Genomic DNA, 56,321 nt, shown 5'->3' with positions numbered 1-56,321 from the left:
TGGTTAGTCAACTCAGGCAACAGCTCGCGTTCGAGCACTTGTACACGATGATAAAAACCCAGCAGTTTCTTACCCGTTGCGGTCAATCTCAACGGCCTCTCACGAATCAGCACTGGCTTTGCAAGAAACTTCTCCAGCTGTTTAATACGCTGCGAAACCGCTGATTGAGAGATGTAGAGCTCACTCGCCGCGCGCTCAAAACTGCCACGACTGGCCACCATTTCTAATGCTTCAATCCATTTGTAATCTAAACCTCGCAAAACATTCCCTTACTTAGCAGGTGTTCAAAACACAATTATTAGCATCACTTATGTAAAGTTAAAATCATTAATTTTACTAATTTTTTAAGTTTGAATACTTTACCCATTAGTTGATAGACACAATTAATATGGAGTAATAGCGGTGAATGTTTGGTTGATTTTGCAAGGGTTTGGACTGGGTGCAAGCATGATCATTCCTATTGGCGCACAAAATGCCTACGTGCTTAATCAAGGAGTAAAACGACAACATCATTTAACAACAGCAAGTATTTGCAGTTTGCTTGATATCGTTTTTATCTCGTTGGGTATTTTTGGTGGCGGCGCACTGTTGTCCAAAAACGAGACGCTACTGATGCTAGTTACACTGGGGGGTATCGCTTTTTTAACCCTTTATGGCTCCCTATCATTGAAAAGTGCTTTTAGTGCTCAGTCTAATGAAACAAAAGAAAATCAAACACTTCGGGGAAAACGTACCGTGATTCTCGGTGCACTAGCGGTTACAGTATTAAACCCTCACTTATATCTCGACACCGTTGTCATTCTGGGTTCGATTGGTGGTCAGTTTGAAGGCCAAGATCGCATTTCCTTTGCTCTAGGAACTATGATGGCTTCACTCGTTTGGTTCTACTCGCTGTCTATTGGTGCCGCTAAATTAGGCCCAGTGTTATCACAACCTCGAGTCAAGCAAGGTATTGATATCGCGGTTGCTATTATGATGTATGCGATTGCGCTGATGTTGGCGATCGAACTGTTCACTATGTTTGGTTAGGTGGATCATGAATAAACTCGAAGAAATTTACTTGTTTAATAAGACATTGCTGGGAAAGCTGAACGTTGAATACCAAGAGTGGCATCACGAGCCAATTCTTGATTTCACCACTGACGAGAGAGTCGCTAAAGAGCTAGGATGGACAGGTACACACACCAAAAGCCTGTTCTTGCAACTCAAAGGGGCTGGCTTCGCTCTGTACTTGACGGACAAAGACAGTCGATTGAACAGTAAGGGCATTAAAGCATTACTAGGTAAACGCCCATCGATTGTAAGTAATGAGACAATGAGTGAAGCAACAGGTTGTGTTGCTGGTGCCGTCTGTCCCTTCGGTTTGCCCGTAGAGATCCCAATCGTGGTTGACCGTCGACTGTATGAATTCGAACAGCTTCTCTACACACCAGGTCATCCGGAATGCACATTTGGTATTGCTGCTAGCGATCTCCAGATTGTTTTATCAGCCTTGAACAACCCAATTTTCGAGCTGTAAAAAACGTACAAAAAAAGCGAAGCCAGTGGCTTCGCTTTGTATCGTGTTAAGCGGTGATTAAGCTTCAACTTTGTTCAAGTGAACATCCATTTGCGGGAATGGAATTTCGATGCCTTCTTTGTCTAGGCCTTCTTTGATCGCTTGCATCAGATCAAAGTAAACATTCCAGTAGTCCGCCGTTTTCACCCAAGGGCGCACAACGAAGTTAACTGAAGAATCCGCAAGAGTATGAACACCAACTTGCACGCCAGGCTCTTTCAATACGCGCTCATCTGACTGACAAATCTTAGTCAGAAGCTCTTTAGTCTTCTGTAGATCAGCGTTGTAAGAAACCCCAATCATTAAATCAACACGTCGTGTTTCGTGACGAGAGTAGTTCGTGATAGGACTGCCAATAACGCTGCCATTTGGAACAACTACCATTTTGTTATCAGGTGTTTTCAATACAGTTTGGAAAATCTGAATCGCTTCAACACTACCTGCTACACCACCGATTTCCACGTAGTCACCTGACTTAAACGGACGGAAGCCAACAATAAGCACGCCCGCCGCAAAGTTAGATAGAGAGCCTTGAAGTGCAAGACCAACAGCAAGACCGGCGGCACCGATTACTGCCACAACAGATGCGGTTTGAACACCTAAGCGACCCAGAGCTGCAATTAGAACAATCACAAACAGCAAGTAACGTACAAGACCATGGATAAACTCGACAACCGCCTTATCCATATTTTTCTTTTCTAAAACCTTAGCAACACTGTTTGCTACGGCTTTCACGATCATGTTACCGATAAATAGAATCAGAACGGCAGAAATGATGTTTACGCCGTATTGAACCAATAGATCAGAGTTCGTCGTTAACCATTTTTCTGCGTGACTTAATCCATCAACTAGGGGAGCTTCAATTCCCGCTGATTCGCCTGCCATATTTGTATCCTCTCAAAATGTAATAATTCTATGAATCAAACTGCTTTATATTAGTAATTAACCACGGCTTGCTTATCCACCTGGTCAAGCAATGCCATTTTTTTGGCACAATATCTCATTTTTGACCATTCTCAAAGTCAAGTTTTTGCAAAGAGAATAAAAACAGACGTTTATCAAAACATGATGAAATCGGCTTGTTACAGATTACCAAAGCATTTACATTTAGCCAGATTTTTCACATCACTCACTCTGATAAACGAGCCAAGTATCAGATATAAAAAAACCCGCTCAATGAGCGGGTTTTTATCATTCGTAATAGCGACTAACTTATAGTACGTCTACTGCGTTTAGGTCAGCAAAAGCTTGCTCTAGACGAGCTACCATTGAAGCTTGACCAGCACGTAGCCATACGCGTGGGTCGTAGTACTTCTTGTTTGGTGCGTCTTCGCCAGTTGGGTTACCGATTTGACCTTGTAGGTAATCGCGGTTTTCCGCTTCGTACTTACGGATACCATCCCAAGTTGCCCACTGTGTATCAGTATCGATGTTCATCTTGATAACGCCGTAACCGATAGACTCTTGGATCTCTTCTTGAGTAGAACCAGAACCACCGTGGAATACGAAGTTTAGAGCGTTTGGTGCGATACCGAACTTCTCTGCACAGTATGCTTGAGAATCACGTAGGATAGTTGGAGTTAGAACAACGTTACCTGGCTTGTAAACACCGTGTACGTTACCGAAAGATGCTGCGATAGTGAAACGGTGTGAAACAGCGCTTAGTTTCTCGTATGCGTATGCAACGTCTTCTGGAGAAGTGTAAAGCTCAGATGCGTCCATATCAGAGTTATCAACGCCGTCTTCTTCACCACCAGTACAACCAAGTTCGATCTCGATTGTCATGTTCATTTTAGCCATGCGCTCTAGGTACTTAGCACATGTTTCGATGTTCTCTTCTAGAGACTCTTCAGAAAGGTCTAGCATGTGAGAAGAGAATAGAGGCTTACCAGTTTGAGCGAAGAACTCTTCACCAGCGTCTAGTAGACCGTCGATCCATGGAAGAAGTTTCTTAGCTGCGTGGTCAGTGTGTAGGATTACTGGCACACCGTAAGCTTCAGCTACAGCGTGAACGTATTTAGCACCCGCTACAGCACCAAGGATTTGAGCACCTTGACCTTCAAGTTTAACGCCTTTACCAGCGAAGAAAGCTGCACCGCCGTTAGAGAACTGAACAACAACTGGAGCTTTAACTTTAGCTGCTGCTTCTAGTACTGCGTTTACAGAGTCAGTACCTACAACGTTAACTGCTGGTAGAGCGAAGTTGTTTTCTTTAGCAACTTCAAAAACTTTCTGTACGTCGTCGCCAGAGATAACACCTGGTTTTACGAAATCGAAGATCTTAGACATGGATTTAATCCTATTTATCTGTCGTTTTAAAAATAAAACTTGTTAAGTTTAAATTCTTGCAAACGTTTGCTCACAACTCGCGCTATTCTAGCAAAAAACTGTGATGTGCAGCAAACAACAAAGCGGGAGAATCACTCTCCCGCTTTCACTTAATTACTTAGCGCGCTCTTCAAGCATTGCCACTGCTGGAAGTACTTTACCTTCAACGAATTCAAGGAATGCACCACCACCAGTAGAGATGTAAGAAACGTCAGCTTTGATACCGAATTGGTCGATAGCCGCTAGCGTGTCACCACCACCTGCTACAGAGAAACCTGCTGACTTAGCGATCGCTTCAGAGATACCTTTGGTACCCGCTTCGAAGTTCTTGAATTCGAATACGCCTACTGGACCGTTCCATAGGATTGTCTTAGCGTTAGCGATGATTTCAGCTAGAGCGGCCGTTGAGTCTGGACCTAGGTCGAAGATCATGTCGTCGTCAGCAACGTCAGCAACGTTCTTGATTTCAGCTTCTGCGTTCTCGTCGAATGCTTTCGCACATGCAACGTCAGTCGCAACTGGGATAGAACACTCTTTCATTAGTTTTTGAGCGGTTTCAACTAGGTCAGCTTCGTATAGAGACTTACCTACGTTGTGGCCTGCTGCAGCGATAAATGTGTTCGCGATACCACCACCAACAACTAGCTGGTCAGCGACTTTAGATAGAGACTCTAGAACGGTTAGTTTAGTAGAAACTTTAGAACCACCAACGATAGCAACAAGTGGACGCTCTGGGTTGTCCATTGCTTTACCTAGTGCTTCTAGTTCAGCAGCAAGAAGAGGACCAGCACACGCAACAGGCGCGTTCATACCAACACCGTGAGTAGACGCTTGAGCACGGTGAGCCGTACCAAATGCATCCATTACGAAGATGTCACAAAGTGCAGCGTATTTCTTAGATAGCTCTTCTTCGTTCTTCTTCTCGCCTTTGTTAAAGCGAACGTTTTCAAGAACAACTAGCTCACCTGTGTTTAGCTCTAGGCCATCTAGGTAATCTTTCGCTAGTTTAACTTCGCAATCTAGTGCGTCGTTTAGGTAGTTAACAACAGGTTGTAGAGAGAACTCTTCTGCGTATTCACCTTCAGTTGGACGACCTAGGTGAGAAGTAACCATAACTTTAGCGCCAGCTTCTAGACAGTGCTTGATCGTTGGTAGAGATGCTAGGATACGTGCATCAGAAGTCACTTTGCCTTCTTTTACAGGTACGTTTAGGTCCGCACGGATAAATACACGTTTACCTGCTAGATCCAGGTCAGTCATCTTGATTACAGACATGATGTGTCCTCTCAAATATTCAATAAGTAAAGTTTTCAGTAGCCCGGCAACCCTGCCAAGCCTATTAATTCTTTAAACTGGTTCAGATATGGAGCCATCATTTATTTATTTCAAGGGTAAAAATAAATAATTCTCCTCGCTGCACTACGGCTTACTTTGCAGCCTGCATTGCGAGCGCAGTATCCAGCATGCGGTTCGCAAAGCCCCATTCGTTATCACACCAAACAAGCATTTTCACTAAATGCCCATTGCTCACTCGAGTCTGTGTACCATCGACAATCGCGCTATGGGGATCATGATTAAAGTCGATAGAAACGAGCGGCGCTTCAGTATAGTCAACAATGCCCTGTAATGTACACTGAGATGCGTTAACAATGGTTTGATTTACGTCATTAACTTTCACATTTGTATTAATTGTGACACTTAAATCCATCGCCGTGACGTTTACCGTTGGTACTCGCACGGAAATCGCTTCAAACTTGTTAGAAAATTTCGGGAAGATTCTTTCAATACCTTTATGCAACTTAGTGTCCACCGGAATGATCGACTGGCTGGCGGCACGTGTTCGACGCAAATCAGAGTGGTACGCATCAATGACTTGTTGGTCGTTCATCGATGAGTGAATCGTAGTAATGGTGCCAGATTCGATTTCAAACGCGTCATCAAGGGCTTTAATGATAGGAACGATACAGTTAGTGGTACACGAACCGTTGGAGACAACTTTGTGTTCGGCTTTTAGCGTATCGTGGTTCACACCATAAATAATCGTATTGTCGAGATCGTTGGCCCCAGGGTGTGAAAATAAGACTTTCTTCGCGCCAGCTTTGATATGCTCTTGGCCATCCGCTTGAGAGCCAAAAACACCTGTGCAATCTAAGACCAGATCGACCTCTAGATCGCGCCACGGCAGCAGCTCAATATCACTGAGATGTAGAATGCGGACAGAATCAAATTCTCCGCTGTCATGATGAATATAAATATGCTCTTGGTCGTTGGTCACCTTCTTGCCGAATCGACCGTGGCTTGTATCGTATTGCAGTAGGTGCGCCATGGCATCTGGCTGAGCAAGCTCATTCACTGCTACCACTTTAATCTGCTGGCTTTTGCCACTTTCATATACTGCCCGCAGTACATTACGACCGATACGTCCAAATCCATTGATCGCAACTCTTAGCATGATTCCATCGCCTTACATGATTTTCGTGTCACAAATACTACCCGATAGTGAGAAGAAGCGCATTAAGTTAGTGATATGCGCCGAGTAATTGATTTTATAAAACTTGATTAATATGAGAGCTGTATGCATAGTCGACCTGTGAGCAATTGTTTTCTTATGGCTGTTTCTTCTCTAGTTTCATCAACCAAAGGAAATGACTATGTCTGGATACCCAGCCACTCACTTTTGTAAACAATGCGAACAAGAAACGCCCCATAGTGAAGTGCTTGTCAGAAAAAACAGCAGCTACGACACGGACACTTCTCTTTTAGGTAGAATCAAATTGATGGCTCATACCTTTATTAATGGTGGTCATTACTATGACATGGACAGATACATCACATGTAAAGTGTGTGGTCATAAAGAGAAAGATAACTGGGGTAAAGAGTTTGAGTAACCGCTGCGCAGACTTAACTTGAACGCATAAAAAAAACCGAGCCAAATGGCTCGGTTTTCTCTTTTTCGTTGATACGAACTAAATTAAGAAAGTAGTTCTTTCGCTGTGTTTACTACGTTTTCTGTAGTGAAACCGAACATCTTGAACAGTTCGCCTGCTGGAGCAGATTCACCGAACGTTGTCATACCGATGATCTTGCCGCCGAAGCCAACGTACTTGTACCAGAAGTCAGCGATGCCAGCTTCAACAGCGATACGTGCTGTTACGTCAGATGGAAGAACAGATTCGCGGTATTCTGCGTCTTGCTTGTCGAATGCATCTGTAGATGGCATTGAAACAACGCGTACTTGTTTGCCTTCCGCTGTTAGCTGTGCTGCTGCTTCTACCGCCAGCTCAACTTCTGAACCTGTCGCGATAAGGATTAGCTCTGGCTTGCCTTCACAATCTTTCAGGATGTAACCGCCGCGAGCGATGTTTGCAACTTGCTCTTCGCTACGCTCTTGCTGTGCAAGGTTTTGACGAGAGAAGATTAGAGACGTTGGACCGTCTTTACGCTCGATAGCCAGTTTCCAAGCGACTGCAGATTCCACTTGGTCACATGGACGCCATGTGCTCATGTTTGGAGTTAGACGTAGAGACGCCATTTGCTCAACTGGTTGGTGCGTTGGGCCATCTTCGCCTAGACCGATAGAGTCATGCGTGTACACTTGGATATTCTGAACTTTCATCAGAGCAGCCATGCGCATTGCGTTACGCGCGTATTCCATGAACATTAGGAAAGTCGCGCCGTATGGTACGAAACCACCGTGCAGAGCGATACCGTTCATGATTGCTGTCATACCGAATTCACGGACACCGTAGTGGATGTAGTTACCTGATGCATCTTCAGCAGATACTGACTTAGAACCAGACCACATGGTTAGGTTAGAAGGTGCTAGGTCAGCCGAGCCGCCTAGGAACTCTGGTAGCATAGCACCAAACGCTTCTAGCGCGTTTTGAGACGCTTTACGTGATGCGATGTTTGCTGGGTTCGCTTGCAGGTCAGCAATGATTGCATTTGCTTTCTCTTCCCACTGTGCTGGTAGTTCACCGTTTAGGCGACGCTTAAGCTCAGCTGCTTCTTCAGGGTATGCCGCGGCATAAGCATCGAACTTAGCATTCCATGCAGCTTCTTTTTCAGCACCCGCTTGTTTTGCATCCCACTGTGCATAAACATCAGCAGGAATTTCAAATGGACCGTGCTCCCAACCAAGTTGCTTGCGAGTCGCTGCAATTTCTTCTGCGCCTAGTGGTGCACCGTGACAGTCGTGAGAGCCAGACTTGTTAGGCGAACCAAAACCGATCACTGTTTTAGTACAAATCAGAGTTGGACGAGGATCCGCTTTAGCGGCGATGATTGCTGCGTTGATCGCTTCAGAATCGTGACCGTCTACCGCTGGGATTACATGCCAGCCGTACGCTTCAAAACGCTTAGGTGTGTCATCAGAGAACCAGCCTTCAACGTGACCATCGATAGAGATGCCGTTGTCATCCCAGAACGCAATCAACTTACCAAGACCTAGCGTACCAGCTAAAGAACATGCTTCGTGAGAGATACCTTCCATCAGACAGCCGTCACCCATGAATGCATAAGTGAAGTGGTCAACGATGTCGTGGCCTTCTTTGTTGAACTGTGCTGCCAACGTCTTCTCAGCTAACGCCATACCTACAGCGTTGGTGATACCTTGACCTAGAGGACCTGTCGTTGTCTCAACACCTGGTGCGTAACCGTACTCTGGGTGACCCGGCGTTTTAGAGTGCAACTGACGGAAGTTTTTCAGATCGTCAATCGATAGCTCGTAACCCGAAAGGTGTAGCAAAGAGTAAATCAGCATAGAGCCGTGGCCATTTGAAAGAACGAAACGGTCGCGGTCAGCCCATTCTGGGTTTGCTGGGTTGTGGTTTAGGTGAGAGCGCCAAAGAACTTCAGCGATATCAGCCATACCCATAGGGGCGCCTGGGTGGCCAGAGTTAGCCTGTTGTACACCATCCATGCTTAGAGCGCGGATAGCATTAGCGAGATGTTGACGAGAAGACATGTCAGCTCCTGAGTGCATTAAGCGAATCATATAAATGTGGGCGATAATTCTCTCAAAGCGAATCTAGCTGTGCAAACGTTTTCCAAGCCATTTGTTCACAAATTTCCGACCTTTCGCAGCAAATCGCTCGAAGTTACTCATTTGAAGCCAACTTAAGGCAAACGTTTGGTTTTATCTAATAATAAAAAAGAGCTTGTAATTCGAGCATTCAAAACTAGAATAGACGTCTAGATGTAGATACACCTACAATTATTAGTATTATTGAATGCTGGAGTGTTTCCAAACCTCCAACATTAACCAGATATAGTGGAGCTAACATGGCTAAGCACCTGTTCACTTCTGAGTCGGTATCAGAAGGTCATCCAGATAAAATTGCAGACCAAATTTCTGATGCTGTTCTTGATGCAATTCTAGAACAAGACCCAAAAGCACGTGTCGCGTGTGAAACTTACGTTAAAACCGGTATGGTCATGGTTGGTGGTGAGATCACTACTTCAGCATGGGTAGATATCGAAGAGCTAACGCGTCAAACCGTGCGTGAAATTGGCTACGTGCATTCAGACATGGGCTTTGATGCGGATTCTTGTGCTGTTCTGAACACGATTGGTAAGCAGTCACCGGACATCAACCAAGGTGTTGATAAAGCCGATCCTAAAGAGCAAGGCGCAGGCGACCAAGGCATTATGTTTGGTTACGCAACCAACGAAACTGAAATCCTAATGCCAGCACCTATCACTTACGCACACCGCTTAGTTGAAAAACAAGCAGAAGTACGTAAGAGCGGCAAACTAAACTTCCTACGTCCAGATGCGAAATCTCAGGTAACGTTCCAATACGATCACGGTAAGATTGTAGGTATCGATGCGGTTGTTCTTTCAACTCAGCACTGTGACTCAGTATCAACTCCTGACCTACGTGAAGCAGTAATGGAAGAGATCATCAAGCCTGTACTGCCTTCAGAGTGGATCAACAAAGAGACTAACTTCTTCATCAACCCAACTGGTCGTTTCGTAATCGGCGGTCCAATGGGTGACTGTGGTCTAACTGGTCGTAAGATCATCGTTGATACCTACGGCGGCGCAGCGCGTCACGGTGGCGGTGCGTTCTCTGGTAAAGATCCATCAAAAGTAGACCGCTCTGCAGCATACGCAGCACGTTACGTAGCGAAAAACATCGTTGCGGCTGGCATGGCTGACCGTTGTGAGATCCAACTTTCTTATGCAATCGGTGTTGCGGATCCAACCTCTATCATGGTGGAAACGTTCGGCACTGAGAAAGTCTCTCACGATATTATCGTAGAAGCAGTTCGCCAGAACTTCGATCTACGTCCATACGGTCTACAAGAGATGCTGAACCTACTTCAGCCTATCTACAAGAAGACAGCAGCTTACGGTCACTTCGGTCGTGAAGAGTTCCCGTGGGAAGCGACAGATAAAGCAGCGATTCTTGCAGACTTCGCAGGTCTTAAGTAATTAGAACATAAGACATAATCGAATTTAAAAGGGCTTTTGGGAAACCAAAAGCCCTTTTTCTTTACCGATAAAAACACCGATGAAAGTTGTATTTTTTTGCCATCGGGTCAATAGTTAAAAATATGTTAATGGGATAAATCTATATTGAATTTCATCTCGTAACACAAGATAAACTCTTGCCCCAACCAAGAAGTCAACGATCCGGGCATCGAGTTTCCAACACATTCGGGCAGCCAAACCGCCCGGTGAGAACAGAGAATCGATCAAGGAGGATGTATGCCTCGTACGGTGAATCCACACGACTTCAAAGAGAAACATAAAGAAGTCCCAGACGCGGAATATGCTCGCACCATTCCGTGTAATCAAGTAAGCGTTTCAGCGCCATTTCATTGGCTCTCGTTGGGCTTACACGACTTTATCAGAATGCCTCTTATCAGCGCATTCTACGGTTTATGCTTTATGGCCGCCGCGATTGGTATTGTATTGCTCGTTCAATGGCAAGGAACCCACCTCGTCGTGATGCCTAGCCTAGTTGTTTACATGCTAATCGGCCCTTTCCTCGCTCTCGGTTTATACGATGCGAGTTGGGAAAGAGAGAAAGGACACAGCGCCAGCCTGCTTCATTCAATGAAAGCGATCGGACGCAATTCGACCTCTCAATGGGCATTCGCAGTCTTGCTGGCAGTATGTATGATTTTCTGGATGCGCATCGCTGCGTTGCTTCACGCCTTATACCCTTCCATGCAAGGTGCTCCGCTCACTGAATTTATGCCTTTCCTTGTGATAGGCTCGCTAGTTGGCTTTATCCTTGCTTGTGTTGTTTTCAGCATCTCCGCATTTTCAATTCCACTGATGATGGAACGTCGAGTCGATATGATGACCGCGGTATTTACCAGCTTCAATGCCGTTAAATCCAACATTCCGGCTATGATTGTGTGGGCAGGCTTAATTTGTGGCGGTATTTTGGTGGGCTTCGCCACTTACGGAATTGGCATGTTGTTCACAATGCCAATACTGGGCTACGGCACTTGGCACGCATACCACGAAACCATTAAGAAGAAACATCACCCTTAACAAGATGAGCTGTTTCGATCTATGATGCGCCCCAACCCTTTTGGTTGGGGCGTTGTTTTAGGAGTAGATGTGGATTTAGAACTCGATTATCGTGCGCACAAAGTCATCGCAGAGTGTCTATTCCAAGCGCAAAACGCCTTCAAACGTCAATTCCCACAACCTTCACTCAACTACAAGCTACGCGGTAAAGCTGCAGGTAAAGCTTATCTACAACTCAATGAAATCCGCCTCAATCCAACTCTGTTTAAAGAGAACCAACAGGCCTTCTTAAACGAGGTGCTCCCCCATGAAGTGGCCCATTTGATCACCTATCAAGTCTATGGCCGAGTAAGACCACACGGTAAAGAGTGGCAAGGCGTGATGGAAGCCGTATTTAAGGTCCCTGCAAAAACGACGCACAGCTTTGAAATCACTTCAGTACAAGGGAAGACCTTTGAGTACCTTTGTGCCTGTACCACCTACCCTTTGTCGATTCGCCGACACAATAAAGTACAGCGAAAGCAAGCCAGTTACCGCTGTCAGCAGTGCCAACAAACACTCGCTTTCAGTGGCAAACAACTCTCCTAGTTAATTTTTTTCTCAGTAATACAAGCCAGTAATGCGTGCTAGACTGTAAGCACTCATACTTTTCTAATACCAAGATATGAAAAAACAACGCTTGCTTGCATTCACTATTGCGCTCCTGTCATCCGTGGCAGTCGCCGCTCCACCTTCTTCTTTCTCGAAAGCAAAGAAAGAGGCGGTCAAAATATACGCCGATCATCCAACCAGTTTTTATTGTGGTTGTGATATTCAGTGGCAAGGAAGAAAAGGTACTCCTGATTTAGAATCTTGTGGCTACCAAGTTCGAAAACAGCTCAAACGCGCGTCACGTATCGAATGGGAACATGTGGTCCCTGCGTGGCAATTTGGCCACCAGCGTCAATGTTGGCAAGAGGGCGGACGTAAAAACTGTGCGAAGAAAGATAAAACCTTCCGCATGATGGAAGCCGATCTTCACAACCTGACTCCTGCGATCGGTGAAGTGAATGGCGATCGCTCCAACTATAACTTTAGCCAGTGGAATGGCCTCGACGGCGTGAGCTATGGCCGCTGTGAAATGCAGGTCAACTTTAAGCAGCGTAAAGTGATGCCACCCGATCGAGCAAAAGGCTCAATCGCGCGTACGTACCTTTATATGAGCAAAGAGTATGGATTTAGGCTATCTAAACAGCAAACCCAACTGATGAATGCATGGAACAAGCAGTTTCCAGTTGATTCATGGGAATGTGAGCGAGAAGAACGAATTTTCAAAATTCAGGGCAATCACAACCCGTTTGTTTATCAAGCCTGCCAAGCCCTTTAAGTCATCTTTCTCTTAACCGACAAAGAGTTTCCAGTTCTTAGCTGGAAACGCTTTGCGCCCCTTGTTTTTTCCCTTAAAAGCATCCATGTTAGAGGTTATCTCTAAATCTCTTGCTGGAAATCGAAACCAATGCGAATCCCACGAATCTATCATCCAGAAACCATCTCACAGCTAGGCACTCTCATGTTGAGTGACGACGCTGCCGGCCACATTGGCCGTGTATTGCGAATGAAAGAGGGGCAAGATGTCCTGCTGTTTGATGGCAGTGGTGCTGAATTTCCAGCAACCATTTCAAGTGTGACAAAAAAACACGTCGAAGTGGATGTCACCGAACGCATTGAACACAGCGCGGAATCACCGCTTGATTTGCACCTAGGTCAGGTTATCTCACGTGGTGACAAGATGGAGTTCACCATCCAAAAATCGGTCGAGCTTGGTGTAAATACCATTACTCCTCTGATTTCAGAGCGCTGTGGTGTGAAACTGGATCAAAAGCGCTTCGAAAAGAAGCTCGCGCAATGGCAGAAAATCGCTATCAGTGCCTGTGAGCAATGTGGTCGTAATACCATTCCTGAAATCCGCCCAATCATGCAGCTTGAAGAGTGGTGCGCCGAAGACTATGACGGCTTAAAGCTCAACCTTCATCCACGTGCAAAATACTCAATCAATACCCTGCCAACACCGGTAGAGAAGGTTCGTCTATTGATTGGTCCAGAAGGTGGGTTGTCAGCGGAAGAAATCGGTATGACAGAAGAGTATAAATTTGAAGAGACACTGCTTGGCCCACGCGTACTGCGCACGGAAACAGCGGCTCTCACTGCAATTACAGCCTTGCAAGTTCGTTTCGGCGATCTTGGTTAAACGGAGAACAACAATGATCAAATTAGGTATCGTAATGGACCCTATCTCGTCCATTAACATCAAAAAAGACTCTAGCTTTGCCATGATGCTTGAAGCGCAGCGCCGCGGCTACGAAATCCACTACATGGAGATGAACGACTTACACCTAGACCAAGGTGTCGCCATTGCAGATACCAAGGTCGTCGAGCTAAAAGAAGATCCAACGGGTTGGTATGAGTTTAAATCGGAGCAAACCATTGAACTGTCTGAGCTTGATGCCGTTCTGATGCGTAAGGATCCTCCGTTTGATACCGAATACATCTACGCGACTTACATCCTTGAGCGCGCTGAAGAGCAAGGCACACTGATTGTAAACAAACCGCAAAGCCTACGTGATTGTAACGAGAAGCTGTTCACCGCTTGGTTCCCAGAACTTACGCCGACCACCATCGTAACGCGTAAAGCCGAGAAGATTAAACAGTTCCGCGAGCAACATGGCGACGTGATCCTAAAACCTCTTGATGGCATGGGTGGCGCATCTATCTTCCGCGTGAAAGAGGGTGATCCAAACGTGTCGGTGATCATTGAAACCCTGACCAACCACGGTCAAAACTACGCAATGGCGCAAACCTTCGTCCCAGACATCAGCAATGGTGACAAGCGCATCCTAGTGGTCGATGGTGAGCCGATTGGTTACTGCTTAGCCCGTATTCCAGCTAAAGGTGAAACCCGCGGCAACCTAGCCGCTGGCGGGACTGGTGAAGCAAGACCATTAAGTGAAACAGATAAAAAGATCGCTGAAGCTGTAGCGCCTACACTTAAGGAAAAAGGACTGATTTTTGTTGGTTTGGATGTCATCGGCGACAAGCTAACTGAGATTAATGTAACAAGCCCAACGTGCATTCGTGAAATCGAGGCTGCATTTGATGTTTCGATCACCGGCAAGCTTATGGATGCGATTGAACGCCGCATCAACAAATAATAACAAGGGGGCGGAACCTCTGCCCCTAATAATCTGTTGGAGTGTCTATGAATTTAACTAACCATTTTTTAGTGGCGATGCCCGGGATGAAAGATCCCTACTTTGAGCGCAGCGTCATCTACGTGTGCGAACACAATGATGAGGGCGCCATGGGTCTAATGATTAATGCTCCAATCGACGTCACCGTCGGCAAAATGCTCAAACAAGTGGATGTCCAATCGGTTCATCCGCAGCTGTTCACCGACAGCCTCGAAAAGCCTGTCTTAAAAGGTGGCCCCGTCTCAAGCGATCGAGGCTTCATCTTGCACCAACCCAAAGATGAGTATGAATCGAGCATTCAGATGACAGACAATATTTCGGTTACCACCTCGCGAGATATTCTCACCGTGCTAGGCACCGAAGCGGAACCAAACGAGTACTTGGTGGCATTGGGCTATTCCGGCTGGGAGCCTGGCCAGCTCGAAAGTGAACTCTCAGACAACTCATGGCTGACCATCGAAGCGGACCCAGACGTCATTTTTAACACGCCCATTGCTGAGCGCTGGCAAAAAGCCGTGCAAATGTTGGGTATTAACGTTGCTCAGCTCTCAAGTGAGATTGGCCACGCGTAATCGACCATAAAGACTAAAAACAGGATTCTCATGTCTAGAACCATCATGTCCTTTGACTTCGGTACCAAAAGCATTGGTAGTGCAATTGGTCAAGAGGTCACGGGTACCGCCTCTCCTCTTCGTGCATTTAAAGCCAATGACGGAATCCCCAATTGGGATGACATCGAAAAATTAATCAAAGAGTGGCAACCCGATTTATTGGTTGTTGGTTTACCGACCGACCTCCATGGTCGCGATTTAGAGACCATCACACCTCGGGCGAAAAAGTTTGCCAACCGACTGCACGGTCGCTATGGCTTACCTGTCGAGTTGCATGATGAAAGACTCTCAACCACCGAAGCTCGTGCAGACCTCTTCAACATGGGAGGATACAAGGCGCTAAGCAAGGGCAATGTGGATTGCCAATCCGCCGTTGTGATTCTGGAAAGTTGGTTTGAAGCGCAATGGGGTGAGTAAGCCCCCCATCGCAGAAACTAAACGAAAAAAGCTGGCTATTAAGCGCCAGCTTTTTTGATCGAACGGCGTTTATAAGTCTTGAGCTTCAATCCAAAGCACGGCGTCTTGCGACAGCTCTTTGCCTTTAAACTCTTTATCAGGACCTGACCCTAGGCACGCAAATCCCCACTTGCCTGCTGTTGGCACACCGAAAGTAAACATGCCATTGTCATCCGTGATGGCAACAATCGCAGACGCAGGCGTGCTGCGATGCGTGCCTTTGCCAAAAGCATTCGCTTTACTATCAATATCAGTGTTTAGAAATTCAATCTCACACTCAACACCTGCCGCTGGCTTACCTTCAGAGAGAAGCTGGCCAGTAAATGTACTACCAGCAAGCACTTGGTAAGGCTTATTCTTCGGCACAATTTCCGTCTTCAAACCCAGTGGCTTCTCCCACCCAGTTGGCAGTCCACCTTTATTGATGTAACGCTTGGTGATTTGTTGAATGTAGATGTCCTCACCGCCTTCATAATAAGGCGCTGGTGTTGCGGCAAAAATGTAATCACCGTTGCGACGGATTTTGTACTCTAACTCAAACGCCTTTGCCTTGTTGTCAGGGCCAGTCCACTCAATAGGTTGCAACGTATCCAACAGATCCGTTTTCTTGCCTTTGAATGTAACCGTTAGGGCTTCTGGCTTTTCAATGTCCATCACATGGCCGTTGTCCATCGGGTGACCAAACACAACCTTCATGTCCACGGTCGTTGGAGCGTCAAGCTGAGAAGTTGGCGTATGCATTAATAGGAAGTGAGCCTGAGAAGCGGCAGACAAAGAGAGTGCAGCCACACCAACCGCTAGAGATAACTTTTTCATTTTTTCATCCTAAATTTCTTTGGTTATTCAACAATATTCTTGCCATCAACTTCTATGGAATGTCCCGGCCCAGCATTGAACTGAACTTTGTACTCACCTGCAGGTTTCTCAAATTCAATTTCACCATCTTCGTTAATTTCACTGGTAATTAACGTCTTGCCCGAGCCGTCAATCACCAACACTTCTACGCCGGATGCTGAAGAGCCATCGGAAAAGCCCCCTTCACACAAAATGGTATTGTCGCCGAAGTCATAACATGAAAATAACGGGGTATGAGCCAGTGCTGCACTAGGAAGCACTGCACTCATTAGTAAGAGCAGAGTTTTTTGTTTCATTCTTTCGTCCATTTCTAGCATTTTTAAAAAGATATTGAGAATGACTCCCAATTTTATGCCGAGAGATTAACGACTGAATTCAACAAATGAAAGTGAGAATGATTATTAAATACATCTTCATTGATATAAATCATTTATACAATGGTTATTGTTTAATTAATTTTCGGCGCATTGTTTACAATCTCGAAAGGAAAAACTACTCACTGTTATTACATGCAAACTACCTTAAGCCAGCTATCCATTGGACAAAGCGCAACGATTGTTTCTCATCAATCGAGCGGAGCCGTTCGCCAACGCCTACTTGATTTAGGGCTAATTCCACAGTCTCAAATCAAGCTGATTCGCAAAGCGCCGCTGCGTGATCCTTTCGAGTTTAGAGTGGGCGCAACCAGCGTCGTGATCAGACAAACAGAAGCCGAGACCGTTATCGTGCAACTCGCAACGTTGTCGTAAGGAATTCGTAATGCAACGGAAAAAAGTACTACTGGCAGGCCAACAAAACGCGGGCAAGTCGACGATTTTTAATATGCTGACAGGCGCAAGACAGCATGTTGCTAACTACCCAGGCGTTACTGTAGACAAAAAAACAGGCTATTTCTCGGTAGCCGGCGACGCCTACCAACTCATCGATTTACCCGGTACGTACAGTTTGAGCTGCTACTCACTAGAAGAAAGGGTTGCTCGCGATGCCCTTAGACAAGAGTCGGCTGACGTGGTGCTCAACGTAGTCGATGCCGCCAACCTCAATCGCTCTTTGCATCTCACACTGCAACTGATTGAAATGGGTCTGCCAATCGCCTTGGTACTTAACATGATGGACGTTGCTCAGTCAGAGGGTATCGCTATCGACTCGAGTGCGTTGAGTCAACAAATCGGTGTGCCTGTCGCAGAATGTATTGGTAGGAAAGGAAAAGGTGAAGATCAGATCAACGCTGCTCTACTCAATGCTAAAAAGCAGCAAGCGCCAATCGATTATCCGCAATTAGAGCCCGAGCTTTCTTCACTCACCGAGTGGCTCGATAGCGCGATTGCCCCGCAAAGCTACTCGTTCCGCTGGCTTGCACTGCGACTGTTAGAGCGCGATAGTCATATCGATGAATGGCTTGGCGAGTTGCTGTCTGACCAGCAAACTCAGCAGTTGAGTGCCAAAGTCGAGCTGTATTTAAACGGCATTGAAACAAGGTTAAGCAGCACAGTCAGTGATTACATTGTTGCGCAGCGACATCTGCGTGTCTCGATGCTTGTTGAAGCGTGCAGCAGTCAATCTTGCCGCCAAATCGAAAAACTCTCTGTGAGCGACAAAATTGACAAGGTTGTCCTCAATAAATTTGGCGCGCCGCTGTTTCTTATCGCGACCGTATTTGTCATCTATCAGAGCTCCATTGTCTATGGATACGAGCTAACCAACTACTGGTGGCCTTATCTCGCAGGGCTTAGAGAGCTCATTGCCGGGGTCTTACCCGACGCGGGTTTTCTCCACGATCCTTACGTTCGATCGCTCGGCCTATGGATTGTCGACTCAGCCAACACGCTACTCAACTATATCCCCATTTTTCTGATTCTGTTTGCGCTTATCGCGATCATTGAAGATTCAGGCTACATGGCAAGGATCGCATTTATTTCAGATCGGGTACTCAATCGCTTTGGCTTACATGGACAAAGTACATTGCCGATGATTCTCGCAGGCGTCTTTGCCGGGGGATGCGCCGTACCGGGCGTCATGGCAACCAAAGGGATTCCAGACAATCGCGCTCGCATTGCGACGATCCTAACGGTGCCGTATATGAACTGTTTAGCGAAAGTCCCTTTGTACACCCTGCTTCTGGGTATTTTCTTTGTTGAAGACAAGTCTTTGATGACATTTTACATTTCGACAATTTCAATCATCGCAGCGCTACTTGTGGCAAAGCTGTTAACCCAATCTGTCTTGCGCCGTACCGAGCAAGCCCCTTTTGTCATGGAACTGCCGCGCTACAACCTGCCAACGGCACGCAGTGTGGTGACTCGCTCTCTGGAGAGAACCTGGATGTACGTACGCAAAGTGGGCACCATTGTGCTTGCGGTCTCTACGGTCATTTTCGTCTTGTTGCAATTTCCCGGCGTTCCAGAGCAAGAACAGCAAGCGTTCCAAACCCGAGCGGAAAAAGCCGTCGCTCGTTTTCAAAAAGCAGCGCAAAAAACTCAGTATGCCGACTCATTTGATGAACAGTCGTTAACAGACCTCGTAAACTTCTATACGGATTACCGCGCAGCAAAACTGAATGCGAAAGGCGCTGACGCATCTCAATCAGTGAACACCGCTTTCCAATCTCGCAATGAACTTTACTTCGCCATTACTGCGAGAAAAGGAGGAAAAGATGCCGCTAAACTCAACAAAGCATTAAGAAAACTGGCTTCGGAAAGAAAGAAAATTCGCCGAGAAATGAAAGAGAGGCGCCTTGAAGCTTCACTGTTAGGTAGTTTTGGCCGAGCTTTGGAACCTGTCACCCAATATGCGGGGTTTGATTGGAAAATCAACGTCGCACTATTTTCCTCGTTTGCCGCTCGCGAAAGCAGTGTGGCGACACTCGGCGTGCTATTTCAACCCGAAGAGGACAATAACCAAAAACTGGAGCAGCGGATGGCCCAATCAGATGAACTTGCCGGTCACGGCGAAGTCGCTGCTGTTGCGCTGATCTTGTTCTTCATTTTGTACCCACCCTGTCTCGCCACCGTGATGATGATAAAAGTGCAGACGGGAGAGTACAAATGGATGCTCCTCTCCATCGTATTACCAACCTTGCTCGGTTTTACCGTCGCAACGCTTGTTTATACGATCGGTACCCGCTTTGCTCTAAGTGGAATCCAAGTGATGTCACTCACCTACTTTTCAGCCTTAGCCGCTTTACTGCTAGTCGGTCTACACGATAGAAAGCGGCAGAAAAAACAGGGGCAACCTATTCCTATAAAAGTTGTTGAGAAATAGCATGTTCGAACAAAACTATACCGTCTTGGATACACTAGGGTTAATCGCGATTGTGGCAATCGCCATTGTCTATCTTTACGTTCGCTTGGTGAGAAAAAAAGCCAGTTGTGGAAATGGTTGTGGTGGCTGCTGCTCAGATAAATCGAAAGAGAAAATCTAGCCAGTAAAAAATGCCCTGCAGACTAGCAGGGCATGGTTCAATCCATATCAATTTTCACATTACTCAAAGAGCCACCAGCGAATCCGTCACCTCGCCTTGTCTTTAGCATAATGCGTAAGTCATTCGCGGAGTCCGCACTGTGCAAGGCATCTTTTTCATTGATTTTTCCATCGATAACCAACTGATATAAAGCTTGGTCAAAGGTCTGCATGCCTATCTCTTTTGATTTAGCCATGGTCGATTTCAACTCATGCAGCTCACCTCGGCGAATCAGGTCTGACACGCGCGGGCTATTAAGCAGAATTTCAAACACACCGTGACGCCCTTGACCATTCTTATCACGAATCAACTGTTGGCCTATCACGCCGCGTAGGTTCATCGACAAATCAAACAAGAACTGCTCTTTTTGCTCTTTTGGCACCAAATGCAAGATACGCTCAAGCGCTTGGTTTGCGTTATTCGCGTGGAGCGTCGCCATACACAGGTGACCCGTTTCAGCAAACGTCATCGCGTATTCCATGGTTTCACGAGAACGAATTTCGCCAATTAAGATCATATCCGGCGCTTGGCGCAGCGAGTTTTTAAGCGCGACTTCATAGCTTTCAGTATCTAGCCCAACCTCACGCTGGGTAACAATGCAGCGCTTATGCTCATGCACAAACTCGATCGGATCTTCCACAGTAAGAATATGACCAGTTCGGTGGGTATTTCGATAGCCCGTCATTGCGGCCATGGTGGTGGATTTCCCTGATCCTGTAGCACCGACGACCAACACGAGCCCTCGCTTGGCGATCGACAGATCTTGCAGCACATCAGGCAAGCGTAAATCTGCAAAGCTTGGAATCGTGGTCTCAATGCGGCGGATCACCGCGCCGGGCAATTCTCGTTGATAAAACGCCGAAACCCGATAACGCCCAAAGTCTCGTACAATCGCAAAGTTCGCCTCTTTGCTTGAATGGAATTCTCGCTGCCGATCTTGATCCATCATACTTCTGAGTAGCATATCCACATCATTCAGTGACAGCTTCTCACCATGCGCACGCAGCTCTCCGTCAACTCGATAAAGAATCGGAGCACCGACGGTAATGTATAGATCAGACGATTTTTGGTTGTTCATTCCCTGAAGGTAAGCATTAATATCCATATTCTCACCCATCAGAACAAACTATTGGATTCAGTTTCGATCTTCTTCGCCACTTCATCAGGATCCACCTGACCTTGGGCAATCAACTGCTTAGCGTGCTGCTCCATGGTCTGCATGCCGTGCGCTGCGCCAGTTTGGATAACCGAATACATCTGTGCCACTTTGTCTTCACGCACCAAATTTCGAATCGCTGGGGTTGCCATCATGATCTCATGGCAGGCGGTGCGCCCTCCCCCAATCCGCTTCAGCAGTTTCTGCGCGATAACAGCACGCAGTGACTCCGACAACATGGATCGCACCATGTCTTTATCACTGCCAGGGAAGACATCGATAATACGGTCAATGGTCTTAGCGGCACTACTGGTATGCAGCGTACCAAACACTAAATGGCCTGTTTCCGCCGCCGTCAGCGCCAAGCTGATCGTCTCTTGGTCACGCAATTCACCCACCAAAATGACATCGGGATCTTCACGCAACGCACTACGCAGCGCATTACTAAAGCTATGGGTATCACGGTGCACTTCGCGTTGGTTTATCAGGCACTTGTTGTTGGTGTGAACAAATTCGATAGGATCTTCGATGGTAAGAATGTGTTTATTCTGGTGGCGGTTAATGTGATCCACCATGGCAGCAAGCGTCGTCGATTTACCCGAGCCTGTTGGTCCAGTAACCAAGACCAAGCCCTTCTCCATATTGGCGATCTTTTCGAAAATTTGCGGCGCTTCCAATTGCTCTAAGGTTGGAATGTCGGTTGGAATGGTACGAAACACCGCCGAGCTACCACGAGACTGGTTGAACGCGTTGACACGGAATCGACCGACGTTAGGTAACTCAAATGAAAAATCGACTTCAAGCCGCTCTTCAAACTCACTTCGCTGAGCATCGTTCATGATTTCAAAAATCAAACGGTGCACATCAGAATGACTAAAAGCAGGAACACCAAGCTTTCTTACTTCTCCATCTATACGTACCATGGGGGAAACACCCGCAGAAAGATGTAGATCTGATGCATTATGCTTTACACTAAAATCCAGTAATTCAGCGATATCCATTTATTTTCCTTAAGTAAAATCGGCTATGAACAGTATTCAACAAAATATTGAACAGATCACCTCACAGATTGAGAGCGCACAACAAAAGTGTGGACGACCTCGAGAGTCAGTGCAACTTCTGGCGGTGAGTAAAACGAAACCTGTAGACGCAATTCTCGAAGCTGCCCACGCAGGCCAAGTTGCATTTGGTGAAAACTACGTGCAAGAAGGGGCCGATAAAGTAGCATATTTTAACGAACACCATCCAGAACTTGCGCTTGAGTGGCATTTTATTGGCCCGATCCAATCCAACAAGTCTCGTCACGTGGCAGAGAACTTTGCTTGGGTACATACGGTTGACCGCGCCAAGATAGCTCAGCGCCTCAATGACCAACGTCCAGCAGGCATGCCTCCGCTTCAAGTCCTAATGCAAGTCAACACCAGTGGTGAAGCATCAAAATCTGGCCTGAATGAAAATGAAATCTTTGCCCTGGCAGAGTTGATTTCTTCGCTGCCCAACCTCACGTTAAGAGGGTTGATGTCAATTCCTGCCAACGTGTCTGACTACGCATCGCAGCTATCAGCATTTAAGCAATTGGCCGAGTTAAAAGATGTGCTGGCAAAGCGTTTTCCAGATGAGCAGCTTGATACCCTATCGATGGGAATGAGCGGCGATATGGAAGCGGCCATCGAAGCGGGAAGCACAATGGTTCGTATCGGGACCGCCATTTTCGGCGCACGTGACTACAGCAAGTCGTAAACAAATAGAAGGACAAGATAACCAATGGAACACAAGAAAATTGCCTTCATTGGCGCGGGCAACATGGTCAAAGCCATTGTTTCTGGATTAATTGCAGATGGGTATCCTTCATCTTTGATTACGGCGACTGCACCTTCAGAAACAAGGCGCCTACCGCTAGAGCAAGAGTTTGGTATTAGTACCACCAACAATAATAGCGACGCCGTACAAGAAGCCGATGTGGTTGTGTTGTCTGTGAAGCCACAAATGATGGAAGAGGTGTGCAAGCCTCTTCAGCACCTAGATTGGTCAGGTAAATTGGTTATCTCGATTGCCGCGGGTATTCAAAGTGCGCGCTTTAATGAAATGCTAAACAGTGAGCTCAACTTGGTTCGAGTGATGCCTAACACACCTTCGCAGCTAGGGTTGGGCATGAGCGGCTTGTTTGCACCAGCGCATGTCTCTGAGCAAGATAAAGCCTTTGCAGCTCAGCTCATGGAATCATGTGGAAAGGTCTGCTGGGTTGAGCAAGAATCTGGTATCAACAACATCATTGCCGCGGCAGGCAGTGCACCAGCCTATTTCTTCCTGTTTATGGAAGCGATGCAAGCCGAGGCCATCGCGCAAGGCTTTGATAAAGACACCGCGCGTTTATTGGTTCAACAATCAGCACTCGGTGCGGCCAGTATGGTGGTGAACAACCCAGAAATCGAGCTTTCCGCACTAAGAGAGAATGTCACCTCTAAAGGTGGAACAACCGCAGAGGCGCTGCGCACATTCAATGAACACCAACTTTCAGATATAGTAGCCAAAGCCATGCAAGCGGCGGTCGCGCGCGCTGAAGAGATGGAAGCACTATTTTAACTATTTGAGCCTCAGGCTCACTAACTAAGGGTCACCTATGAATTCGATGAGTTTTCTGATTTCCACCCTATTTGATTTGTACATCATGGTGGTGATCTTACGCATTTGGCTGCAAGCCGCCCGTGCCGATTTCTACAATCCGTTTTCGCAGTTTATCGTCAAAGCCACTCAACCTGTGATTGGCCCACTGCGCCGAGTCATTCCATCTATCGGAAGCTTGGATATGGCAACCGTCTTGTTTGCCTACGTATTGTGTGTTCTCAAGTTTGTCGCGTTGATTCTTATTGCATCCAACGGCTCAGTATCATTCAGTGCAGATTTTCTATTCTTGGGCTTCTTGTCACTTCTAAAAGCGGCCGGCAGTCTGTTGTTCTGGGTGCTATTGATCCGCGCCATCTTAAGCTGGGTGAGTCAAGGTCGCAGCCCGATTGAGTACGTATTCCACCAGCTCACTGAACCTATGCTGGCACCAATTCGTCGCCTTATTCCGGCGATGGGTGGTTTCGACCTCAGCGTGCTGGTGCTTTTCATCGCTCTTCAATTCGCTAACTTCCTAATGGGCGATTTGATCGGTCCAATCTGGTTCCAACTATAATGTCTAACGTTGCTTGGTTTGATGGCGAAGATTTAGTTCTTCGCCTCTATATTCAACCAAAAGCAAGTAGAGACAAGTTGGTCGGGTTACATGGCGATGAACTGAAAGTCGCCATTACTGCCCCACCCGTAGATGGCAAGGCCAATGCGCATTTGAGCAAATACCTCGCAAAACAATTTAAAGTCGCGAAGGGATTGATCAAGATAGAAAAAGGCGAACTCGGCCGGCACAAACAGCTCAGAGTAAACTCGCCCACTCAAATCCCCGCAGAAATTAAAGCCATCTTATGATGGCTTTTTGTTTACAAAGGAAGAAGCAGCTATGAAAAAATGGATTACCCTACTGTGTGCAAGCTTGCTTGCTCTACCGACATGGGCAGGTCAGTTTAAAACCATCAAAGAGGTAGAAGTGCACTACTCTGCCTTTAACTCTACCTTTTTGACACCGCAAGTCGCGCGCAGCTATAAGCTAAAACGCAATGGCTACTCCGCGCTGCTCAACATCAGTGTGCTCGACAACTACCAACCAGGTAAGCCTGCTATTACAGCGAAAATCAGTGGCTCGGCGAAAAACCTGCTTGGTCAAACTCGTCAGCTGACCTTCCGGGAAGTCAAAGAGGCGAACGCCATTTATTACTTAGCAGAGTTTCCCATTAGCGACGAAGAGAACTTAACCTTCACAATTGATGTTAATGCTGGCAATAAAGGTACGGGCACATTAAAGTTCACCCAAAAATTTTATGTCGAAGAGTAATTAGGTTGTGATGATCTAAATGCTTTTGGACACCCTAAGACCGAAACCTATTTAACGGGAAGAGGCGTCACTCTCCCCACTGATAAAAACGAAAGAGACCACCATGAAAAAGATAGTGCTAGCAACTGGCAACCAAGGCAAAGTTCGTGAAATGGCTGACCTACTGTCTGACTTCGGCTTCAATGTTGTTGCTCAAAGCGAGTTCAATGTATCGGAAGTCGCCGAGACTGGCACAACCTTTATCGAAAATGCCATCATCAAAGCGCGCCACGCAGCAAAAGAAACCGGTCTTGCCGCTATCGCGGATGACTCTGGCCTTGAAGTGGATGCCCTTAAAGGCGCACCAGGTATCTATTCTGCCCGTTATGCAGGTGTTGGTGCAACTGACCAACAGAATTTAGAAAAGCTACTTGAAGCAATGAAAGACGTACCGGAAGCAGAACGCACTGCACGTTTCCACTGTGTACTGGTGCTAATGCGCCATGAAAACGATCCAACACCGATCGTTTGTCACGGCAAATGGGAAGGCCGCATTCTGACGGAAGCTCACGGAGATAACGGCTTTGGTTACGACCCAATCTTCTTTGTCCCTGAAGATAACTGCGCTTCAGCTGAACTAGAGCCAGCACGCAAGAAGCAACTTTCTCATCGTGGTAAAGCGCTCAAAACACTGTTTGCAACGCTTTCTGAGCAGCCTTTGTAATCGTAATGAGCCAACTAATTCCACCAGCGTTAAGCCTTTATGTACACATCCCATGGTGTGTACAAAAATGCCCATATTGCGACTTTAACTCGCATGCTCAAAAGGCAGAGATTCCCGAGAAGGAATACATTGCCGCTCTGCTTCAAGATTTAGAGGCCGATATTGAACGCTATCAACTAGAGAGCAACCCACGCCTACTGCATTCCATATTTATTGGCGGCGGTACGCCAAGTTTAATCTCACCACAAGGCATTGCCGATCTGCTCTCTGGTATTGAGGCAAGGCTGCCATTTAAGCCAGATATTGAGATCACTATGGAAGCCAACCCAGGCACCATTGAGGCAGAACGTTTTGCTGGTTACCAAAAAGCAGGAGTCACTCGGATTTCGGTGGGCGTGCAGAGCTTCGAGCAACAAAAGTTAGAACGACTTGGGCGTATCCACGGTCAAGATGAAGCCGTTAACGCCGCCAAGCTTGCTCATCAGATTGGCTTAAACAGCTTTAACCTCGATCTTATGCACGGCTTGCCGGATCAATCGGTTGATCAAGCTCTTGCGGATCTTGAGAAAGCGATCGCGCTCGATCCTCCGCATCTATCTTGGTATCAACTGACCATTGAGCCCAATACTCTGTTCTACTACAAACAGCCAACGCTACCTGACGACGATGACCTGTGGGATATTTTCGAACTTGGACATAAAAAGCTCGCTGACGCTGGCTACGTCCAATACGAAATCTCCGGTTACAGCAAGCCAGGATACCAATGCCAACACAACCTCAACTACTGGCGCTTTGGTGATTACCTTGGCATAGGCTGTGGCGCTCACGGTAAGATCAGTTTTCGTGATGGTCGCATTGTTCGCACCACCAAAATTAAACACCCTAAAGGCTACCTTGCCGCGTACGACAACATGGTCAAACCGTACTTAAACAGCGAAGAAAAAGTTGCAGCAGACGATCGCCCTTTCGAGTTCTTTATGAACCGCTTCCGACTTCTTGAAGCCTGCCCTAAGCAAGACTTTCTTGATACAACAGGCTTGGGCTTTGAAGCAATTCAAGCAACCATGAACTGGGCGATTGAGATGGGCTACATCGACGAGAGCGATACTCATTGGCAAATCACCGAGAAAGGTAAGCTGTTCCTTAACGATCTGCTCGAAGCCTTTATGGCAGAAGAATAAAACCGATATAAAAAAAGGGTTGAGGCGTAAACCTCAACCCGTTGTTTATAAGGCGTGTCAGATTAGAAGATCGAACGACCGATTCGCTCAGCAAGCAACTCTAACGCTTTGGTTCCTGCCAATGAGTTACCTGAAGGATCAAGTTCAGGCGACCATACCGCAATCGTCATTTCTCCGGGAACCACCGCAATGATGCCCCCACCAACCCCTGATTTCCCCGGCATACCGACACGATACGCAAACTCGCCCGCTCCGTCATAGAGGCCACACGTTGCCAATAGTGCATTGAGCTGCTTCGTTTGAATCGGCGTAATCACGGGCTTACCCGTTTGCACAGATGTCCCTTTGTTGGCCAAGTAGCTGAAGGTCTTTGCTAAATCGACGCAGCTCATTTTGAGCGCACAGGCGTGGAAATAGTTGTTCAGTACCGGAATCACATCGTTTTCAAAGTTACCAAACGAGCGCATCAGATACGCGATCGCTGCATTACGATCGCTGTGCATCATCTCCGAAGCCGCCACGACTTTGTCATAACAGATATGGGTATCGCCCGATAGCTGACGAACGAATTCAAGCAGTCGCTGGCGCGGCGCCGACAAACGGCTGTTGAGCAAGTCAGCCACCACAATCGCACCCGCATTAATAAACGGGTTACGCGGAATGCCTTGTTCCATCTCGAGCTGAATCAGTGAGTTAAACGCCTGACCCGATGGTTCTTTACCGACTCGACTCCAAATCTCGTCCGGTTTATACAAGCACATCGCTAACGTTAGGCTCAGCGCTTTAGAGATGGATTGAATGGAAAAAGACTCATCAGCATCTCCAGCTTTGATCACTTGACCATCGTTGGTAAATACCGCAATCCCCAGTTTGTTTGCCGGCACTTTCGCAAGAGCCGGAATGTAATCAGCAACTTTACCTTTCCCAATCAGAGGACGAACCTCTTCTAGGATTTCAGTGAGAATTTCTTTTGTCGGTTTCATGGCAACCTTAAAAATCAATTAGTTATTATTATTTTCTTGTAGGGTCAAAAAAGCCAACATCGTGGAATGTTGGCTTTCTCGTTGTTTGTTGAGCGGTTAGCAGAGTAACCTGCGCGAGGCTATTTTACGCGCTTGTATTTAATATCCCAAACACCGTGACCCAAACGGTGACCGCGCGCTTCAAATTTTGTTAGCGGGCGCTCATCAGGGCGAGGAATGTAATCACCCTCTTCAGCGATGTTCTCAAAACCAGGCGCTTGATTCATAACTTCAATCATGTGCTCTGCGTAGTTTTCCCAGTCTGTCGCCATATGGAAAATACCTTCGCCATCAATCAGTTTTTGGCGAACCATTTCAGCGAAGTCGAGCTGAACAATACGGCGCTTGTGGTGGCGCTTCTTGTGCCATGGGTCAGGGAAGAAGAGTTGCAGCGTTGCTAGGCTGCTATCAGGGATCATGTGCTCAAACACTTCTACCGCATCGTGACACATAACGCGTAGGTTAGTAACACCCGCCTCACGAGCGTCAGACAGACACGCGCCCACGCCAGGGCTGTGTACTTCGATGCCGATAAAGTTCTTTTCTGGTGCATTCTTCGCCATTTCAACCAGCGATGCGCCCATGCCAAAACCAATCTCGAGAACGACAGGGTTATCGTTGCCAAACACTTCTTTCCAATCAAGAAGCTTTTCTTGGTAATCAATACCCATGGTTGGCCAACACTCATTCATCGCGTTTTCTTGACCTTTGGTCAAACGACCTTCGCGGCGAACAAAGCTGCGAATTTTGCGTATCAGTTTACCGTCTTCGTTGTACTCGTTAGTGGTCACTTCACTCATGATTTTGCCTGTTTAAAATTTGGTCTCGACTCAAAGGGATTGTGATTATCCAAAGAATTGCCACTGGTGCAAGTTTTTTAGCGAATTCCACTCTTATCCCTGATGGAAAGTATACCCTTACTGTTTGTCGGTTGTACTTTACCTACAAACTATGATGCAATTTTGCCAGATTCGATAACAAAATAAACAGAGCAAGTCGTGACTCCATTCGCCAGTGCCATCCTAGAGTGGTATGAAAACTATGGCCGTAAAAGCCTACCTTGGCAGCAAGATAAAACCGCATATAGCGTTTGGCTGTCAGAAATCATGTTGCAACAAACTCAAGTTGCTACCGTCATCCCCTATTACCAACGTTTTCTAGAGCGATTCCCAACGGTTATCGATTTAGCCAACGCTGAACAAGATGAAGTTCTCCACCTTTGGACGGGACTGGGCTATTACGCGCGAGCTCGTAACCTGCATAAAGCGGCGAAAGTGGTCGCAGAACAATATGGAGGAGAGTTTCCGCTCAACATAAAAGAGATGAATGCGCTACCGGGTATTGGACGTTCGACAGCCGCAGCGATTCTTTCCTCAGTCTATAAACAGCCACACGCCATATTAGACGGCAACGTTAAGCGAACCTTAGCGCGCAGCTTTGCTGTAAAAGGTTGGCCCGGACAAAAGAAAGTTGAAAATCAATTATGGCACTACGCTGAGGCGCACACGCCCGATGTGGACGTAGATAAATACAATCAAGCCATGATGGACATGGGCGCCATGGTGTGCACTCGCAGCAAACCCAAGTGTACCCTGTGCCCAGTCGAATCAATGTGCGTTGCCAACCAGCAAGGTAATCCACTTGATTATCCAGGTAAAAAACCGAAAAAAGAGAAGCCAGTGAAAGAGGCATGGTTTGTGATGCTTCACTTTGATGGCAAAGTCTGGCTAGAGCAACGCCCGCAGTCTGGTATCTGGGGCGGGCTATTCTGCTTTCCTGAACACAGTGGCGCCGATATTCAGCATCAGTTGGACCTTCGCGGCGTCTTAGAAACTAGCATCAAGCAAACCAGCCAATTGATCGCTTTTCGTCATACCTTCAGTCACTACCACCTCGACATCACCCCAATTTTGGTAGACTTATCAAACCAACCTAATGTGGTAATGGAAGCAGGCAAAGGTCTTTGGTATAACTTATCCCAACCTGAAGAGATTGGTTTAGCCGCACCAGTCAAACAATTACTGGAAAGCTTACCCTTTGAGCTTCAACATTAATCTATTTAAGGAATCGTTATGAGCCGCACCGTATTTTGTGCTCGACTGCAGAAAGAAGCTGACGGTCTAGACTTTCAACTTTATCCAGGTGAACTGGGCAAACGTATTTTCGACAACATTTCAAAAGAAGCTTGGGCTGAGTGGCAACACAAACAGACCATGCTGATCAATGAAAAGAAACTCAACATGATGGATCCTGAGCATCGTAAACTGCTTGAAGCAGAGATGGTCAGCTTCTTATTTGAAGGCAAAGAGGTTCACATCGAGGGTTACACGCCACCGAGTGAGTAAAAACTCACCGAAGCGTAACGATCAACGAAAAGACATCACTGCACTGCATTGATGTCTTTTTTTAGGAGAATTATGAAGAAGTTAGCCTACTTTGCTCTGGCAATGACCTTGACCGGTTGCAGCCGAGAATTAGTCGAAAGCATGTATGACGTCAATTACGAACCGACCAACCGTTTTGCAAAAAACCTAGCGGGGCTACCTGGCCAATTCGCAAAAGATACCGATGCCCTTGACGCCCTAATCCATAGTTTTTCAGGCAACATTGAAAAACGCTGGGGACGGAATGAAATCAAGTTTGCGGGCAAAAGTAACTACGTTAAATACATCGACAATTATTTGAGCCGCTCAGAGGTGAACTTCGATAAAGGGTTGATCACGGTAGAGACCGTCTCTCCGACCGACCCAAAAGGGCATTTAAAAAATGCCATCATCACCACACTCCTAACACCAGACGACCCAGCCAACGTCGATCTATTCTCTTCTAAAGAGATCACCCTCGAGGGTCAGCCCTTTCTTTATCGACAAGTGGTTGATCAAGATAAACAGCCCATTCAGTGGTCTTGGCGAGCTAATCGATTTGCCGATTATCTGATCGCCAATCACCTCAAAGTCAAAGATGTCGACTTTAAGAAAGCCTACTATGTCGAAATTCCTATGGTGGAAGAACAGTTCGAGATCCGCAGCTATAAATACGCAGACATTGTTCAGCGCGCTTCTCGTAAGTACGACATCCCCGAAGATCTAATTTACGCCATCATTAAAACTGAGAGCAGCTTTAACCCTTACGCGGTCAGTTGGGCCAATGCCTATGGCTTGATGCAAGTTGTCCCTAAGACAGCGGGTAAAGATGTGTTTAAGCTCGTAAAGAAAAAGTCGGGGGAGCCAACTCCAGAGTATTTATTTAACCCTGAAAACAACATAGATACTGGTACCGCTTACTTCTACATTTTGAAAAACCGCTATTTGAAAGACGTCAATCACCCACTTTCACTCGAGTACAGCATGATCTCAGCGTACAACGGGGGGACGGGGGGCGTGCTAAACACCTTTAATCGCAGTGATAGAAAACGAGCAATGCGGGACTTGAACTCATTGCAACCCAATCAGGTCTATTGGGCGCTCACGAAAAAGCACCCAAATGCCGAAGCGCGCCGATACTTAGAAAAAGTCACCAAATTCAAAAAAGATTTTAACTCAGGGAAAACATAACCAGTCAAAACGACTAAATAATCGACACTTAAGCACTTTTTTGATTTTTTTTCTAAAAACCTGTTGACGGCAAGACCAAAAATCCGTTTAATAGCGCTCCGTCGCCCGGATAGCTCAGTCGGTAGAGCAGAGGATTGAAAATCCTCGTGTCGGTGGTTCGATTCCGCCTCCGGGCACCACAATTTGATTTGTTGGTGTCTTAACAAAACGTTATAACACGGACAAAAGCACAAAGAATACAGTGTGCCGACTTAGCTCAGTAGGTAGAGCAACTGACTTGTAATCAGTAGGTCACCAGTTCGATTCCGGTAGTCGGCACCATTCTTTTGCCTCGATAGCTCAGTCGGTAGAGCAGAGGATTGAAAATCCTCGTGTCGGTGGTTCGATTCCGCCTCGAGGCACCATTATTTGGTGCGCTTGCTTAGCAATAGCAAGACACAAACAGAATAGTTCCTCCTTAGCTCAGTTGGTAGAGCGACGGACTGTTAATCCGCAGGTCGCTGGTTCGAGCCCAGCAGGAGGAGCCACTTTAAGAAGCCAAGTCGAAAGACTTGGCTTTTTTCATTTCTGATTTCCTCAGTTCCCTAGTCTCTTAAAATAACCTTACCTCTATCGCCTTCGAGCGTGATGGCACTTACCTTGACTTAAACAATTGGATTGCTATGCACTGGCTTTCTTAAAAAGAACTTATTTTACACTTAAAATTTAATCTCAATCATAGTTTGAACCCTGACTGCTATTAGCTTCTTATCTTCTACACTAATATGAAGGTTGTGTTACAGGTCGACGTGTAACTGTAATAAATATAAAAATGACTTATTTGTGAGCTGATTTTATGAAACTAAAGACACAAGCTTATTTGTTGTCAGGAATTATCTTGATCGCTTTACTCGCTTTAACTGCAACGGGTTTATGGACGTTACGTGTCGCCAGTAATCTGGATAACAAAGCGCGTGTAACGGAGCTGTTCAAAAGTGCGTACAGCATCCTTACTGAAGTGGAGAAAATGGCTGTCGAAGGCACCTTGGAAGAAGATGAAGCCAAAGCGCTTGCCACTAGACTGCTGCGCAACAACATCTACAAAGACAACGAGTACGTGTATGTTGCCGATGATAAAATGACTTTCGTTGCGACGCCGTTAGATCCGCAACTTCATGGCACAAGCTTCCATGACTTCAAGGATGGCAACGGCAACAGTGTTGGCCAACTGATCCTTGATGTTTTAGGGCGCAGCTCTGGCAAGATCGTTGAATATACTTGGACACAAAAATTGGCTGATGGCTCGATTGAAGAAAAACTCTCGATTGCCGAGCGAACACCTCATTGGGGCTGGGTTGTTGGTACGGGTATTGGTTTCAACGAAGTAAACGCTCGCTTCTGGTCAACGGCACAATGGCAGCTCATGCTATGTCTTTTGATCGCGGGTTCAATCTTAGCCGCACTGATCGTTTCCATTCGCCGAATGCTCGCTCTGCTTGGTGGCGAGCCTCAAGATGTCCGTAAAGCGGTTCAAGATGTGGCTAATGGACACATTCAGACGTCATTCAACGAAAAAGCACCATCAGGCAGTATCTATGAAGCGGTGCAGCAGATGAGCCAATCTCTCGCGCAGTTGGTCGAAAATCTAGACGGCTCAATGCACGCTCTTCGTGGTGAGCTGGCGAATGTGGAAGAACGAGCGGCAAGCATCGCTCAGCTTACGGACTCTCAGCAGCAGTCAACGGAGATGATCGCCACAGCAATGACGGAGATGGCATCATCCGCTAACAATGTTGCAGACTCTGCAAGCGACACAGCGAAAAACACCGATGAAGCAGATAAACAGTCTCAGCATACGCAGCAATTAATTCACAACACTGTCGACAATATTCAAGGGTTAGCTAGCCAGTTGGGCGCTGCAAGTCGTGCCGTCGCCGACCTAGACAACGACGTCAATAATATTGTGAAAGTACTCGACGTGATCGGTGATATTGCAGAGCAAACCAATCTTCTTGCTTTGAATGCAGCCATCGAAGCTGCTCGAGCTGGCGAACAAGGACGAGGTTTCGCCGTTGTTGCAGATGAAGTACGTAATCTCGCAGGACGCACTCAAGATAGCACCAAAGAGATTCAACAGATGATCACCAACTTGCAGGAAGGCTCACGTAATGCCATCCAAACAATGGAAGTGTGTGCGGAAACCAGTGAGAGTACAGTCGAAGAGTCTCAAAATGCCTCAGAAGCACTTCAACAAATCGTGGTTGCATTAGAATCGATTTCTCAAATGAGCCACCAAATTGCGACAGCAGCAGCAGAGCAAACCCAAGTGAGTGACGATATTTCTCAACGAATTAACATGATCGAAGAGAGCGGTACACAATTAAGTGGTGTGGTAACAGAGAGTCACAACAGCACTCAAAGCTTAGCGAAACTGGCCAATGAGCTTGAAAACTGGCTCAGCAAATTTACTGTTAAGCACTAGTTATCGGCCCAATCCTACAAAAGCACGCTCAAATGCGTGCTTTTTTACTTTCTAAATCCCCCAAACGCAGATAAGACATAGCCTAAGCGCACTCGCCTTCTATACATTTCTTATCCAAAATGGACAAAAACAGCCCATTAAGTATAGAAAAACAACAAACGATATTTTTTTTGCATTTTAATGTTGACCTGAAACACGAAAAGCCTTTTAATACACCTCGTCGCCCGGATAGCTCAGTCGGTAGAGCAGAGGATTGAAAATCCTCGTGTCGGTGGTTCGATTCCGCCTCCGGGCACCACAATTTACTTGTTGGTGTCTTAGCTAGACAACAGCAATGAAAAGAAATAAATGCGCCGACTTAGCTCAGTAGGTAGAGCAACTGACTTGTAATCAGTAGGTCACCAGTTCGATTCCGGTAGTCGGCACCATTTCTTTTTACAATGAATAATTCCTCCTTAGCTCAGTTGGTAGAGCGACGGACTGTTAATCCGCAGGTCGCTGGTTCGAGCCCAGCAGGAGGAGCCACATTTAGTGTGCCGACTTAGCTCAGTAGGTAGAGCAACTGACTTGTAATCAGTAGGTCACCAGTTCGATTCCGGTAGTCGGCACCATTCTTTCTCTTTAGAAAGATTATAAAAAGAATAATTCCTCCTTAGCTCAGTTGGTAGAGCGACGGACTGTTAATCCGCAGGTCGCTGGTTCGAGCCCAGCAGGAGGAGCCACTTTTAAAGCCAAGTCGAAAGACTTGGCTTTTTTTATTGCCACAATCTCACCTCCTTTTGCCTAAGATCTCCATCCACTACCCTATCTCCAATTTATCAATTCGAGTATCAACAAGTTGAGATGCCACACAAATACCATTGTGGTTGCAAATTCCATCGTCTCTGCGCCATCAAACCTTTCCCGCTAGTATGACGCTAAGTAATAAGCCTTGTCATACGCACTCAAGAAGCCTTTATGCACAGATACAAAAAAGCCAGTTGTGTTACCACAACTGGCTCAATTCTAACGCTCTGAGTGCTCTCTATTAAGCTTTTACACCTTCTTGCTGATTAAGCATCGCCACTTCATTGTCGAGCTCTTCTAGCTTGGCCTTCATCTGTTCACGGCATGTATTGGCGAGGTCACGAACACTCTCCTTACCATGCGATTCAACCGAAACCGGTGGAAGCATTTCTACAATCACGTGGCCATTGTTCCAACGGTTTAACTTAATGCCACCCGTTGAACTACATACAATAGGAATAATTGGCAATTGAGCACCGATGGCTGCGTGGAAAGCGCCTGTTTTGAAGGGCAGTAACCCACGACCGCGTGAACGCGTGCCTTCAGGGAACATCCATACTGACACGTCACTTTGTTTCATTTGGTCAACAACTTGATCAATCGTCCCTTTCGCCTTCGAGCGATTAGCACGGTCAATCAGAATATTCCCCGTCAACCAGTAAAGCTGACCAAACAAAGGCATCCAAGCTAGACTCTTTTTACCAACGGTGACCACTTTGGGAGTAACCGCTGAGGAGACCGTAAATAGGTCCCAGTTGTTTTGGTGGTTGGCAATGTAAATATGCTGACCACGCTGATAAGCGTCTTCTGGCAATCGAAGCTCCAACTTGATACCAAAGATACGAGACATCTTGCCGAAAAGGCGACCAAAAGTGAAAACATGCTTAGGATTGCGAGGGCTAAGTAAGCAGTAGCCGCAACCAAACACAAACATTACGACTGCAAAAATCGCAACAGCTAATACACGTAGTAGTGCAATCATTGTGGTTCTCCAAGAACACAGTGAATCAAAATAATTTGAACAGACTCTAACTGATCTATGGCTCATAAAAAAGCCGAAACTGACGTTTCGGCTTACAAATGTTAGCTGAAGAGAGGATTAATCACGAAATCTCTCAATCTTCGCTCCCAACGCAGACAACTTATCTTCAATTTTGTCGTAGCCACGATCAATGTGGTAGATACGATCAACAATGGTTTCACCGCTTGCGATACAGCCTGCAATCACTAAGCTTGCAGATGCACGTAGGTCTGTCGCCATCACTTGTGCTCCGCTCAGCTCTTCAACATCGCCACAAATCACGGTGTTGCCTTCAATTTCAGCTTTCGCGCCCATACGCATCAGCTCTGGGACATGCATAAAGCGGTTCTCGAAGATAGTCTCGGTAATGACACCGCCACCTTTAGCCATCATGTTCAATAGCGTAAATTGCGCCTGCATATCCGTTGGGAAACCTGGGTGTGGCGCCGTACGAATCGTCACAGCTTTGAGTTCTCGACCTGTCATGTCGACAGAGATCCAGTCTTCACCCGTTTCGACAAGAGCTCCAGCCTCTTCTAGCTTAGCAAGTGCCGCCTCTAGAAGGTGCGCACTGGTGTTGCGACATACCACTTTACCGCCAGATACAGCGGCAGCAACAAGGAACGTACCCGTTTCGATGCGGTCAGCAACCACAGCATGCTTGCCGCCACCAAGTTTCTCAACGCCTTCAATCGTAATCGTATCAGTGCCAGCACCAGAGATTTTTGCCCCTAGTTTATTCAAGAAGTCAGCGGTATCGACGATTTCAGGCTCGCGAGCGGCGTTGTCCAGCGTTGTCTTGCCCTCAGCAAGCGTTGCCGCACACATGATGGTAATCGTCGCACCCACGCTGACTTTGTCCATCACGATGTGAGCGCCTTTTAAGCGACCATCAACATTCGCCTTCACATAGCCATCTTCAAGTGTAATGGTGGCACCGAGCTGCTCTAGCCCATGGATATGAAGATCAACCGGACGTGCACCAATCGCACAACCGCCAGGTAGAGAAACCTGACCTTGGCCAAAGCGAGCGACTAAAGGTCCAAGCGCCCAAATGGATGCACGCATGGTTTTTACTAGGTCGTAAGGCGCACAGTACTCATTGATGCTGCCTGCATCAACATGCACGGAGCCGTTACGCTCCACTTTGGCACCTAAACGCTTAAGCAGTTCCATCGTGGTATCAATATCACGAAGATGAGGGACGTTTGCCACTTCAACTGGCTCTTCCGCCAAAATCGAAGCAAATAAAATCGGCAGTGCTGCGTTTTTTGCACCTGAAATGGTGACTTCACCGACGAGAGGCTGTTTAGACCCCGTTACACGAAACTTTTCCATTACTAAACCTTACAGTGACATCAACTTCTTATCACGAGCCCACTCATCAGGAGTGAAAGCTTTAATAGAGACTGCGTGAATGTCATTTCTTTGGATATATTCCATCAGCGGTGCATAAATGAGTTGTTGTTTCTTAACGCGGCTCATTCCATCGAAACTAGCATCAACAGCAATCACTTCGTAATGGCTTCCTTCACCTTTAACCATGATCTCTTCTAGGTTTAGAGCTTGTTCTAAAATCTGTTGTACTTTTGCGCTATCCACAATTCACCCCTGTTTAATTCTTTAAATGCCCGTCGAGATGTTGTTCGACATTACTTAACTGAAATAAGGTTTTCAGTTGTTTTGGCACGAAGCTGAGCATTATATGACAGTTTTGTTTTTTTGCATGCTCTAATAGGTGAATTAACATCACCATTCCAGCAGAATCGACACGTTTTACTTGCTCCAATGAGAGCTCAATTTCATTTGCCGTGACATCCCACTGTTTCAACTGTTCCCAGAGCAGCGGCACAGACTCTCTATCAAGTGCGCCTGATAGCACATAGCTGTCTTCCGCGACACATCGCCATTGCTGCTGGCTCATTGCTGCTGGCTCTCAAAACGAATAGGTTGCTTCGCCAATTGCTCGAGTTCTTCAGCCACCACTAGAATGCCATCTTGACGCAACTTGCTGCTCCACTCCGACTGCTTACTTGAGAGCAAGCTAATGCCCTCAGCAATCATATCGAATGCTTTCCACTCACCGGTTTTCTTATCCTTTCGAAGTTTGAACTCCAGTTTGATGTTCGGGCGAGGCGAGTCGATGATCTCTACTTTAATACCAGTAATACTTTTACTTGCATCAAGCTTAGGCTCTGGTTCAAAGGCAACCTCTTGATCGGTATATTGCGTCAAGACTTGCGCGTAAGACGTCACCAGATAAGCGCGGAAAGAGTGGATAAATGTCGCAACATCATCTCGCTTCGCCCCTTTCAAGTTGGGACCTAGCAACTTCAATGCAGCGTACTGCTCATTGACGTAAGGCATCATCTCTTCTTCAACGATCACCTTTAGATAGTCTGGGTCTTGCTGAACCTTCGGCTGCTCTGCTTTCAAGCGCGCGAATGCTACTTCAGCCACTTGCTTCATCATTTGGTATGGCTGAGTTTTATCGATTTCAGCTGCCATGACATTGGACGCGAAAACAATACCAATAAAAGTGAGTACTAACTTTTTCAACATAACTGGTTCCCTATTCGCTTGCTGAGTCACCGCCAACGCTATACAGCACTTGGCCAATCAAATCTTCGAGTACAATAGCGGACTTGGTGTCCTCGATGAAATCGCCATCCACCAGCATCTGTTCATCTTCAAAGACAAAACCCGGAGTCAATCCAATGTACTGCTCACCAATCAGACCTGAGGTCAAAATCTTTACGCTGGACGTTTCTGAAAACTGATCGTATTTCGCGTTAATCGCCATGCTTACCACAGGGAGCAATGAATCCGTGTTCAAGCCAATGTCCGTTACTCGCCCAACAACAACCCCACCGACTTTAACTGGTGAGCGAACTTTTAAGCTGCCGATGTTGTCAAACTCAGCCTTGAGCGTGTAAGTATCGTTGGAGCCAAATCCCTTAACGTCAGCGACTTGAAAAATCATTACCAGAATTGCGCAAATTCCGGCAAGGACAAAACTACCAACCCATAATTCAGTTTTTCGTGTTTGCTGCATGTTTAGTTCCCAAACATCAATGCTGTCAGTACAAAGTCTAACCCCAGTACTGCAAGTGAAGAGTGTACCACTGTGCGAGTTGTCGCTCGGCTTATACCTTCCGAGGTCGGAATCGCATCGTATCCGTTAAATAGAGCAATCCAAGTCACCGTAATCGCAAATGCTAGGCTCTTGATCATGCTGTTGCCAATGTCTTGTCCAAGTTCAACCGATGATTGCATCGCAGCCCAAAAGCTGCCGTGATCGATCCCTTTCCAGTCAACACCAACCAACTGTCCACCCCAGATCCCTACTGCCATAAAGATCATCGCAAGCAAAGGCATCGAAATGACACCCGCCCAAAAGCGTGGCGCAATCACCCGTTTCAGTGGGTCAACCGCCATCATTTCCATACTCGAAAGTTGCTCTGTGGCTTTCATAAGACCAATTTCAGCGGTCAGAGCGGAACCTGCGCGTCCAGCAAACAACAGTGCTGTCACAACCGGTCCTAGCTCTCGCAGTAATGAGAGCGCGACCATTTGCCCTAATGCCCCTTCAGCGCCGAAATCAATCAAAATAACGTAGCCCTGAAGGCTCAAGACCATACCGATAAACAAACCAGAGAGGACAATAATCAGCAGCGATTGTACGCCAACGCTGTAAAGCTGCTTAATCAATAAAGGGAGGTTTGCTATCGGTTGGGGACGGGACGCCAAGGCACCAAATAGCATTAAACTGGCTCGGCCAAACGAAGCAATGACAGAGAGCGTTCTGCGGCCAGTAGAAGCAATAAAGTCAGTAAGATGCGCCATCATTGAAATAGCTCCTGCATGATTGGCTCTGCGGGGTAACGAAATGGAACAGGTCCATCGGCGTCGCCTTGCAAGAACTGTTGCACTTGAGGATCAGGGTTGTCACGCAACTCCTGTGGCGTCCCCTTGGCAATCACTTTACCGTTAGCAAGAATGTAGACCCAATCAGCAATACTCATGACTTCTGGAACATCGTGAGACACAACAATGGATGTGACTCCTAGAGCTTGGTTTAGATTACGAATAAGCTCAACTAAGACGCCCATGGTTATCGGGTCTTGGCCAACGAATGGCTCATCAAACATGATTAAGTCGGGGTCAAGGGCAATGGCTCTGGCTAACGCAGCTCTTCGAGCCATCCCTCCTGAAAGCTCGCTCGGCATTAGCTGAGCAGCACCTCGCAACCCCACCGCTTCTAGCTTTAAAAGTACTAATGTACGAATGAGCTCTTCAGAAAGTTGCGTGTGTTCGCGCAGTGGAAAAGCGACATTGTCAAAGACCGTAAGATCTGTGAACAAAGCACCTGATTGAAAAAGCATGCTCATTTTCTTTCGAGCGGAGTAAAGCTGCTTGCGACTTAATGATGGGATGTTATCGCCATCAAACCAAATCTCGCCACTCTCAGGGGATATTTGGCCGCCAATCAGACGCAACAAGGTAGTCTTACCGATACCGGAAGGCCCCATAATCGCCGTCACTTTTCCCTTTGGTACTCGAAGGCTAACGTCATCAAATATCTTACGATTCCCTCGGGTAAACGTAATTTTATTGACCGTTACCAAGTCTTCTGATGTCATCACACACTCGTATTAAGTCGCTAGAATGGGCAATCATAAGCACATTCAAATTGAATTAAAAGCACTGTTCAATTAAAAGTCGTTGATTCAAACCGAGGCATCGGTTTAGACGTCAATCTAACTTAAGCACGAAATGTGAATCATTGCTTAACAATTAATTGAATGAACTGCTTCCCTTTTATAAACCAAACCGTCAAAATTAACGGTTAAATTCTCTCGTTTGTATATTAATTAGGAAGCATCATGTTTGAAGCGGTCGCGTTTCTCATCATAGGATTAGTGTTTTTAGTCTGGAGTGCAGACAAACTGGTATTTGGCGCCGCAGCACTAGCGCGTAACGTCGGCATTTCACCTTTGGTGATTGGTATGACAATCCTTGCGATGGGCTCATCTGCTCCAGAAATGATGGTTTCTGCTACCGCCGCACTCGATGGCAAAACAGATACGGCTGTTGGGAATGTACTGGGTTCAAACATCGCAAATATCGCGTTGATTTTGGGTATTACTGCGCTCATCAAACCTCTTTCGATCAGCTCTGCCGTGCTGCGCCGAGAGCTTCCTTTAATGATTGGGGTGACCATTCTTTCCGGTATTTTACTTTGGGATAGCCACCTAGGTTTTTACGAAGGCGTCCTGTTATTTGTTCTATTTGCCGCTTTTATTATTACAATGCTTCGCATCAGCCAAAAAGAAAAAGCCGCTGGCACATCGGACGCGCTACTCGAAGAGCAAGAATCAGAAGTGCCTGATGGTGTTAGTAACGGGAAAGCGGCCATGTGGGTTGTCATCGGTCTAATTATTCTTCCGCTAGCGGCAGACGTGCTAGTCGACAACGCCGTTATCATTGCTCAGTACTTTGGCATGAGCGATCTGGTGATTGGCTTAACCATTATCGCCGTCGGCACCAGCCTGCCAGAGCTTGCAGCTTCTCTTGCTGGGGTAATGAAAGGGGAAGACGATATGGCGGTTGGTAACATCATTGGCTCCAACGTGTTTAATATTCTCGCCGTAATGGGCATCCCTGGTATTTTAAACCCATCCATCTTAAGTGAGTACGCGATGGGACGCGATTTCTGGGTTATGCTCGGCGTTTCTCTATTACTCGTTGTCATGGCGCTGGGCAAATCGCGAAGCATTAATCGCATTGAAGGTGGCGTATTGTTCTGCACCTTTATCGCCTACCAAGCTTATTTGATTCTTAATATGACCGCTTAATGACCGTTTCCTTGGAGTTTGCGATGTTTGATTACCGTTCTGCTGCTTTAGATGTATTAAAAACTGAGATAGAGGCCTTAGAGCAACTTGACCAATATTTTAACGACGAGTTTATCCAAGCGTGTGAACTGATTTTGTCCAACAAAGAGGGCAAAGTTGTCGTGATGGGGATGGGGAAATCTGGCCACGTTGGCAATAAGATCGCCGCTACCCTTGCAAGTACTGGAACGCCCTCTTTCTTTGTTCACCCTGGCGAAGCAGCCCATGGCGACCTAGGTATGATTAAGCCGGGTGACATCGTGTTGGCAATCTCAAACTCAGGGGAATCATCAGAAATCTTGGGGCTATTCCCAGTCTTAAAAAGATTGAACATCAAAATCATCAGTATGACTGGCAAGCCACAATCAAATATGGCAAAACTTTCGGATCTCCATCTTCAAATTACCGTTCCGAAAGAAGCCTGCCCAATTCAGCTCGCACCAACGTCAAGCACAACTGCGACTATAGTGATGGGCGATGCACTTGCGATGGCACTGATGCAAGCGCGTGGTTTTACCGCAGAAGATTTTGCGCTCTCCCACCCTGGTGGCGCGTTAGGTCGCAAGCTATTATTGAAGCTCGCCGATATTATGCACTCAGGTGAGAACCTACCTCTAGTCAGGCCTACAGCTCTCATTAGGGAAGCACTGCTTGAGATCAGCCAAAAAGGCTTAGGCATGACTGCGGTCGTCGATGACCACCAGCAATTGCTAGGTATATTTACCGATGGCGACTTGCGCCGAATCTTAGACAAACGCGTTGACATTCATACTGCATCGATTGGCGATGTTATGACAGCAAATCCAACTGTCGCTTCTCCTAATATGTTGGCAGCAGAAGGGTTAAACTTAATGCAAGCAAAAAGCATCAATGGCCTGATTCTCTGCGACCAAGGCAAAGTCGTCGGCGCACTTAATATGCACGACATGTTAAAAGCAGGAGTGATGTAATGACACAATGGGTAGAAACTCTGTATCAACCTGTCGAACAAAACATTCTAACGATTGCCAAACAGATCAAACTGCTGATTTGTGATGTTGACGGTGTTTTCTCTGATGGCCTCATCTACATGGGTAACGACGGAGAAGAACTCAAGACCTTCCATACCCGCGATGGCTATGGGGTAAAATCGCTAATGAATGCAGGTATTGAGATTGCAATCATCACAGGGCGTCAGTCGCGAATTGTCGAGAACCGTATGAAAGCCCTTGGCATTTCCCTGATCTATCAAGGTCAAGACGATAAAGTGCAAGCGTATCAAGATATTTGTGACAAGCTGAATATTTCTCCGGAGCAAACCGGCTATATCGGCGATGATCTTATTGATTGGCCAGTAATGGAAAAGGTAGCGTTAAAAGTCTGCGTCGCAGATGGTCACCCATTACTTAGAAAACGAGCCAATTACGTCACGGCGATCAAAGGTGGGCACGGTGCCGTGCGCGAAGTGTGTGACCTGATTTTGCAAGCGCGTGACGAGTTGGATGTGCACAAAGGTTTAAGTATATGAGTCTATCTCGTATCAGCTACCTGATTCTTGGTTTTGCTCTCTGTTGGTCGGCCTATTACTATTTTGACCGACAAAGCCAACAAGCACCTCAAGTCAGTCCTGATTTAGAACAGCCAATGTTCAGTGGGCAGTCGTTAACCAATACGTCTTATACTGAAAGCGGCGTACGAAGCTACGTGATTACCTCACAAAGCTTGGATCATTACGCCAAAAGCGGCGATACCGTTTTTGAGAAGCCTGTACTCAAGGTGTATAAAGAAGGTTTACTTCAAGAGTGGGAAATCACCGCTCAGACAGGCATTTTGAATAAAAAACATATTCTGACACTTTCGACCGATGTCGTTGTAAAGAACCTACTTCCTGAATCGGGATTCGATACACTGTCTACCAACAGTATGAACATCCAACTCGACAACAGAGATTTTTGGGCAGATGATCAAGTCATCATCAATGGCCCTCAGTTTGAAACCGTAGGGCAGGCAATGAAAGGCAATTTTGCCGATCATGATGCAACCCTTTATAAGAGCGTACAAGGTAGATATGAAACTCTCACACCTTAGTCTTATTTCTTGCTTAGTCTTATCAGGCCCAGCAATGGCGCTGTCGACTGACCAACAGCAGCCGGTTTATATTGACTCAGACAGCCAGCAGCTAGACATGCAGAGCAACAAAGTCACCTTTCTCGGTGACGTAAAGCTCAAGCAAGGTAGCATTAACATCAACGCTGACAAGATCGTTGTTACCCGTAACCCAAACGATGGGTCGATTGAAAGCATTGATGGTTTTGGCAAACTCGCGACATTTTCGCAGCTCACTGACGACGGAAAAACTCTGTATGGCGAAGCCGAAGAGCTAGAGTATAGCTTAGCCAAAGATCAGTTAACCATGCGTATAAAAGCCATGCTGTCTCAAGATGACAGCACCATTCGCGGCAATCAAATTCGCTACCATATTTCTTCACAGAAACTCACTGCGGATGGCCAGTCAAAAGGCGATCGCGTCTCCACTGTCCTACAACCTCAAGCAGTACAAGAATAGTTATGGCGTTACTCAAAGCAGAGCACTTGGCGAAAAGCTACAAGAACCGAAAAGTCGTCTCAGACGTCAGCTTGCAGGTCAAATCCGGGCAGATTGTCGGTTTACTTGGCCCAAATGGCGCGGGAAAAACCACTTCGTTTTACATGATTGTCGGTTTAGTTGCGCGTGATGAAGGTGCGATTTACATCGATGATCAAGATATCAGCGTTTTACCTATGCATAGTCGTTCCCGAATGGGGATAGGCTACCTTCCGCAAGAAGCCTCTATATTCCGCAAGCTGTCAGTTCAAGACAACATCATGGCTGTTCTAGAGACCCGCAAAGAGCTGACCCGAGAAGAACGCCAAGACAAATTGGAAGACCTGCTAGACGAATTCCACATCCAGCACATTCGTCAAAGTGCAGGTATGGCATTATCAGGGGGTGAACGTCGCCGAGTTGAAATTGCTCGAGCACTGGCCGCAAACCCAAAATTTATATTGCTTGATGAACCCTTTGCAGGCGTCGACCCGATTTCGGTTATCGATATCAAGAAGATCATTGAACATCTTCGCGATCGCGGACTCGGAGTGTTAATCACTGACCATAACGTTCGCGAGACGCTAGATGTCTGTGAAAAAGCTTACATCGTTAGCCAAGGACACTTAATTGCCGAAGGGTCACCGGATGAAGTTCTCAATAATGAACAAGTAAAACAAGTTTATCTCGGCGAACAATTCCGTCTATGATTAAAGTGAAGAACGGCAAGATTCTATAGCATTTAAGGCAAATAATACTGAATGAAACCCTCATTACAACTCAAGCTAGGACAGCAGTTAGCGATGACACCTCAGCTACAACAAGCGATTCGTTTGTTGCAGTTGTCGACGCTAGACCTTCAACAAGAGATTCAAGAAGCGCTCGATTCCAATCCTCTTCTCGAAGTCGAGGAGTCAGGAGATGACGCTCCAATTGCCGAAGATAAAGGCAGTAATGAGGACAAAGAACCTACCGTTGATGTCGCGGAACCAGACGTAAAAGACAGTTCAGAGCTCATCGAAAAATCAGAAATCAGCTCTGAACTTGAAATCGATACAACATGGGAAGATGTCTACAGCGCCAACACCGGAAGCACAGGCATCGCCTTAGATGACGACGCTCCCGTTTATCAAGGTGAGACAACAGAGTCGCTGCATGATTACTTAACTTGGCAGCTTGACCTGACTCCATTTAGTGACACGGACCGTACCATTGCCATGGCCATTATCGATGCTGTAGATGATTACGGTTATCTAACAGTCTCTAGCCAAGATATTCTAGAAAGCTTTGATAACGAAGAAATTGAAATTGAAGAAATCGAAGCCGTTCGCAAGCGCATTCAGCAGTTTGACCCATTAGGTGTCGCTTCACTGAACCTACAAGACTGCCTACTACTTCAACTTGCCACTTTCCCAGAAGATACACCTTGGTTATCAGAAGCAAAGTTAGTCCTGACTAACCATATAGATCAACTTGGCAATCGTGACTACAAACTGATCATTAAAGAAACTAAGCTTAAAGAAGCAGAGCTCAGAGAAACCCTCAAGCTAATCCAACAATTGGACCCGAGACCAGGAAGTCGCATCACCACCGAACATGCAGAGTATGTTATTCCCGATGTCTCAGTCTTTAAAGATCACGGTAAATGGGTAGTCACAATTAATCCAGATTCGGTACCAAAACTGAAGGTAAATCAGCAATATGCAGCGCTAGGCAAAGGCAATAGTGCCGATAGCCAGTACATCCGCAGCAATTTGCAAGAGGCGAAATGGCTAATTAAGAGCCTAGAAAGCAGAAACGAGACGTTGCTCAAAGTTGCTAAGTGTATTGTTGAACATCAACGGGATTTCTTCGAGTATGGAGAAGAAGCCATGAAGCCAATGGTGCTCAATGATGTTGCACTTGATGTCGACATGCATGAGTCAACCATTTCACGGGTAACAACGCAGAAGTTCATGCACACCCCTCGTGGTATTTTTGAATTGAAGTACTTTTTCTCCAGTCATGTTAGTACTGACAACGGCGGAGAATGTTCATCCACTGCAATTCGCGCTTTGATTAAAAAGCTGGTTGCTGCCGAAAACAGTGCCAAGCCACTGAGTGACAGCAAGATTGCAGCTCTACTCGCTGACCAAGGGATTCAGGTCGCTAGACGAACAATAGCGAAATATCGTGAATCACTCGGCATTGCCCCTTCAAGTCAGCGCAAACGCCTGCTTTAAGGCATTTAACCGAGAAGGAAAGTCTATGCAAATCAATATTAATGGCCACCACGTTGATCTAACAGATTCAATGCAAGACTATGTTAATGAAAAGTTTCAAAAGCTGGAGCGCTTTTTTGACCATATCAACAGTGTTCATGTTGTTTTAAAAGTTGAAAAAGTCCGTCAAATCGCAGAAGCTACCCTTCACGTAAATCAAGGTGAGATTCATGCCTCTTCAGATGATGAAAACATGTATGCCGCTATTGATTCCCTAGTCGACAAACTTGTACGACAGCTAAACAAGCACAAAGAGAAGCTAAACGCTCACTAACCACCATGCAATTAAGCGAAATCCTTACACTGGACTGTACGAAAAGTGCAGTTCAGTGCACCAGTAAAAAACGAGCCCTAGAAATGATCAGCGAACTTGTCGCTGAAAAAACAGGCCAAAACTCCACCGAACTATTTGAATGCATGCTCAGTCGAGAGAAAATGGGCAGTACTGGCATTGGAAATGGAATAGCCATTCCCCATGCTCGTATGCAGTCGAGTGACAAAGCCGTGGCAGTTTTAATCCAATGCGAATCTCCTGTTGAGTTCGACTCTATCGACAATCGACCTGTTGACCTACTTTTTGCTCTCCTCGTCCCAGACGCCCAATGTAAAGAGCATTTAAAAACCCTTTCCAGCATGGCCGAACGATTAAACGACAAACAGGTCCTCAAACAACTTCGCAAGGCTCAATCAGATCAAGAGCTTTACGACATTATGGTTAGCCAATAATGCGTCTGATTGTAGTAAGTGGTTACTCAGGCGCGGGTAAAAGCGTCGCGCTTCGTGTTCTAGAAGATCTTGGCTACTACTGTGTCGACAACTTACCCGTCGATATGTTGGATGCGTTTGTTCAATCGGTTCAATCAAGCAAACAAAATGTCGCGGTAAGCATCGATATCCGCAACCTACCTGCCGAACCAAATTTAGTTGAGGATGTTTTAACTCAGCTAAAACAGAGCTCTGATGTCAGTGTGTTGTTCCTAGATGCGAACAAAGAAACCTTGCTGAAACGCTACAGCGAAACACGTCGCATCCACCCTTTGACACTCAGCCTAGAAAACACATCACTCGAACAAGCGATTGAGAAAGAGCGCGCGATCCTCTCACCGTTAAAAGAGCATGCTGACCTAGTGATCAACAGCAGCAATCAATCTCTGCATGAACTGAGTGAAACCGTTCGTATGCGTGTAGAGGGGCGAGAGCGTAAAGACCTCGTAATGGTCTTTCAATCATTCGGCTTCAAATACGGGCTACCCAATGATGCGGACTATGTGTTTGACGTTCGATTCTTGCCAAACCCACATTGGGAGCCAGATCTAAGACCATTGACAGGCTTAGATGCACCAATCAAGTCATTTTTGGAAAGGCACTCTGATGTGATGGAGCTAAAACAACAGATTCAAAAGTTCATTGAACACTGGCTACCACTCCTCGAGAAAAATAACCGCAGCTACCTAACCGTAGCGATTGGCTGCACTGGCGGAAAACACCGCTCTGTATATTTAACCCAACAAATTGGCGAATACTTTGCTGAGATGGGCCACCAAGTGCAGATCCGTCATGCGTCGTTAGAGCAAAACCACAAGGAATAACATCATGCAGCAACAGAGTCGAACCGTTCTAATCCAAAACCGTTTAGGCCTTCACGCTCGTGCTGCTGTAAAGCTTGTTGAATTGGCCCAATCTTTTGACTCCGTGCTAACCATTCAAAACCATGAAGGGAAAGAAGCCACTGCAGATAGCGTGATGGGATTGCTACTACTTGAATCAGCTCAAGGCGAACATGTCACTATTAGCGCTGAAGGTGCAGACGCCCACCCAGCTCTTGAAGCCGTTTGCCAACTTATCGAAGCAAAGTTCGAAGAAGACGATTAATACCTCTTCATTGACAAATTTCCTCTCCTTCACATTAACTTATTAAATAGATTGTAAAATTAAGTTACTATTCACCGCATTGTAGATAAATAGAGTCAGGGGGAATAAATGGCAGAGCAAATTGAATTTGACCAAGCTCACCAAGCCCTCCAAGAAGTTACTGAAGCTCTAGAAAATGGCCGCTTTGTTCATGTTCGTCGTCAATTACAGGACATGGAACCTGAAGACATTGCCCATCTATTAGAGGCCTCTCCGCGTAAAAGCCGTGAAGTTCTTTGGCAACTTACCGATCCAGAAGATTATGGTGAAATCCTCGACGAGCTCAACGAGGATGTCAAAGATGACTTGGTGTCTAAGATGGCGCCAGAAATGCTCGCGGAAGCAACGGAAGGGATGGAAACAGATGACGTGGCTTACGTACTGCGTAGCTTACCTGACGACGTTTCCAGAGAAGTCTTATCGCAAATGGATGCGGCAGAGCGTCTATTAGTCGAAACCGCCCTCTCCTACCCTGAAGATACCGCTGGTAGCTTGATGAACACCGATGTCATCACCATTCGTGGTGATGTCGATGTCGATGTTGTCCTGCGTTACCTGCGTATGAAAGGCGAACTACCAGAAGCAACGGATGCTTTGTATGTCATTGATGAAGAGAGCCGACTGATTGGTGAGCTTCCGATTACCACGCTCATCACAACCCAACCCGATGTAAAAATCAGTGATGTGATGGAAGATGCTGACGAAGCAATTGACGTCACCATGAGTGATTCTGATATCGCAAGTCTATTCGAGCGCCGTAACTGGGTTTCAGCACCTGTCATAGATGAAAACCAACATCTAGTCGGTCGTATTACCATCGATGACGTAGTCGATGTCATTCGTGAAGATGCGGAACACTCAATGATGAGCATGGCGGGTATGGATGATGACGAAGATACTTTCGCACCAGTCGTAAAATCAGCAAGGAAGCGAAGTATTTGGCTGGGCGCCAACGTACTCGCAGCCCTCGCTGCGGCGTCGGTCTCCAATATGTTTGAGGCAACCTTAGATCAAATGGCAGCTATCGCCGTTCTAATGACTATCGTTCCATCAATGGGAGGTGTCGCAGGAAACCAGACTGTCGCACTGGTCATCCGTGGTCTTGCTCTTGGGCATATCGGTGACTCAAACAAACGAGAACTGCTTATTAAAGAAGCTGCGATCGGCCTCCTCAACGGCATTATGTGGGCGCTGATTATTGGTGGTATCGTCGTTGCTTGGAAGGGTAACTGGATGTTGGGAGGTATTATCTCAGCCGCGATGTTAACCAATCTACTGGTCGCGGGCATTGCTGGGGTAACTATTCCGATTCTGTTGAAGAAGATGAATATCGACCCTGCCCTAGCAGGCGGTATGGCACTAACCACCGTCACCGATGTGATTGGTCTATCGGTTTTCTTAGGCCTCGCAACGATCCTAATTTAAGGGCGAAATAACAAAAACGAAAAAGCGCAGTATCAATGATACTGCGCTTTTGTTTTTAGCGATATCTAGCCAATGGATAGTTAGCCGTTAATGTTTGGTCCCAACCACTTCTCAGCTTCTAACATATCCCAGCCTTTACGATCAGCATAGCTTTGCAACTGATCCTCTTGGATCTGCGCGATCGCAAAGTAACGAGAATCAGGATGCGAGAAGTACCAACCCGATACTGATGCACCTGGGTACATCGCATAGCTCGATGTCAGTGACATACCAATGTTTTCTTCAACATTCATAAGCTCCCAAAGCGGTCCTTTCTCAGTATGCTCTGGACATGCTGGATAGCCAGGAGCAGGGCGAATACCTTGGTATTTCTCACGAATCAATTCTTCATTCGACAGAGCTTCATCCGCAGCGTAACCCCAAATCTCTTTACGCACACGCTCATGTAGATACTCAGCAAATGCCTCCGCCAGACGGTCCGCTACCGCTTGAATCATGATGGCATTGTAATCATCACCCTGCGCTTTGTATTCGTCGGCAAGTTCACGCTCACCGATACCACCAGTTACTGCAAAAGCACCAACCCAATCGCGCTTACCAGACTCTTTCGGTGCAACATAATCCGACAGGCAGTAGTTGAAGCCTTTTGGTTTCTCCGTTTGCTGGCGCAAGTTATGCAGCACTTTCGCCACTTCAGTTCGCGACTCGTCGGTGTAAACTTCAATATCATCACCCACGCTTGCAGCAGGGAACAGACCACACATGCCGCGCGCTTTGAGTAAGCCTTCACGCTCAACACGATCCAATAACTCATTAGCGTCTTTGTACAGACGCTGCGCCTCTTCACCCACTTCTTCATGGTCAAAGATTGTTGGATACTTGCCGACTAATGACCAAGTCATAAAGAAAGGCGTCCAGTCGATATACTTACGCAAAGTAGACACTTCAAAGTCATCAAAGATATGGATGCCCGGCTTCAAAGGAGCAGGAGGCGTGTACTTATCCCAATCAATCGCGACTTTGTTCGCTCTCGCTTCTTCTAAAATAACAGGCTTGGTGCGCGGCTTCTTGCGGTTATGCTGATCACGTACGCGTTCATAGTCCACGTCAAGTTTCTCAACAAAGCCAGGACGAAGCTCGTCTGATAACAATGATGTACATACACCAACCGCACGAGAAGCGTTATTGACGTATACCACTGGGTGTTTGTAGTTCTGCTCAATCTTAACCGCCGTATGCGCTTTCGATGTTGTTGCACCACCAATTAGAAGTGGAAGATCGAAATCAAGACGCTCCATTTCTTTCGCGACATGCACCATTTCATCGAGAGACGGAGTAATCAAACCAGAAAGACCAATGATATCGACGTTTTCTTCTTTGGCTACCTTGAGGATCTTCTCACATGGCACCATTACGCCAAGATCGATGATCTCGTAGTTGTTACATTGCAGAACCACGCCAACAATGTTCTTACCGATATCGTGAACGTCACCTTTTACCGTAGCCAACAAAATCTTACCGTTGGAAGAGCCCGCTTGCTTCTCTTTATTAATGAAAGGCTCTAAGTGCGCTACTGCCTGCTTCATAACACGCGCTGATTTCACTACCTGAGGAAGGAACATCTTACCTTCACCAAATAGATCACCCACCACGTTCATTCCGTCCATCAATGGACCTTCAATGACTTCAAGTGGCTTGGAGGCGTTAAGGCGAGCTTCTTCGGTATCTTCAACGATGAACTCCGTAATGCCTTTAACCAACGCATGCTCTAGACGTTTTTCTACCGACCAAGTGCGCCACTCTAGCGCAGAAGCATCTTCTTCTTTGCCGACACCCTTTCCAGCGTATTCTGCGGCGATATCAAGTAGCCGCTCAGTCGAATCATCACGACGGTTAAGAACCACATCTTCTACCGCCTCACGCAGCTTATCAGGAACGTTATCGTAAATTTCTAACTGACCCGCGTTCACGATGCCCATGTCCATACCGTTTTTAAAACAGTGGTATAGGAACACCGCGTGAATCGCTTCACGGACGTAGTTATTACCGCGGAATGAGAAGGAAACGTTAGAAACACCACCGGAGATCATGGCGTGAGGCAAGTCGCGCTTAATGTCAGCAACCGCTTCGATGAAATCCACGGCGTAGTTGTTGTGCTCTTCGATACCCGTCGCAACCGCAAAGATGTTCGGGTCAAAGATGATGTCTTCTGGTGGGAAGCCGACTTCATCAACCAAGATACGATAAGCATTAGTACAGATTTCTAGCTTACGCTCACGTGTTTCTGCCTGACCAACTTCGTCAAACGCCATAACGATAACTGCAGCACCATAGCGACGGATCAGCTTTGCTTGCTCAACAAACTTCTCTTTACCTTCTTTCAAAGAGATGGAGTTTACGATGCCCTTGCCCTGAATACACTTCAGACCCGCCTCGATAACCTCCCATTTAGAAGAGTCGACCATGATAGGCACTTTAGAGATCTCAGGCTCAGATGCGCATAGGTTTAGGAAGCGAACCATACAGGCTTCTGCATCCAACATGCCTTCATCCATGTTGATGTCGATGATCTGAGCGCCGTTCTCAACTTGTTGTCGGGCGACCTCTAACGCTTCATCATAGAGTTCTTCTTTGATCAGACGTTTAAATCGAGCAGAACCAGTTACGTTAGTACGTTCACCCACGTTGATAAACAGCGTCTCTTTTTCAATAGTAAGAGGCTCAAGACCGGATAAACGACACGCAACCGTAAGCTCAGGCAAATCACGAGGTTTCACACCTTCAACTGCCATTGCCATATGGCGAATATGCTCTGGCGTGGTACCACAACAACCACCAATTAGGTTGAGGAAACCGCTCTCCGCCCACTCTTTAACGTGTTCCGCCATATCTTCTGGCGAAAGGTCATACTCGCCAAAAGCGTTCGGTAGACCCGCATTTGGGTGAGTAGAAACAAAAGATTCCGAAATACGAGAAAGCTCTTCTACGTACGGGCGCAGTTCATCAGGACCAAGCGCACAGTTCAAACCAAATGAAATAGGGTTAACATGACGAAGAGAGTTATAGAAGGCTTCCGTTGTTTGACCAGAAAGCGTACGTCCAGAAGCATCGGTAATGGTACCGGAGATCATAACTGGCAACTCGATGCCTAGTTCTTCGAAGACGCTATCAACCGCGAAGGCACAAGCTTTCGCGTTAAGTGTATCGAAGATAGTCTCGATCAGAATAAGGTCAGAGCCACCTTTGATCAGCGCTCGAGTTGATTCTGAATAAGCTTCAACAAGCTCATCGAAGCTGACGTTACGATAGCCCGGATCGTTTACATCAGGGGAGATAGAACAAGTACGGTTTGTTGGACCAATCACACCCGCGACATAACGTGGGCGCTCTGGCGTTTTTGTCGTCCACTCATCAGCGGCTTCACGCGCAAGCTTTGCAGCGGCAAAGTTGATTTCCTCACTCAGGCTTTCCATTTCATAGTCAGCCATCGCAATCGTCGTCGCGTTAAAGGTGTTGGTCTCAAGAATATCAGCGCCAGCTTCTAAGTAAGCGCTGTGAATTTCCTTAATCAATTGAGGCTGAGTGAGCACCAACAAATCGTTGTTGCCTTTTAGATCACAATGCCAATCCGCAAAGCGCTCTCCTCGATAGTCCTGCTCTTCAAGTTTGTATCCCTGAATCATGGTGCCCATACCACCATCGATCAGCAAGATACGTTGCTTTAATTGAGCTTCAATCTGTTGTCTTACATTACTTCCCACAGTACAGCCTCATTCCTTTAGTTATCTCTCCATCCTATCACACAAACTAAAGGAGTCTAGACGTCTAAAACAACTAAATTTATCACTCTTCCATGACAAAAAAGTGTTTGCTATTTAAGCATGCTAGGAACAAAATTCTTATTCACATTTTGTTACATGTAGAGAGTTTTATGTCGGTCTACTACACCCTATGTTTTCTATCCGCTGCTGCAATGATGATTGCTTTCATAAACAGCAAGATAGGAAAAATGCAAACGACAATCGCCATCACTGCTGGCTCAATGATTTTATCGTTACTCATCTTGGTCGCAGGTCAAAATGATTGGTTCCACTTAACAGAAATTGCTTCGAAGACAATGTCGAGCATTAACTTCGAAGATTTTTTGCTCAAAGGGATCTTAGGTTTCCTGTTGTTTGCCGGCGGACTGGGCATCAAACTGCCTAACTTAAAAGATCAGAAATGGGAAATCACCGTACTTGCTTTAGGGGCAACGTTGTTCTCTACCTTCTTTATTGGTTTCGCTTTATATGGCTTCTGCCAACTCATCGGAATCCAATTTAATTTGGTCTACTGCTTATTGTTCGGTGCATTGATTTCTCCAACAGACCCGATTGCAGTACTGGCTATCGTTAAAAAGCTCGATGCTCCAAAACGAATTTCCACCCAAATCGAAGGAGAGTCGCTGTTTAATGATGGCTTTGGGTTAGTGATTTTTGTCACTCTATACACCATCGCTTTTGGCAACGAAGCACCGACAGTGGGCAGTGTTAGCATGCTGTTTGTTCAAGAAGCCATTGGCGGCATCGCTTACGGCTTCGCCCTAGGTTTACTGTTTCACTACTTGATTAGCGCAACTGATGATCACTCAATGGAGCTCTTATTGACGATTGGTGTTCCAACCGCTGGATACGCATTTGCTGAAGTGCTGCACGTCTCTGGTCCTTTAGCCATGGTCGTCTCGGGTATTATGATTGGCAACTGGACACGCTTTATTGGCTTTTCCAAAGAGAGTGAAGATCACCTTGATCATTTTTGGGAGCTAGTTGATGAGTTCCTTAACGGCGTACTCTTCCTACTGATTGGTATGTCGATGCTATTGTTTGAGTTCCACAAAGAAGACTGGATTTTGATGGCTTTCTCTGTACCGCTCGTTCTCTCAGCGCGTTACATAAGCGTATTCCTATCTTACATTGGCTTTAAGCGCTACCGTCAATACAACCCGTATTCTGTAAACATCTTAACTTGGGGCGGCCTCAGAGGTGGTCTTGCACTCGCAATGGCACTATCGATTCCTTCTGGCATTTGGGTGATTCAAGACAAGCTTATTGATGTAAAAGAAATCATCTTGGTCATGACATATTCGGTCGTCGTATTCTCTATATTGATTCAAGGTTCAACCATTACTCCTATGATTGAAAAAGCGAAGCTCGCTCAGAAAGAGATAGACAAAGATTCTATTGAAGTGACACAAAAGTAGAGCACTCACAAGTTTGAATGACCAGAAGGCAGCCTATTAGCGCTGCCTTTCGTTTCAACTAGAACAATAAACACGTTGCCACAAACCCATCTAAAACACGACCTCCCTATGCCCGAGGCGTCAGAAGGTGTGGGGGCATGATGGGCGGAGGCGATTGAGCCATTACTGTCATCCGTCCTAACAAGTTTTGTGTCTTTCTCTGTTCTAATGGAAACCTTAACCCACTGGATCGGGCTCCTTAGTTAAGTCACCAAAGTAGCTGTGATAAACCTCAAGTGTACTTGGATTATCCAGTTCAAAAAGAACATTCCCCTCCGAACGAGTAACCTTACTTTCCATCCCAAACGAGCCCCCGCCACGTGAACCATAGCTAGTTTCTAGGTCATTCCCATACAAACCAATCGCAGCAACTAGCCCTGAGCCTCTGATATTTTCTGTATAAACTTGAGTTTCTGCAAAATTTACACAATCTCCGGTCCTGTTAAACCTCCGGTCACTTTAACATGGTCGCGTAATACACTTTAAATCCATCCACAAGATATGTGCCATCGACCTAAAGGCCATCACTCAGAACAAATATGTGTCGAAAATCTTCAGGCAACAGATCGCTAGCTAATGCGCTTCCAAGTGCTTTACACGAAACCTGAAAATCAATTAAGTATCGAGCCGATTTTCTAATCGAGCTTTTCTCAAACTAAACCAAGGTAATGACTAGATAATTATCCACCACGCCATCGTTGCTTATCTCTCCAGACGTGGAACCACCTATCATGTGTGATTGGGGAAAAATTTGTTAACAGTGTCGATATATCTTCATTAAGTAAGCCCTAGATCGTTAATAACGTATTGGAGGTATCGATGATCGAAACTGACGAAAGATCCAATGATTCTTGACCATTCCATACTAGTTGCTCTGTCTTCATATTGACCTCCAGTCTATAAACTAAAGTCAGCTCTTTTTACCTATCTTTTCACATAGAATTGCTGATAAGGGTGGGTCATTTAGAGCGAAAAAATTAAGCAGAGTAAAAACTAAAAGGAAGATATGTACAAAGGTCTTATTTGTGTCCAAAAACGACGAAAGCCCTGCTATTTCTAGCAGGGCTTCTGAAAGTGGCGAAGGTTAAAAATTTCGCCCACCCCCTTTGCGGTATTTGATTCCCCACAAAGGATATTTCTTACAGGCATTAAAAAACCCGACACTTTCGCATCGGGTTAAATAAT

61 protein-coding genes and 9 tRNA genes (1 of these 70 running past the window's edge) are annotated in these 56,321 nt (G+C 46.3%); 47 read left to right on the top strand and 23 right to left on the bottom strand.

All coding sequences use genetic code 11. From position 1 onward, the window contains the following. On the bottom strand, positions 1-260 hold the beginning of the coding sequence (locus OH458_RS19500) for a LysR family transcriptional regulator ArgP (protein ID WP_269979520.1). Its footprint begins 637 nt before the window's first position; the window shows 260 of its 897 coding nt (coding positions 1-260); its start codon is at positions 258-260; its stop codon lies beyond the left edge, outside the window. A gap of 142 nt (positions 261-402) precedes the next feature. On the opposite strand from OH458_RS19500, the gene OH458_RS19495 reads away from it, so the two are divergent. Together OH458_RS19495 and OH458_RS19490 are read left to right on the top strand one after the other, a co-directional pair. After that, the gene (locus OH458_RS19495) at positions 403-1,029 is read left to right on the top strand and encodes a LysE/ArgO family amino acid transporter (RefSeq protein WP_269979519.1); all 627 of its coding nucleotides are present in this window, start codon (positions 403-405) and stop codon (positions 1,027-1,029) included. Between the two features lie 7 nt (positions 1,030-1,036). Further along, on the top strand, positions 1,037-1,519 hold the full coding sequence (locus tag OH458_RS19490) for a YbaK/EbsC family protein (protein WP_269979518.1): 483 nt from the start codon (positions 1,037-1,039) through the stop codon (positions 1,517-1,519). Between the two features lie 57 nt (positions 1,520-1,576). On the opposite strand, the gene mscS is transcribed toward OH458_RS19490, so the two are convergent. From mscS to epd, 4 genes are all read right to left on the bottom strand, one after another. Beyond that, complete coding sequence (gene mscS / locus OH458_RS19485; RefSeq protein ID WP_269979517.1) at positions 1,577-2,443, bottom strand: small-conductance mechanosensitive channel MscS; 867 nt, start codon at positions 2,441-2,443, stop codon at positions 1,577-1,579. A 327-nt stretch (positions 2,444-2,770) separates the two neighbouring features. Continuing rightward, positions 2,771-3,847, bottom strand: a complete 1,077-nt coding sequence (fbaA, locus tag OH458_RS19480; protein WP_269979516.1) for a class II fructose-bisphosphate aldolase — start codon at positions 3,845-3,847, stop codon at positions 2,771-2,773. Positions 3,848-4,000: 153 nt separating this feature from the next. After that, positions 4,001-5,161: a phosphoglycerate kinase gene (locus tag OH458_RS19475; RefSeq protein ID WP_038137804.1), complete on the bottom strand. Its 1,161-nt coding sequence runs from the start codon at positions 5,159-5,161 to the stop codon at positions 4,001-4,003. A gap of 151 nt (positions 5,162-5,312) precedes the next feature. Beyond that, positions 5,313-6,338 carry an erythrose-4-phosphate dehydrogenase gene (gene epd, locus OH458_RS19470; RefSeq protein ID WP_038191401.1) on the bottom strand — a complete coding sequence of 342 codons (1,026 nt, stop codon included), beginning with the start codon at positions 6,336-6,338 and terminating at the stop codon, positions 5,313-5,315. Between the two features lie 199 nt (positions 6,339-6,537). Between epd and OH458_RS19465 the strand changes: the two genes are divergently transcribed. After that, on the top strand, positions 6,538-6,774 hold the full coding sequence (locus OH458_RS19465; RefSeq protein ID WP_269979515.1) for a hypothetical protein: 237 nt from the start codon (positions 6,538-6,540) through the stop codon (positions 6,772-6,774). An 83-nt stretch (positions 6,775-6,857) separates the two neighbouring features. On the opposite strand, the gene tkt is transcribed toward OH458_RS19465, so the two are convergent. Then, positions 6,858-8,852, bottom strand: a complete 1,995-nt coding sequence (gene tkt, locus OH458_RS19460; protein ID WP_269979514.1) for a transketolase — start codon at positions 8,850-8,852, stop codon at positions 6,858-6,860. A 317-nt stretch (positions 8,853-9,169) separates the two neighbouring features. Here tkt and metK point away from each other — a divergent pair, with 317 nt between their 5' ends. From metK to ruvX, 8 genes are all read left to right on the top strand, one after another. Further along, positions 9,170-10,324, top strand: a complete 1,155-nt coding sequence (gene metK, locus OH458_RS19455; protein ID WP_269979513.1) for a methionine adenosyltransferase — start codon at positions 9,170-9,172, stop codon at positions 10,322-10,324. A gap of 276 nt (positions 10,325-10,600) precedes the next feature. Continuing rightward, positions 10,601-11,398 (top strand): DUF2189 domain-containing protein, encoded by a 798-nt coding sequence (locus OH458_RS19450; RefSeq protein WP_269979512.1) that lies wholly within the window; start codon positions 10,601-10,603, stop codon positions 11,396-11,398. A 69-nt stretch (positions 11,399-11,467) separates the two neighbouring features. After that, entirely contained in the window at positions 11,468-11,965 is a 498-nt protein-coding gene (locus OH458_RS19445; RefSeq protein WP_269979511.1) for a SprT family zinc-dependent metalloprotease, read from the top strand. Positions 11,966-12,041: 76 nt separating this feature from the next. Then, positions 12,042-12,743, top strand: coding sequence for a deoxyribonuclease I (gene endA / locus OH458_RS19440; protein ID WP_269979510.1), 702 nt, complete (start codon positions 12,042-12,044; stop codon positions 12,741-12,743). A gap of 129 nt (positions 12,744-12,872) precedes the next feature. After that, entirely contained in the window at positions 12,873-13,604 is a 732-nt protein-coding gene (rsmE, locus tag OH458_RS19435; protein ID WP_269979509.1) for a 16S rRNA (uracil(1498)-N(3))-methyltransferase, read from the top strand. A gap of 13 nt (positions 13,605-13,617) precedes the next feature. Then, complete coding sequence (gene gshB / locus OH458_RS19430; RefSeq protein ID WP_005475173.1) at positions 13,618-14,565, top strand: glutathione synthase; 948 nt, start codon at positions 13,618-13,620, stop codon at positions 14,563-14,565. A gap of 47 nt (positions 14,566-14,612) precedes the next feature. Next, a complete protein-coding gene (locus OH458_RS19425) occupies positions 14,613-15,176 on the top strand; it encodes a YqgE/AlgH family protein (protein ID WP_269979508.1) in 564 nt (187 codons plus the stop codon). 30 nt (positions 15,177-15,206) lie between these two features. Next, positions 15,207-15,632 (top strand): Holliday junction resolvase RuvX, encoded by a 426-nt coding sequence (gene ruvX, locus OH458_RS19420; protein ID WP_038137825.1) that lies wholly within the window; start codon positions 15,207-15,209, stop codon positions 15,630-15,632. 69 nt (positions 15,633-15,701) lie between these two features. Here the strand turns inward: ruvX and OH458_RS19415 are convergent, their stop codons facing one another. Together OH458_RS19415 and OH458_RS19410 are read right to left on the bottom strand one after the other, a co-directional pair. Next, entirely contained in the window at positions 15,702-16,487 is a 786-nt protein-coding gene (locus OH458_RS19415; protein WP_269979507.1) for a DUF4198 domain-containing protein, read from the bottom strand. 23 nt (positions 16,488-16,510) lie between these two features. Continuing rightward, positions 16,511-16,822, bottom strand: coding sequence for a hypothetical protein (locus OH458_RS19410; protein WP_038137830.1), 312 nt, complete (start codon positions 16,820-16,822; stop codon positions 16,511-16,513). Between the two features lie 213 nt (positions 16,823-17,035). Here OH458_RS19410 and OH458_RS19405 point away from each other — a divergent pair, with 213 nt between their 5' ends. From OH458_RS19405 to OH458_RS19395, 3 genes are read left to right on the top strand one after another with little or no spacing between them, the layout of a single operon-like run. After that, positions 17,036-17,275, top strand: a complete 240-nt coding sequence (locus tag OH458_RS19405; protein WP_269979506.1) for a FeoA family protein — start codon at positions 17,036-17,038, stop codon at positions 17,273-17,275. A 10-nt stretch (positions 17,276-17,285) separates the two neighbouring features. Next, positions 17,286-19,787 carry a ferrous iron transport protein B gene (feoB, locus tag OH458_RS19400; RefSeq protein ID WP_269979505.1) on the top strand — a complete coding sequence of 834 codons (2,502 nt, stop codon included), beginning with the start codon at positions 17,286-17,288 and terminating at the stop codon, positions 19,785-19,787. A gap of 1 nt (position 19,788) precedes the next feature. Beyond that, positions 19,789-19,947 carry a FeoB-associated Cys-rich membrane protein gene (locus tag OH458_RS19395; RefSeq protein WP_269979504.1) on the top strand — a complete coding sequence of 53 codons (159 nt, stop codon included), beginning with the start codon at positions 19,789-19,791 and terminating at the stop codon, positions 19,945-19,947. Between the two features lie 37 nt (positions 19,948-19,984). Here OH458_RS19395 and OH458_RS19390 read toward each other — a convergent pair whose 3' ends face one another. Next, entirely contained in the window at positions 19,985-21,091 is a 1,107-nt protein-coding gene (locus OH458_RS19390) for a PilT/PilU family type 4a pilus ATPase (RefSeq protein ID WP_038214693.1), read from the bottom strand. 11 nt (positions 21,092-21,102) lie between these two features. Beyond that, positions 21,103-22,143, bottom strand: coding sequence for a type IV pilus twitching motility protein PilT (locus tag OH458_RS19385; RefSeq protein WP_005475129.1), 1,041 nt, complete (start codon positions 22,141-22,143; stop codon positions 21,103-21,105). Positions 22,144-22,168: 25 nt separating this feature from the next. Between OH458_RS19385 and OH458_RS19380 the strand changes: the two genes are divergently transcribed. From OH458_RS19380 to hemW, 7 genes are all read left to right on the top strand, one after another. Then, positions 22,169-22,882: a YggS family pyridoxal phosphate-dependent enzyme gene (locus OH458_RS19380; RefSeq protein WP_269979503.1), complete on the top strand. Its 714-nt coding sequence runs from the start codon at positions 22,169-22,171 to the stop codon at positions 22,880-22,882. Between the two features lie 24 nt (positions 22,883-22,906). Then, positions 22,907-23,725 (top strand): pyrroline-5-carboxylate reductase, encoded by an 819-nt coding sequence (gene proC, locus OH458_RS19375; RefSeq protein ID WP_269979502.1) that lies wholly within the window; start codon positions 22,907-22,909, stop codon positions 23,723-23,725. Positions 23,726-23,762: 37 nt separating this feature from the next. Next, on the top strand, positions 23,763-24,320 hold the full coding sequence (locus OH458_RS19370; protein ID WP_269979501.1) for a YggT family protein: 558 nt from the start codon (positions 23,763-23,765) through the stop codon (positions 24,318-24,320). After that, complete coding sequence (gene yggU / locus OH458_RS19365) at positions 24,320-24,610, top strand: DUF167 family protein YggU (RefSeq protein ID WP_005475152.1); 291 nt, start codon at positions 24,320-24,322, stop codon at positions 24,608-24,610. The genes OH458_RS19370 and yggU overlap by 1 nt, the downstream gene beginning before the upstream one ends. 31 nt (positions 24,611-24,641) lie before the next feature. After that, positions 24,642-25,073, top strand: coding sequence for a DUF4426 domain-containing protein (locus OH458_RS19360; RefSeq protein WP_005475132.1), 432 nt, complete (start codon positions 24,642-24,644; stop codon positions 25,071-25,073). Positions 25,074-25,176: 103 nt separating this feature from the next. Next, the gene (locus OH458_RS19355) at positions 25,177-25,776 is read left to right on the top strand and encodes an XTP/dITP diphosphatase (protein WP_038137848.1); all 600 of its coding nucleotides are present in this window, start codon (positions 25,177-25,179) and stop codon (positions 25,774-25,776) included. Between the two features lie 5 nt (positions 25,777-25,781). Next, the gene (gene hemW, locus OH458_RS19350; protein ID WP_443088531.1) at positions 25,782-26,957 is read left to right on the top strand and encodes a radical SAM family heme chaperone HemW; all 1,176 of its coding nucleotides are present in this window, start codon (positions 25,782-25,784) and stop codon (positions 26,955-26,957) included. Between the two features lie 62 nt (positions 26,958-27,019). On the opposite strand, the gene glsB is transcribed toward hemW, so the two are convergent. Continuing rightward, entirely contained in the window at positions 27,020-27,940 is a 921-nt protein-coding gene (glsB, locus tag OH458_RS19345) for a glutaminase B (protein WP_038137854.1), read from the bottom strand. A gap of 119 nt (positions 27,941-28,059) precedes the next feature. Then, positions 28,060-28,779, bottom strand: a complete 720-nt coding sequence (trmB, locus tag OH458_RS19340; RefSeq protein WP_269979500.1) for a tRNA (guanosine(46)-N7)-methyltransferase TrmB — start codon at positions 28,777-28,779, stop codon at positions 28,060-28,062. A gap of 198 nt (positions 28,780-28,977) precedes the next feature. On the opposite strand from trmB, the gene mutY reads away from it, so the two are divergent. The 13 genes from mutY to OH458_RS19275 all read left to right on the top strand — a co-directional run bounded on the left by mutY (position 28,978) and on the right by OH458_RS19275 (position 34,716). Beyond that, positions 28,978-30,033 carry an A/G-specific adenine glycosylase gene (mutY, locus tag OH458_RS19335; RefSeq protein ID WP_269979499.1) on the top strand — a complete coding sequence of 352 codons (1,056 nt, stop codon included), beginning with the start codon at positions 28,978-28,980 and terminating at the stop codon, positions 30,031-30,033. Between the two features lie 18 nt (positions 30,034-30,051). Continuing rightward, positions 30,052-30,324 (top strand): oxidative damage protection protein, encoded by a 273-nt coding sequence (locus OH458_RS19330; RefSeq protein ID WP_008078685.1) that lies wholly within the window; start codon positions 30,052-30,054, stop codon positions 30,322-30,324. A gap of 72 nt (positions 30,325-30,396) precedes the next feature. Continuing rightward, entirely contained in the window at positions 30,397-31,533 is a 1,137-nt protein-coding gene (gene mltC / locus OH458_RS19325; protein ID WP_269979498.1) for a membrane-bound lytic murein transglycosylase MltC, read from the top strand. Positions 31,534-31,636: 103 nt separating this feature from the next. Further along, positions 31,637-31,712: transfer RNA gene (locus OH458_RS19320), tRNA-Phe, on the top strand. A gap of 66 nt (positions 31,713-31,778) precedes the next feature. After that, positions 31,779-31,854 (top strand) — tRNA-Thr (locus OH458_RS19315). Positions 31,855-31,861: 7 nt separating this feature from the next. Further along, positions 31,862-31,937: transfer RNA gene (locus OH458_RS19310), tRNA-Phe, on the top strand. A 47-nt stretch (positions 31,938-31,984) separates the two neighbouring features. Next, positions 31,985-32,060 (top strand) — tRNA-Asn (locus tag OH458_RS19305). Positions 32,061-32,368: 308 nt separating this feature from the next. Next, positions 32,369-33,994: a methyl-accepting chemotaxis protein gene (locus OH458_RS19300; protein WP_269979497.1), complete on the top strand. Its 1,626-nt coding sequence runs from the start codon at positions 32,369-32,371 to the stop codon at positions 33,992-33,994. A 222-nt stretch (positions 33,995-34,216) separates the two neighbouring features. Beyond that, positions 34,217-34,292, top strand: a tRNA-Phe gene (locus tag OH458_RS19295). A 54-nt stretch (positions 34,293-34,346) separates the two neighbouring features. Further along, positions 34,347-34,422, top strand: a tRNA-Thr gene (locus OH458_RS19290). A 21-nt stretch (positions 34,423-34,443) separates the two neighbouring features. Next, positions 34,444-34,519, top strand: a tRNA-Asn gene (locus OH458_RS19285). A 10-nt stretch (positions 34,520-34,529) separates the two neighbouring features. Continuing rightward, positions 34,530-34,605: transfer RNA gene (locus OH458_RS19280), tRNA-Thr, on the top strand. 35 nt (positions 34,606-34,640) lie between these two features. Then, positions 34,641-34,716 (top strand) — tRNA-Asn (locus tag OH458_RS19275). A 305-nt stretch (positions 34,717-35,021) separates the two neighbouring features. Here OH458_RS19275 and OH458_RS19270 read toward each other — a convergent pair. The 8 genes from OH458_RS19270 to mlaF all read right to left on the bottom strand — a co-directional run bounded on the left by OH458_RS19270 (position 35,022) and on the right by mlaF (position 40,444). After that, positions 35,022-35,762: a 1-acylglycerol-3-phosphate O-acyltransferase gene (locus tag OH458_RS19270; RefSeq protein WP_038137868.1), complete on the bottom strand. Its 741-nt coding sequence runs from the start codon at positions 35,760-35,762 to the stop codon at positions 35,022-35,024. Between the two features lie 117 nt (positions 35,763-35,879). Then, the gene (murA, locus tag OH458_RS19265; protein ID WP_039478145.1) at positions 35,880-37,139 is read right to left on the bottom strand and encodes a UDP-N-acetylglucosamine 1-carboxyvinyltransferase; all 1,260 of its coding nucleotides are present in this window, start codon (positions 37,137-37,139) and stop codon (positions 35,880-35,882) included. Between the two features lie 9 nt (positions 37,140-37,148). Then, positions 37,149-37,403, bottom strand: coding sequence for a BolA family iron metabolism protein IbaG (gene ibaG, locus OH458_RS19260; protein ID WP_005476231.1), 255 nt, complete (start codon positions 37,401-37,403; stop codon positions 37,149-37,151). Between the two features lie 13 nt (positions 37,404-37,416). Further along, positions 37,417-37,725, bottom strand: a complete 309-nt coding sequence (locus OH458_RS19255) for an STAS domain-containing protein (RefSeq protein ID WP_038214390.1) — start codon at positions 37,723-37,725, stop codon at positions 37,417-37,419. Then, complete coding sequence (gene mlaC, locus OH458_RS19250; RefSeq protein WP_269979496.1) at positions 37,722-38,363, bottom strand: phospholipid-binding protein MlaC; 642 nt, start codon at positions 38,361-38,363, stop codon at positions 37,722-37,724. The genes OH458_RS19255 and mlaC overlap by 4 nt, the downstream gene beginning before the upstream one ends. 10 nt (positions 38,364-38,373) lie before the next feature. Further along, positions 38,374-38,856, bottom strand: a complete 483-nt coding sequence (gene mlaD, locus OH458_RS19245) for an outer membrane lipid asymmetry maintenance protein MlaD (protein ID WP_038137876.1) — start codon at positions 38,854-38,856, stop codon at positions 38,374-38,376. Positions 38,857-38,858: 2 nt separating this feature from the next. Next, positions 38,859-39,650 carry a lipid asymmetry maintenance ABC transporter permease subunit MlaE gene (gene mlaE / locus OH458_RS19240; RefSeq protein ID WP_269979495.1) on the bottom strand — a complete coding sequence of 264 codons (792 nt, stop codon included), beginning with the start codon at positions 39,648-39,650 and terminating at the stop codon, positions 38,859-38,861. Continuing rightward, the gene (mlaF, locus tag OH458_RS19235) at positions 39,647-40,444 is read right to left on the bottom strand and encodes a phospholipid ABC transporter ATP-binding protein MlaF (protein WP_005476244.1); all 798 of its coding nucleotides are present in this window, start codon (positions 40,442-40,444) and stop codon (positions 39,647-39,649) included. The genes mlaE and mlaF overlap by 4 nt, the downstream gene beginning before the upstream one ends. A 243-nt stretch (positions 40,445-40,687) precedes the next feature. Between mlaF and OH458_RS19230 the strand changes: the two genes are divergently transcribed. The 12 genes from OH458_RS19230 (at position 40,688) to mgtE (ending at position 49,858) form a co-directional block, all read left to right on the top strand. Continuing rightward, positions 40,688-41,659: a calcium/sodium antiporter gene (locus OH458_RS19230; protein WP_269979494.1), complete on the top strand. Its 972-nt coding sequence runs from the start codon at positions 40,688-40,690 to the stop codon at positions 41,657-41,659. A gap of 23 nt (positions 41,660-41,682) precedes the next feature. Continuing rightward, positions 41,683-42,648, top strand: a complete 966-nt coding sequence (locus OH458_RS19225) for a KpsF/GutQ family sugar-phosphate isomerase (protein WP_269979493.1) — start codon at positions 41,683-41,685, stop codon at positions 42,646-42,648. After that, on the top strand, positions 42,648-43,205 hold the full coding sequence (gene kdsC, locus OH458_RS19220; RefSeq protein WP_269979492.1) for a 3-deoxy-manno-octulosonate-8-phosphatase KdsC: 558 nt from the start codon (positions 42,648-42,650) through the stop codon (positions 43,203-43,205). The genes OH458_RS19225 and kdsC overlap by 1 nt, the downstream gene beginning before the upstream one ends. Then, entirely contained in the window at positions 43,202-43,765 is a 564-nt protein-coding gene (gene lptC, locus OH458_RS19215; RefSeq protein WP_269979491.1) for an LPS export ABC transporter periplasmic protein LptC, read from the top strand. The genes kdsC and lptC overlap by 4 nt, the downstream gene beginning before the upstream one ends. After that, positions 43,746-44,243 carry a lipopolysaccharide transport periplasmic protein LptA gene (gene lptA / locus OH458_RS19210; protein ID WP_043887451.1) on the top strand — a complete coding sequence of 166 codons (498 nt, stop codon included), beginning with the start codon at positions 43,746-43,748 and terminating at the stop codon, positions 44,241-44,243. Before lptC ends, lptA begins: the two co-directional genes overlap by 20 nt. Positions 44,244-44,245: 2 nt before the next feature. Further along, positions 44,246-44,971, top strand: a complete 726-nt coding sequence (gene lptB, locus OH458_RS19205; protein WP_269979490.1) for an LPS export ABC transporter ATP-binding protein — start codon at positions 44,246-44,248, stop codon at positions 44,969-44,971. 51 nt (positions 44,972-45,022) lie between these two features. After that, entirely contained in the window at positions 45,023-46,483 is a 1,461-nt protein-coding gene (locus OH458_RS19200; RefSeq protein WP_038214370.1) for an RNA polymerase factor sigma-54, read from the top strand. A gap of 25 nt (positions 46,484-46,508) precedes the next feature. Continuing rightward, a complete protein-coding gene (gene hpf, locus OH458_RS19195) occupies positions 46,509-46,796 on the top strand; it encodes a ribosome hibernation promoting factor (RefSeq protein ID WP_005476246.1) in 288 nt (95 codons plus the stop codon). A 5-nt stretch (positions 46,797-46,801) separates the two neighbouring features. Then, entirely contained in the window at positions 46,802-47,248 is a 447-nt protein-coding gene (gene ptsN / locus OH458_RS19190) for a PTS IIA-like nitrogen regulatory protein PtsN (RefSeq protein ID WP_038137895.1), read from the top strand. Beyond that, on the top strand, positions 47,248-48,111 hold the full coding sequence (gene rapZ, locus OH458_RS19185) for an RNase adapter RapZ (protein ID WP_269979489.1): 864 nt from the start codon (positions 47,248-47,250) through the stop codon (positions 48,109-48,111). Before ptsN ends, rapZ begins: the two co-directional genes overlap by 1 nt. Before the next feature lie 4 nt (positions 48,112-48,115). Next, the gene (locus tag OH458_RS19180) at positions 48,116-48,394 is read left to right on the top strand and encodes an HPr family phosphocarrier protein (protein WP_005476226.1); all 279 of its coding nucleotides are present in this window, start codon (positions 48,116-48,118) and stop codon (positions 48,392-48,394) included. Between the two features lie 108 nt (positions 48,395-48,502). Beyond that, positions 48,503-49,858 carry a magnesium transporter gene (gene mgtE / locus OH458_RS19175; RefSeq protein ID WP_005476239.1) on the top strand — a complete coding sequence of 452 codons (1,356 nt, stop codon included), beginning with the start codon at positions 48,503-48,505 and terminating at the stop codon, positions 49,856-49,858. An 80-nt stretch (positions 49,859-49,938) separates the two neighbouring features. On the opposite strand, the gene metH is transcribed toward mgtE, so the two are convergent. Next, positions 49,939-53,619, bottom strand: coding sequence for a methionine synthase (gene metH, locus OH458_RS19170; protein WP_269979488.1), 3,681 nt, complete (start codon positions 53,617-53,619; stop codon positions 49,939-49,941). A 92-nt stretch (positions 53,620-53,711) separates the two neighbouring features. On the opposite strand from metH, the gene OH458_RS19165 reads away from it, so the two are divergent. After that, entirely contained in the window at positions 53,712-55,097 is a 1,386-nt protein-coding gene (locus OH458_RS19165) for a cation:proton antiporter (RefSeq protein WP_269979487.1), read from the top strand. A 216-nt stretch (positions 55,098-55,313) separates the two neighbouring features. Here OH458_RS19165 and OH458_RS22100 read toward each other — a convergent pair whose 3' ends face one another. Together OH458_RS22100 and OH458_RS22150 are read right to left on the bottom strand one after the other, a co-directional pair. Next, positions 55,314-55,526: an FIST N-terminal domain-containing protein gene (locus OH458_RS22100; protein ID WP_333482675.1), complete on the bottom strand. Its 213-nt coding sequence runs from the start codon at positions 55,524-55,526 to the stop codon at positions 55,314-55,316. A 265-nt stretch (positions 55,527-55,791) separates the two neighbouring features. Next, the gene (locus OH458_RS22150) at positions 55,792-55,869 is read right to left on the bottom strand and encodes a hypothetical protein (protein WP_443088532.1); all 78 of its coding nucleotides are present in this window, start codon (positions 55,867-55,869) and stop codon (positions 55,792-55,794) included. Positions 55,870-56,321: the final 452 nt, after the last annotated feature.

It is taken from the genome of Vibrio sp. MarTm2 (assembly GCF_027587055.1).
GTDB lineage: Bacteria > Pseudomonadota > Gammaproteobacteria > Enterobacterales > Vibrionaceae > Vibrio > Vibrio sinaloensis_D.
Note: the sequence above shows the minus strand (reverse complement) of the source record. Positions and strands in the feature narration are given on the sequence as shown.

Excerpts from the sequence above, each read along its gene's own strand:
- endA (WP_269979510.1), top strand. The coding sequence starts at position 12,042 with ATGAAAAAACAACGCTTGCTTGCATTCACTATTGCGCTCCTGTCATCC.
- mgtE (WP_005476239.1), top strand. The coding sequence starts at position 48,503 with ATGGCAGAGCAAATTGAATTTGACCAAGCTCACCAAGCCCTCCAAGAA.
- murA (WP_039478145.1), bottom strand. The coding sequence starts at position 37,139 with ATGGAAAAGTTTCGTGTAACGGGGTCTAAACAGCCTCTCGTCGGTGAA.
- OH458_RS19165 (WP_269979487.1), top strand. The coding sequence starts at position 53,712 with ATGACAAAAAAGTGTTTGCTATTTAAGCATGCTAGGAACAAAATTCTT.
- metK (WP_269979513.1), top strand. The coding sequence starts at position 9,170 with ATGGCTAAGCACCTGTTCACTTCTGAGTCGGTATCAGAAGGTCATCCA.
- glsB (WP_038137854.1), bottom strand. The coding sequence starts at position 27,940 with ATGAAACCGACAAAAGAAATTCTCACTGAAATCCTAGAAGAGGTTCGT.
- OH458_RS22150 (WP_443088532.1), bottom strand. The coding sequence starts at position 55,869 with ATGATAGGTGGTTCCACGTCTGGAGAGATAAGCAACGATGGCGTGGTG.
- hemW (WP_443088531.1), top strand. The coding sequence starts at position 25,782 with ATGAGCCAACTAATTCCACCAGCGTTAAGCCTTTATGTACACATCCCA.
- rapZ (WP_269979489.1), top strand. The coding sequence starts at position 47,248 with ATGCGTCTGATTGTAGTAAGTGGTTACTCAGGCGCGGGTAAAAGCGTC.
- mltC (WP_269979498.1), top strand. The coding sequence starts at position 30,397 with ATGAAGAAGTTAGCCTACTTTGCTCTGGCAATGACCTTGACCGGTTGC.
- OH458_RS19450 (WP_269979512.1), top strand. The coding sequence starts at position 10,601 with ATGCCTCGTACGGTGAATCCACACGACTTCAAAGAGAAACATAAAGAA.
- mlaD (WP_038137876.1), bottom strand. The coding sequence starts at position 38,856 with ATGCAGCAAACACGAAAAACTGAATTATGGGTTGGTAGTTTTGTCCTT.
- OH458_RS19425 (WP_269979508.1), top strand. The coding sequence starts at position 14,613 with ATGAATTTAACTAACCATTTTTTAGTGGCGATGCCCGGGATGAAAGAT.
- mlaE (WP_269979495.1), bottom strand. The coding sequence starts at position 39,650 with ATGATGGCGCATCTTACTGACTTTATTGCTTCTACTGGCCGCAGAACG.
- rsmE (WP_269979509.1), top strand. The coding sequence starts at position 12,873 with ATGCGAATCCCACGAATCTATCATCCAGAAACCATCTCACAGCTAGGC.
- mscS (WP_269979517.1), bottom strand. The coding sequence starts at position 2,443 with ATGGCAGGCGAATCAGCGGGAATTGAAGCTCCCCTAGTTGATGGATTA.
- proC (WP_269979502.1), top strand. The coding sequence starts at position 22,907 with ATGGAACACAAGAAAATTGCCTTCATTGGCGCGGGCAACATGGTCAAA.
- feoB (WP_269979505.1), top strand. The coding sequence starts at position 17,286 with ATGCAACGGAAAAAAGTACTACTGGCAGGCCAACAAAACGCGGGCAAG.
- OH458_RS19370 (WP_269979501.1), top strand. The coding sequence starts at position 23,763 with ATGAATTCGATGAGTTTTCTGATTTCCACCCTATTTGATTTGTACATC.
- OH458_RS19355 (WP_038137848.1), top strand. The coding sequence starts at position 25,177 with ATGAAAAAGATAGTGCTAGCAACTGGCAACCAAGGCAAAGTTCGTGAA.
- OH458_RS19230 (WP_269979494.1), top strand. The coding sequence starts at position 40,688 with ATGTTTGAAGCGGTCGCGTTTCTCATCATAGGATTAGTGTTTTTAGTC.
- OH458_RS19255 (WP_038214390.1), bottom strand. The coding sequence starts at position 37,725 with ATGAGCCAGCAGCAATGGCGATGTGTCGCGGAAGACAGCTATGTGCTA.
- gshB (WP_005475173.1), top strand. The coding sequence starts at position 13,618 with ATGATCAAATTAGGTATCGTAATGGACCCTATCTCGTCCATTAACATC.
- OH458_RS19380 (WP_269979503.1), top strand. The coding sequence starts at position 22,169 with ATGAACAGTATTCAACAAAATATTGAACAGATCACCTCACAGATTGAG.
- ptsN (WP_038137895.1), top strand. The coding sequence starts at position 46,802 with ATGCAATTAAGCGAAATCCTTACACTGGACTGTACGAAAAGTGCAGTT.
- OH458_RS19360 (WP_005475132.1), top strand. The coding sequence starts at position 24,642 with ATGAAAAAATGGATTACCCTACTGTGTGCAAGCTTGCTTGCTCTACCG.
- OH458_RS19405 (WP_269979506.1), top strand. The coding sequence starts at position 17,036 with ATGCAAACTACCTTAAGCCAGCTATCCATTGGACAAAGCGCAACGATT.
- OH458_RS19415 (WP_269979507.1), bottom strand. The coding sequence starts at position 16,487 with ATGAAAAAGTTATCTCTAGCGGTTGGTGTGGCTGCACTCTCTTTGTCT.
- trmB (WP_269979500.1), bottom strand. The coding sequence starts at position 28,779 with ATGAGTGAAGTGACCACTAACGAGTACAACGAAGACGGTAAACTGATA.
- OH458_RS19410 (WP_038137830.1), bottom strand. The coding sequence starts at position 16,822 with ATGAAACAAAAAACTCTGCTCTTACTAATGAGTGCAGTGCTTCCTAGT.
- OH458_RS19330 (WP_008078685.1), top strand. The coding sequence starts at position 30,052 with ATGAGCCGCACCGTATTTTGTGCTCGACTGCAGAAAGAAGCTGACGGT.
- hpf (WP_005476246.1), top strand. The coding sequence starts at position 46,509 with ATGCAAATCAATATTAATGGCCACCACGTTGATCTAACAGATTCAATG.
- OH458_RS19390 (WP_038214693.1), bottom strand. The coding sequence starts at position 21,091 with ATGGATATTAATGCTTACCTTCAGGGAATGAACAACCAAAAATCGTCT.
- tkt (WP_269979514.1), bottom strand. The coding sequence starts at position 8,852 with ATGTCTTCTCGTCAACATCTCGCTAATGCTATCCGCGCTCTAAGCATG.
- ruvX (WP_038137825.1), top strand. The coding sequence starts at position 15,207 with ATGTCTAGAACCATCATGTCCTTTGACTTCGGTACCAAAAGCATTGGT.
- OH458_RS19465 (WP_269979515.1), top strand. The coding sequence starts at position 6,538 with ATGTCTGGATACCCAGCCACTCACTTTTGTAAACAATGCGAACAAGAA.
- epd (WP_038191401.1), bottom strand. The coding sequence starts at position 6,338 with ATGCTAAGAGTTGCGATCAATGGATTTGGACGTATCGGTCGTAATGTA.
- OH458_RS19180 (WP_005476226.1), top strand. The coding sequence starts at position 48,116 with ATGCAGCAACAGAGTCGAACCGTTCTAATCCAAAACCGTTTAGGCCTT.
- OH458_RS19225 (WP_269979493.1), top strand. The coding sequence starts at position 41,683 with ATGTTTGATTACCGTTCTGCTGCTTTAGATGTATTAAAAACTGAGATA.
- lptC (WP_269979491.1), top strand. The coding sequence starts at position 43,202 with ATGAGTCTATCTCGTATCAGCTACCTGATTCTTGGTTTTGCTCTCTGT.
- lptB (WP_269979490.1), top strand. The coding sequence starts at position 44,246 with ATGGCGTTACTCAAAGCAGAGCACTTGGCGAAAAGCTACAAGAACCGA.
- OH458_RS19270 (WP_038137868.1), bottom strand. The coding sequence starts at position 35,762 with ATGATTGCACTACTACGTGTATTAGCTGTTGCGATTTTTGCAGTCGTA.
- mlaF (WP_005476244.1), bottom strand. The coding sequence starts at position 40,444 with ATGACATCAGAAGACTTGGTAACGGTCAATAAAATTACGTTTACCCGA.
- yggU (WP_005475152.1), top strand. The coding sequence starts at position 24,320 with ATGTCTAACGTTGCTTGGTTTGATGGCGAAGATTTAGTTCTTCGCCTC.
- kdsC (WP_269979492.1), top strand. The coding sequence starts at position 42,648 with ATGACACAATGGGTAGAAACTCTGTATCAACCTGTCGAACAAAACATT.
- mlaC (WP_269979496.1), bottom strand. The coding sequence starts at position 38,363 with ATGTTGAAAAAGTTAGTACTCACTTTTATTGGTATTGTTTTCGCGTCC.
- OH458_RS19475 (WP_038137804.1), bottom strand. The coding sequence starts at position 5,161 with ATGTCTGTAATCAAGATGACTGACCTGGATCTAGCAGGTAAACGTGTA.
- fbaA (WP_269979516.1), bottom strand. The coding sequence starts at position 3,847 with ATGTCTAAGATCTTCGATTTCGTAAAACCAGGTGTTATCTCTGGCGAC.
- OH458_RS19490 (WP_269979518.1), top strand. The coding sequence starts at position 1,037 with ATGAATAAACTCGAAGAAATTTACTTGTTTAATAAGACATTGCTGGGA.
- OH458_RS19385 (WP_005475129.1), bottom strand. The coding sequence starts at position 22,143 with ATGGATATCGCTGAATTACTGGATTTTAGTGTAAAGCATAATGCATCA.
- OH458_RS19200 (WP_038214370.1), top strand. The coding sequence starts at position 45,023 with ATGAAACCCTCATTACAACTCAAGCTAGGACAGCAGTTAGCGATGACA.
- lptA (WP_043887451.1), top strand. The coding sequence starts at position 43,746 with ATGAAACTCTCACACCTTAGTCTTATTTCTTGCTTAGTCTTATCAGGC.
- OH458_RS19300 (WP_269979497.1), top strand. The coding sequence starts at position 32,369 with ATGAAACTAAAGACACAAGCTTATTTGTTGTCAGGAATTATCTTGATC.
- OH458_RS19395 (WP_269979504.1), top strand. The coding sequence starts at position 19,789 with ATGTTCGAACAAAACTATACCGTCTTGGATACACTAGGGTTAATCGCG.